Source organism: Myxococcales bacterium, from assembly GCA_016717005.1.
Taxonomy (GTDB): Bacteria; Myxococcota_A; Polyangia; order Haliangiales; family Haliangiaceae; genus UBA2376.
On record JADJUF010000007.1, the window covers coordinates 187672 to 245342 of the forward strand.

47 protein-coding genes and 1 tRNA gene (2 of these 48 only partly in view) are annotated in these 57671 nt (G+C 75.1%); 14 read left to right on the forward strand and 34 right to left on the reverse strand.

From position 1 onward, the window contains the following. The 3 genes from IPL61_07770 to IPL61_07780 form a co-directional block, all read right to left on the reverse strand. A protein-coding gene (locus IPL61_07770) for a hypothetical protein (protein MBK9031219.1) crosses the window boundary here: on the reverse strand, positions 1-375 show its start. It extends 2127 nt beyond the left edge of the window; only the first 375 of its 2502 coding nucleotides appear in the window; its start codon is at positions 373-375; its stop codon lies beyond the left edge, outside the window. 194 nt (positions 376-569) lie between these two features. Continuing rightward, positions 570-863 carry a hypothetical protein gene (locus IPL61_07775; protein ID MBK9031220.1) on the reverse strand — a complete coding sequence of 98 codons (294 nt, stop codon included), beginning with the start codon at positions 861-863 and terminating at the stop codon, positions 570-572. Beyond that, complete coding sequence (locus tag IPL61_07780) at positions 793-2460, reverse strand: glycoside hydrolase family 15 protein (GenBank protein MBK9031221.1); 1668 nt, start codon at positions 2458-2460, stop codon at positions 793-795. The genes IPL61_07775 and IPL61_07780 overlap by 71 nt, the downstream gene beginning before the upstream one ends. A 146-nt stretch (positions 2461-2606) precedes the next feature. Here IPL61_07780 and IPL61_07785 point away from each other — a divergent pair, with 146 nt between their 5' ends. Then, a complete protein-coding gene (locus IPL61_07785; protein MBK9031222.1) occupies positions 2607-3644 on the forward strand; it encodes a DUF2330 domain-containing protein in 1038 nt (345 codons plus the stop codon). 4 nt (positions 3645-3648) lie between these two features. On the opposite strand, the gene IPL61_07790 is transcribed toward IPL61_07785, so the two are convergent. Further along, positions 3649-4341: a hypothetical protein gene (locus IPL61_07790; GenBank protein MBK9031223.1), complete on the reverse strand. Its 693-nt coding sequence runs from the start codon at positions 4339-4341 to the stop codon at positions 3649-3651. 79 nt (positions 4342-4420) lie between these two features. Here IPL61_07790 and IPL61_07795 point away from each other — a divergent pair, with 79 nt between their 5' ends. Next, entirely contained in the window at positions 4421-4996 is a 576-nt protein-coding gene (locus IPL61_07795; protein ID MBK9031224.1) for a hypothetical protein, read from the forward strand. A 119-nt stretch (positions 4997-5115) separates the two neighbouring features. On the opposite strand, the gene IPL61_07800 is transcribed toward IPL61_07795, so the two are convergent. The 4 genes from IPL61_07800 to IPL61_07815 all read right to left on the reverse strand — a co-directional run bounded on the left by IPL61_07800 (position 5116) and on the right by IPL61_07815 (position 9534). After that, positions 5116-5898: a hypothetical protein gene (locus IPL61_07800; protein ID MBK9031225.1), complete on the reverse strand. Its 783-nt coding sequence runs from the start codon at positions 5896-5898 to the stop codon at positions 5116-5118. Between the two features lie 126 nt (positions 5899-6024). Then, positions 6025-6882: an acetylglutamate kinase gene (gene argB, locus IPL61_07805; GenBank protein ID MBK9031226.1), complete on the reverse strand. Its 858-nt coding sequence runs from the start codon at positions 6880-6882 to the stop codon at positions 6025-6027. 47 nt (positions 6883-6929) lie between these two features. After that, on the reverse strand, positions 6930-8582 hold the full coding sequence (hslU, locus tag IPL61_07810; GenBank protein ID MBK9031227.1) for an ATP-dependent protease ATPase subunit HslU: 1653 nt from the start codon (positions 8580-8582) through the stop codon (positions 6930-6932). Positions 8583-8856: 274 nt separating this feature from the next. Then, a complete protein-coding gene (locus IPL61_07815) occupies positions 8857-9534 on the reverse strand; it encodes a hypothetical protein (protein ID MBK9031228.1) in 678 nt (225 codons plus the stop codon). 160 nt (positions 9535-9694) lie between these two features. Between IPL61_07815 and IPL61_07820 the strand changes: the two genes are divergently transcribed. Then, the gene (locus IPL61_07820) at positions 9695-10678 is read left to right on the forward strand and encodes an NAD-dependent epimerase/dehydratase family protein (protein MBK9031229.1); all 984 of its coding nucleotides are present in this window, start codon (positions 9695-9697) and stop codon (positions 10676-10678) included. On the opposite strand, the gene IPL61_07825 is transcribed toward IPL61_07820, so the two are convergent. Beyond that, positions 10679-11653 carry a tyrosine recombinase XerC gene (locus IPL61_07825; GenBank protein ID MBK9031230.1) on the reverse strand — a complete coding sequence of 325 codons (975 nt, stop codon included), beginning with the start codon at positions 11651-11653 and terminating at the stop codon, positions 10679-10681. It lies immediately after the preceding gene. A 769-nt stretch (positions 11654-12422) separates the two neighbouring features. Between IPL61_07825 and IPL61_07830 the strand changes: the two genes are divergently transcribed. From IPL61_07830 to IPL61_07840, 3 genes are all read left to right on the forward strand, one after another. After that, positions 12423-12491 (forward strand) — tRNA-Ser (locus IPL61_07830). Between the two features lie 39 nt (positions 12492-12530). Then, positions 12531-13370 (forward strand): hypothetical protein, encoded by an 840-nt coding sequence (locus IPL61_07835; protein MBK9031231.1) that lies wholly within the window; start codon positions 12531-12533, stop codon positions 13368-13370. Continuing rightward, positions 13367-15049: a hypothetical protein gene (locus IPL61_07840; GenBank protein MBK9031232.1), complete on the forward strand. Its 1683-nt coding sequence runs from the start codon at positions 13367-13369 to the stop codon at positions 15047-15049. Before IPL61_07835 ends, IPL61_07840 begins: the two co-directional genes overlap by 4 nt. 220 nt (positions 15050-15269) lie before the next feature. Here the strand turns inward: IPL61_07840 and IPL61_07845 are convergent, their stop codons facing one another. Beyond that, a complete protein-coding gene (locus IPL61_07845; GenBank protein MBK9031233.1) occupies positions 15270-18914 on the reverse strand; it encodes a protein kinase in 3645 nt (1214 codons plus the stop codon). A gap of 127 nt (positions 18915-19041) precedes the next feature. Between IPL61_07845 and tpx the strand changes: the two genes are divergently transcribed. After that, positions 19042-19698 carry a thiol peroxidase gene (gene tpx, locus IPL61_07850; GenBank protein ID MBK9031234.1) on the forward strand — a complete coding sequence of 219 codons (657 nt, stop codon included), beginning with the start codon at positions 19042-19044 and terminating at the stop codon, positions 19696-19698. Between the two features lie 20 nt (positions 19699-19718). Here tpx and IPL61_07855 read toward each other — a convergent pair whose 3' ends face one another. The 4 genes from IPL61_07855 to trmFO are packed head-to-tail and all read right to left on the reverse strand — an operon-like array spanning position 19719 to position 23696. Next, the gene (locus IPL61_07855; GenBank protein ID MBK9031235.1) at positions 19719-20093 is read right to left on the reverse strand and encodes a DUF302 domain-containing protein; all 375 of its coding nucleotides are present in this window, start codon (positions 20091-20093) and stop codon (positions 19719-19721) included. Between the two features lie 35 nt (positions 20094-20128). Continuing rightward, entirely contained in the window at positions 20129-20815 is a 687-nt protein-coding gene (locus IPL61_07860) for an SDR family oxidoreductase (GenBank protein MBK9031236.1), read from the reverse strand. Continuing rightward, complete coding sequence (locus IPL61_07865; protein ID MBK9031237.1) at positions 20812-22320, reverse strand: hypothetical protein; 1509 nt, start codon at positions 22318-22320, stop codon at positions 20812-20814. Before IPL61_07865 ends, IPL61_07860 begins: the two co-directional genes overlap by 4 nt. Further along, a complete protein-coding gene (trmFO, locus tag IPL61_07870; GenBank protein ID MBK9031238.1) occupies positions 22317-23696 on the reverse strand; it encodes a methylenetetrahydrofolate--tRNA-(uracil(54)-C(5))-methyltransferase (FADH(2)-oxidizing) TrmFO in 1380 nt (459 codons plus the stop codon). Before trmFO ends, IPL61_07865 begins: the two co-directional genes overlap by 4 nt. Positions 23697-23912: 216 nt before the next feature. Here trmFO and topA point away from each other — a divergent pair, with 216 nt between their 5' ends. Further along, complete coding sequence (gene topA / locus IPL61_07875; protein ID MBK9031239.1) at positions 23913-26900, forward strand: type I DNA topoisomerase; 2988 nt, start codon at positions 23913-23915, stop codon at positions 26898-26900. A 127-nt stretch (positions 26901-27027) separates the two neighbouring features. On the opposite strand, the gene IPL61_07880 is transcribed toward topA, so the two are convergent. The 7 genes from IPL61_07880 to IPL61_07910 form a co-directional block, all read right to left on the reverse strand. Further along, the gene (locus tag IPL61_07880) at positions 27028-27858 is read right to left on the reverse strand and encodes a DNA-protecting protein DprA (protein ID MBK9031240.1); all 831 of its coding nucleotides are present in this window, start codon (positions 27856-27858) and stop codon (positions 27028-27030) included. A 47-nt stretch (positions 27859-27905) separates the two neighbouring features. Continuing rightward, positions 27906-29075: a LysM peptidoglycan-binding domain-containing protein gene (locus tag IPL61_07885; GenBank protein MBK9031241.1), complete on the reverse strand. Its 1170-nt coding sequence runs from the start codon at positions 29073-29075 to the stop codon at positions 27906-27908. After that, the gene (gene ybgF / locus IPL61_07890) at positions 29072-29932 is read right to left on the reverse strand and encodes a tol-pal system protein YbgF (GenBank protein ID MBK9031242.1); all 861 of its coding nucleotides are present in this window, start codon (positions 29930-29932) and stop codon (positions 29072-29074) included. Before ybgF ends, IPL61_07885 begins: the two co-directional genes overlap by 4 nt. An 84-nt stretch (positions 29933-30016) precedes the next feature. Beyond that, positions 30017-30958 carry a hydroxymethylbilane synthase gene (gene hemC, locus IPL61_07895; GenBank protein ID MBK9031243.1) on the reverse strand — a complete coding sequence of 314 codons (942 nt, stop codon included), beginning with the start codon at positions 30956-30958 and terminating at the stop codon, positions 30017-30019. A gap of 76 nt (positions 30959-31034) precedes the next feature. Further along, positions 31035-31223 (reverse strand): hypothetical protein, encoded by a 189-nt coding sequence (locus IPL61_07900; protein ID MBK9031244.1) that lies wholly within the window; start codon positions 31221-31223, stop codon positions 31035-31037. After that, complete coding sequence (locus IPL61_07905) at positions 31223-31519, reverse strand: bacteriocin (GenBank protein MBK9031245.1); 297 nt, start codon at positions 31517-31519, stop codon at positions 31223-31225. Before IPL61_07905 ends, IPL61_07900 begins: the two co-directional genes overlap by 1 nt. Positions 31520-31869: 350 nt before the next feature. Next, a complete protein-coding gene (locus IPL61_07910) occupies positions 31870-33609 on the reverse strand; it encodes a hypothetical protein (GenBank protein ID MBK9031246.1) in 1740 nt (579 codons plus the stop codon). Positions 33610-33695: 86 nt separating this feature from the next. Between IPL61_07910 and IPL61_07915 the strand changes: the two genes are divergently transcribed. After that, positions 33696-34958, forward strand: a complete 1263-nt coding sequence (locus IPL61_07915; protein MBK9031247.1) for an MFS transporter — start codon at positions 33696-33698, stop codon at positions 34956-34958. A 69-nt stretch (positions 34959-35027) separates the two neighbouring features. On the opposite strand, the gene IPL61_07920 is transcribed toward IPL61_07915, so the two are convergent. Genes IPL61_07920 through IPL61_07930 form a run of 3 tightly spaced genes read right to left on the reverse strand, consistent with a single transcriptional unit; the run spans position 35028 to position 37513 of the window. Further along, on the reverse strand, positions 35028-36389 hold the full coding sequence (locus IPL61_07920; protein ID MBK9031248.1) for a glutamyl-tRNA reductase: 1362 nt from the start codon (positions 36387-36389) through the stop codon (positions 35028-35030). After that, entirely contained in the window at positions 36386-37207 is an 822-nt protein-coding gene (gene ccsA, locus IPL61_07925; GenBank protein MBK9031249.1) for a cytochrome c biogenesis protein CcsA, read from the reverse strand. The genes IPL61_07920 and ccsA overlap by 4 nt, the downstream gene beginning before the upstream one ends. 9 nt (positions 37208-37216) lie before the next feature. Further along, positions 37217-37513: a hypothetical protein gene (locus IPL61_07930; GenBank protein MBK9031250.1), complete on the reverse strand. Its 297-nt coding sequence runs from the start codon at positions 37511-37513 to the stop codon at positions 37217-37219. Between the two features lie 143 nt (positions 37514-37656). Between IPL61_07930 and trxA the strand changes: the two genes are divergently transcribed. Beyond that, positions 37657-37986 (forward strand): thioredoxin, encoded by a 330-nt coding sequence (trxA, locus tag IPL61_07935; GenBank protein ID MBK9031251.1) that lies wholly within the window; start codon positions 37657-37659, stop codon positions 37984-37986. 27 nt (positions 37987-38013) lie between these two features. Here trxA and IPL61_07940 read toward each other — a convergent pair whose 3' ends face one another. Next, positions 38014-38232, reverse strand: coding sequence for a hypothetical protein (locus tag IPL61_07940; GenBank protein ID MBK9031252.1), 219 nt, complete (start codon positions 38230-38232; stop codon positions 38014-38016). Between the two features lie 80 nt (positions 38233-38312). Here IPL61_07940 and IPL61_07945 point away from each other — a divergent pair, with 80 nt between their 5' ends. Both IPL61_07945 and IPL61_07950 read left to right on the forward strand, forming a co-directional pair. Further along, complete coding sequence (locus tag IPL61_07945) at positions 38313-39386, forward strand: TIGR04552 family protein (GenBank protein MBK9031253.1); 1074 nt, start codon at positions 38313-38315, stop codon at positions 39384-39386. A gap of 47 nt (positions 39387-39433) precedes the next feature. Then, positions 39434-40117: a hypothetical protein gene (locus IPL61_07950; GenBank protein ID MBK9031254.1), complete on the forward strand. Its 684-nt coding sequence runs from the start codon at positions 39434-39436 to the stop codon at positions 40115-40117. A 249-nt stretch (positions 40118-40366) separates the two neighbouring features. Here IPL61_07950 and rodA read toward each other — a convergent pair whose 3' ends face one another. The 9 genes from rodA to IPL61_07995 all read right to left on the reverse strand — a co-directional run bounded on the left by rodA (position 40367) and on the right by IPL61_07995 (position 49418). Then, on the reverse strand, positions 40367-41518 hold the full coding sequence (gene rodA, locus IPL61_07955; protein ID MBK9031255.1) for a rod shape-determining protein RodA: 1152 nt from the start codon (positions 41516-41518) through the stop codon (positions 40367-40369). Continuing rightward, positions 41515-43545 carry a penicillin-binding protein 2 gene (gene mrdA / locus IPL61_07960; GenBank protein ID MBK9031256.1) on the reverse strand — a complete coding sequence of 677 codons (2031 nt, stop codon included), beginning with the start codon at positions 43543-43545 and terminating at the stop codon, positions 41515-41517. Before mrdA ends, rodA begins: the two co-directional genes overlap by 4 nt. A gap of 10 nt (positions 43546-43555) precedes the next feature. Then, a complete protein-coding gene (locus IPL61_07965) occupies positions 43556-44098 on the reverse strand; it encodes a hypothetical protein (GenBank protein ID MBK9031257.1) in 543 nt (180 codons plus the stop codon). Between the two features lie 116 nt (positions 44099-44214). After that, complete coding sequence (locus tag IPL61_07970) at positions 44215-45081, reverse strand: hypothetical protein (protein MBK9031258.1); 867 nt, start codon at positions 45079-45081, stop codon at positions 44215-44217. Continuing rightward, positions 45078-45644, reverse strand: a complete 567-nt coding sequence (locus IPL61_07975; GenBank protein ID MBK9031259.1) for a sigma-70 family RNA polymerase sigma factor — start codon at positions 45642-45644, stop codon at positions 45078-45080. Before IPL61_07975 ends, IPL61_07970 begins: the two co-directional genes overlap by 4 nt. Before the next feature lie 71 nt (positions 45645-45715). Next, positions 45716-46609, reverse strand: coding sequence for a hypothetical protein (locus tag IPL61_07980; GenBank protein ID MBK9031260.1), 894 nt, complete (start codon positions 46607-46609; stop codon positions 45716-45718). A gap of 63 nt (positions 46610-46672) precedes the next feature. Then, a complete protein-coding gene (locus IPL61_07985) occupies positions 46673-47302 on the reverse strand; it encodes a hemolysin III family protein (GenBank protein MBK9031261.1) in 630 nt (209 codons plus the stop codon). A gap of 109 nt (positions 47303-47411) precedes the next feature. Further along, positions 47412-48395, reverse strand: a complete 984-nt coding sequence (locus IPL61_07990) for a rod shape-determining protein MreC (GenBank protein MBK9031262.1) — start codon at positions 48393-48395, stop codon at positions 47412-47414. A gap of 12 nt (positions 48396-48407) precedes the next feature. After that, entirely contained in the window at positions 48408-49418 is a 1011-nt protein-coding gene (locus IPL61_07995; GenBank protein ID MBK9031263.1) for a rod shape-determining protein, read from the reverse strand. 435 nt (positions 49419-49853) lie between these two features. Here IPL61_07995 and IPL61_08000 point away from each other — a divergent pair, with 435 nt between their 5' ends. Both IPL61_08000 and IPL61_08005 read left to right on the forward strand, forming a co-directional pair. Next, on the forward strand, positions 49854-51665 hold the full coding sequence (locus tag IPL61_08000; protein MBK9031264.1) for a SurA N-terminal domain-containing protein: 1812 nt from the start codon (positions 49854-49856) through the stop codon (positions 51663-51665). A gap of 75 nt (positions 51666-51740) precedes the next feature. Beyond that, positions 51741-57671 carry the 5' portion of a hypothetical protein gene (locus tag IPL61_08005; GenBank protein MBK9031265.1) on the forward strand. 1395 nt of this gene lie beyond the right edge of the window, so 5931 of the gene's 7326 nt are visible here — the first part of the coding sequence; the start codon lies at positions 51741-51743; the stop codon falls past the right edge of the window.

Below are 57671 nucleotides of genomic sequence, written 5' to 3' on the forward strand. Positions count from 1 at the left end.
GGGCACCAGCTTGACCATCTGCCCGGGCCACAGCGCGAACGAGCACGGCCCGTTGATGTTGATCTTGCGGCCGACCTCGAGATCCGGCGACGGGTAGACGCCGCCCGGGACCGGATGATCGTTCTTGGCCGACGGGTTCTTCAACACGACGTAGAAGCCCTCGGGCGCGATCGCGATCTGCTGCACCGCCTGCTCGAGGTTGCACGGCTCGAACCGCTTGTTGTCGGGGTTGAACACCACCGCGCGCTCCTGCGCGGTCGGGTTGATCACCGTCGGACCCGTGTAGGTCTTGATGATGCCCTTGGTGACGTCCTGCATGTAGGCGTACTCGCTCGGTGCGAGCACGAGGTCGCGCTTCTGGTTGCGCTCGTCCATGTGGTTCCCCCGGTGTCGAACGTGTCGACGGCAAGCGTTACGCAGCGACTGTCGCCGGGACCGGCGATGGGCGCAACCGCCCACGTCGGTGCGATGCCGGGCGGCGGCGATCCGTCGCAGGACCTGCGGCGCGACCGACGCGCCGCCCGCCGCTTCGATTATGATCTGGCGCTGCCCGCGTTGACCGACGACGGTCAGCGGCGCCCGACCAGGTGGGGCGAGCGCGACGAGCCCTCGTCGCGGAGGCGCAGCGCCAGATCGATGCGCAGCGCCGCGTTGATCAGCCCGAGGTGGCTGAACGCCTGCGGGAAGTTGCCGAGCAAGGTCCCGGTGCTCGGATCGATCTCCTCGGACAGCAGCCCGACGTGGTTGCTGGCGTCGACGTGGGCCGCGAACACGTCGAGGGCCCCGTCGAGGTCACCCTGCAGGGCCAGCGCCTCGGCCAGCCAGAAGCCGCACAGGATGAAGGCGCCCTCGGCCCCGGCCACGCCGTCGGGGTCGCGGTAGCGGTGGAGGAACTGCCCGGTGCCGAGCTCGCGCCGGACCCAGCGCACGGTCTCGATCTGCCGCGGATCCTGGTCGGGCAGGAAGCCGTGGATCGGCATGAGCAGGAGCGCCGCGTCGGGCCGGGCCTCGCCGTAGACCGAGACGAAGTGGCGGCCGGTCGGATCGAGCGCCTCGGCGCAGATCTCGGCGTGGATCTCGGCCGCGGCCGCGGCCCAGCGCAGGTGCAGGTCGCGGCGCCCGAACGACAGCGCCAGGTGCGCGCCGCGATCCATCGCCAGCCAGTTCATCAGCTTCGAGTGGACGTTGTGGCGGACGCCGTGGCGCGGCTCCCAGATGCCGTGGTCGGGCTCGCGCCAGCGGGTCTCGGCGCGGGTGATCACGTGCGCGAGCTTGTGCCACGCCGGCAGGGTCAGCGTGCCGCCGAAGCGCTCGAACAGGTGCGCGGCGTCGACGACCGCGCCGGTGGTGTCGAGCTGGAGCTGATCGCGGGCGCCGTTGCCGATCCGCACCGGACGCGAGCCGAGGTAGCCGGCGAGGTGCGGCAGCTCGCGCTCGGTCGGGACCGCGCGCCCGTCGATCGTACATCAGCGCGAGCCCGGCCTCGGTGTCGACGGCGTCGCGGAGGAAGTGGTAGAAGTCCCGCGCCTCGGCCCGGTAGCCGAGCAGGTTGGCGGCGCGGATCGCCATGGCCGCGTCCCGGGCCCAGGTGAAGCGGTAGTCCCAGTTGCGCGGCCCGCCGATCCACTCGGGCAGCGACGTCGTCGGCGCCGCGACCACGGCGCCGGTCGGCGCGTACATCAAGAGCTTCAGCGCCAGCGCCGCGCGCAGCACGTGGTGGCGCCAGGGCCCGTCGTACTCGAGCTTGCTGGCCCAGGCCCGCCAGCTCCGGCGGGTGGCGCGCAGGTGCTCGAACGGCCGGTGGGCGTCGACGTGATCGAGGCCGTCGCGGCCCCACGACAGCACGCACCACAGGCTCTGCCCCGATCGCAGCGTCACGGTGGCGCGGACGCCGCCGTCGGGCAGGCGGCGCCACGTCAGGCGCTGCGACACCGCCAGCGCGAGGCGCTCGCCGGCGCGGCCCTCGGCCACGACGCCGTGCTCACCGACCTCGATCCGCGGCACGTCGGCGCCGTAGGCGAAGCGCGGATCGAAGACGACCTCGACCTCGACCGGCGCGCCCGGGCAGTCGACGCGTCGGTGCAGCTCGTGGTTGCTGGCCCGCGGGTCGTCGCTCCACGGCATCGAGTCGACGAGCCGGACCTCACCCGCGGCGCCCCGGAACACGGTCTCGAGCACGTTGGTGTCGGGGTCGTAGGCCTGGAGCGCCTCGAACGGGCACGCGGCCGGGCGCACCGCCATCGAACCACCGCCGCGGGCGTCGAGCAGGCGGGCGAAGACGCTCGGGCTGTCGAACCGGGGCAGGCACAGCCAGTCGACCGCGCCGTCGACGGCGACCAGCGCCGCGGTGAAGCCGTCGCCGATCAGGCCGCGCGCGGCGATCGGCAGGGCCGCGGCGGTGTCGGCGTCGGCGATCGTGAACGGGCGCCCCAGGTGCCGCGCGGCGCTGAGCAGATCCATCGGCCCATCGTACCCAACGCAGACGGCGGGCGGGTCCGCGCGCGGCGACGATGGCCGATCGGGATCCCGGGCGACGGGCGGGTCGCCGCCCGCGGCGTCGCCGGCGACGTGTGCGCCGCCGCGACCCACGTGGCATGCTCGACGCGATGCCGCGCACCTCGCTCGTCGCCGTCCTGGTGCTCGCCGCCCTGGTCCGCGACCACCCAGCCGCCGAGGCCTGCGCCACCGCGCCGCCCGCCGGGACGACCGTGCAGATCGTCGACGAGGAGGCGATCATCGCCTGGGATCCGGCCACCAAGGTCGAGACCTTCATCCGGCGCGCGGCGTTCCACGCGACCACGCCGAGCTTCGGGTTCCTGGTCCCGACCCCGACCACGCCGCAGCTCGGCGAGGTCGACGCCGCGGTGTTCGACCAGGTTGCCACCGCGCTCGGGCCCGAGCTCGTACTCGACACCAGCGGGTTCTCGCTCGGCGTCACGGCCTTGGCGCTGACGTGCGTCCGCTCCCAGGACAAGAGCGCCGGACCGTCGCTCGCGAGCGGGCCGCCGGTCCGGGTGCTCGCGACCGCGCGCGTCGCCGGGTTCGACGCGTCGACGCTCGAGGCCGACGATCCGCAGGCGCTGGCGGACTGGCTCGGCGGCCACGGCTTCGAGGCGACGCCCGCGCTCACGGCGTGGCTCCAGCGCTACGTGGCCGATCACTGGAAGCTGACCGCGTTCGTGGTCGCCACCGACCAGGCCGACGCGCCCGCGTTTGACCTGGCGACCCGCGCGGTCAAGATGACGTTCCAGACCGAGCGCCCGTTCTACCCCTACCGCGAGCCCGCGGCGCCGCCGGAACCGCTCACCGCGGTACGACGGACCTTGCGGGTCGTGGTCGCGGCCGACGCCCGGGTCGCCGCGACGCTCGGCGACGCGGCGTGGTCGGCGCGGACCCAGTTCGCCCGGCCGCTCGACCTGCCGCCGGCGCTCGGGCTGGGCCGCAGGTTCGTCACGGTGTTCGTCGACGACAGCTCGCCTCGACTCGGCACCGACGAGGTCTACTTCGCGCCCAGCGCGGACCTCGCCGAGGTCCGCGCGACCGTGCTCGCGCGGCCGACCCGGATCGAGATCCCGCTCGACGCCCTCGGCGCCGTGGCCCTCGTCGGCCTGGTCCTGGTGCGGCGACGTCGCCGCGCGCGCTGACGGCTCAGAGCTGTTCGAAGTCGACGACGCCGCGCAGCTCGGCCGGCAGCGCGTCGAGCTCGGCCTGCAGCGTCTCGCGCGCCAGCGCGGGCGGCGCCTTGACCACGAACAGGAACTCGCGCCGCACGAACTTGTTCTGCTCGCCGATGATGCCGCAGCCCATGCGCGTGATCGCCTCGCGGTAGGCGCGCACCGACTCGTGGACCACGGCCTCGGCCACGCCCGAGACCTTGACGATGCCGGCGCGCTCGCGCTCGAGGAACCACACCAGCGCCCAGCCGATCACCGTCGCCGGGACCGCGACGATGTAGATCTTGAGCCCGCAGCACAGCCCGATGACGGTCACCAGGATCACCCGCCCGGTGTCCTTGGCGTCGCCGACCATCGTCCGGAACCGCAGGAGCCCGCCGATGCCGAAGATCACGAACGCCATCGCCGGCTGGACCTCGACGATCAACGCGACGATCGCCGCGACCATCGAGTAGGTCAGGAACGTCTTGGGCTGCTCGAAGTGCTCGAGGCTCGACATCCGCCGCCGGGTCGCGGGGTGGTAGGCGATCACCGCGCCCAGCGTCAGCGCGAGCATCAGCACGACCAGCATGTCGAGCAGCACCCACCCCTCGCCGAAGGCCTTCCAGCCATTGAGCAGGGCGTCGATGCCGTGCTCAGGAGTGAGGTTCTGGCCGCTTGGTTTCACGCGGCGACGCTACCACGGGGGTCGGTTCCGCTACGCCCTGGCTCGCTCGCGCCGTGGTGGTGAGGCACCATCGACGGCGATGACCGTTTCGACCCGCGCAAGGTTCATCGGATCGCTGGCCGCCGGACTCGTGGTCGCCACCGCGGCCGCGACGCCGGTCCGGGCGGACATGCCCGAGCCCGAGGAGGCCGAGGCGCCCGAGGCGCCCGAGGCGCCCGAGGCGCCCGAGGTCGCGCCCGCACCGCCCCGCCCGGCGCCCCCGCCGCTGCCCGAGCGCGAGGGCGGCCGGGTCGGCATCGGACTCTACGCCGGCCTCGGCAGCCTCGTGAACGCCGGCACCCACACGATGCTGGGCGTGTCGCTGCGCTTCGGCGGCGCGTTCACCGACCGGGTCCACGTCCTCGGCGAGCTCTCGCTCATGGCGACGCTCGGCACGGGCACCTACTACCAGGGCGCCCTCGACCTCGGCGCCCAGGTCTACGCGCTGCCCAGGCTCTACCTGCGCGCGGCGGCGGCGGCATCAAGTACGACATCGCCAGCTACCAGGGCCAGTGGCCGCGCCAGAGCAACTACCCGTGGCTGCACCTGGCCGGCGGCGTCGGCTGGGACGTCCACCGCCGCGGCCAGCGCGCCGCGGCGGTCGAGCTGCTGCTGACGAAGTCGCTCACCGACGACCAGGACTTCCGCTGGTCCCCGACCGACGCCGACCCGCGCTACGACGTCACCGTCGCGCTGGGCCTGAACCTCGACTGGTACTGATCGCGCCGGCCGCGGTCACTGGTTGCCAGGACAGGCGGCCTCGTCGTCGACGGGATCGTCGTCGACCCGCCGCTCGGCCCAGGCCTCCGCGTCCGGCAAGAGCCGCGGCGTCAGCGGGCGCGCCAGCACGCCCGGGCGGAGCCCGGCGCGGTCGAGCTCGTACAGGTCGAGCACGTGCGCGACCAGATCGACGTCGGCGTAGGCGTCGGGATCAAAGGCGCGCTCGGCGTAGAACGCGCGGTACTCGTGCAGGAACGCCGACGTCGGCAGGTCGTCCCAGTAGCCGACCTCGGACCGATTGATGACGTGGTTGGTCTCGTGGACCAGGGTCGCGGCCAGCAGGCGCGTCGACAGCCCGCGGGCGACGTAGATACGGTCGCTCCACATGTACCCGTCGAGCTCGCCGGTGACGGCCCGGGCCGCGCGGCTGCGGCCGTCGTGGAGCCGCGCGTAGTCGGCCGAGGTCAACGCCACGCTGAGCTCGGCGCGCACCCGCTCGAAGTCCCAGCAGGTCAGATCGACCAGCTCGTCGACCCTGACGCGACCGGCGCGGATCGACGCGGCGGTGAGCCGGGCGATCGGCGCGTCGTCGGCCTCGAGCAGGGCCAGCGCCCGCTCGACGTAGCTCCGGAACGCGGCGCTCGAGTGGCTGGGGTCGACCTCGACGAACCCGGCGCTGCCGCCGCGGTCGTCCTTGCCGCCGGTGCCGCCGAGGTCGTCGAGGTCCTCCGGGCTGGTGACGCAGGCGGCCCACGCCAGCAGGACCAGACCGAGACCGAGCGAGGTGGCGCGACGCATCCCGCGGGCGACTGCAAGAACCTCACCCGCCCGCGGCGCTCGAAGATCGCGACCTTGGCCGCGGCCGGCAACTCCGGTAGCCGGCGCCCGGCTCGATCGGCCCCAGCGCGCTCCGCCCCGCGGCGCTCACGCCGTCGGCGCGGCGCCGGGGACCAGCTGGGTGCCGACGCCCTCGCGCGTGAAGATCTCGAGCAGGAGGGCGTGCTCGACCCGGCCGTCGATGATGTGGATCTTGGCGACGCCCGCGGCCAGCGCCGCCAGCGCGTTCTCGACCTTGGGGATCATGCCGCCGCGGATCACGCCCGACGCGATCAGCGCCCGGGCCTCGGCGTCGGTCAGCGTCGGCAGCAGCCGCCCGTCGCGATCGAGCACGCCGGCGATGTCGGTCAGGAGCACCAGCTTGACCGCGCCGATGGCCTGGGCCAGGCGCGCGGCGAAGACGTCGGCGTTGACGTTGAGCGCGGCGCCGTCGGGGCCGGTGGCCAAGGGCGCGACCACCGGGATGAAGTCCAAGACCAGCCGATCGAGCACGGTGCGATCGATCGACGTGACCTCGCCGACCAGGCCCAGCTCGGGTCGGGCGATCCGGGCCCGGGCCAGGCCGCCGTCGCAGCCGGTCAGGCCGACCGCGGCGCCGCCCTGGTGGTTGATCAGCCGCACCAGCTCCTGGTTGAGCGTGCCGCCGAGGACCATCTCGACCACCTCGAGCTGCGCGGCGTCGGTGACGCGCTGGCCGTCGACGAACGTCGCCTTGTGGCCCAGGCGGTCGGCCAGCGCGGTGATCTGCTTGCCGCCGCCGTGGACGACGATCACGTGGATCCCGACCCAGTCGAGCAGGATCAGATCCTCGGCGAAGCGCTGGCGCAGCGCGGCGTCGTCGAGGGCGGCCCCGCCGATCTTCACGACCACGGTCTTGCCGCGGAACTCCGAGATGAACGGCAGGGCCTCGACCAGCACCCGCGCCTTGGCGATGACGGCTTCCACGGCCGCGCATCCTACGCTACCCGCGGGCGCGTCAGGCCGCGCCGGGCCTACAGGATGAAGCGCGCCAGGTCGTCGTCGGCCGCCAGCGCGCCCAGGCGCTCGACCACGTAGGCCTTCGTGACCGGGATGGTCTGCGTGCCGATGTCGGGCGCGTTGTAGAGCAGATCGTCGAGCAGGCGCTCGAGCACGGTGTGCAGCCGGCGGGCGCCGATGTTGGCGGTGCGGGCGTTGACGTCGGCGGCGATCCGCGCGAGCTCGTGGACCGCCTCGTCGGTCCACTCGATCGTGACGCCGTCGGTCGCCAGGAGCGCCGCGTACTGCGTGGTCAGGGCGTTGCGCGGCTCGGTCAGGATCCGGACGAAGTCGTCCGCGGTCAGCGGCTCGAGCTCGACCCGGATCGGGAACCGGCCCTGCAGCTCGGGGATCAGATCGCTCGGCTTGGCCATGTGGAACGCGCCGGCGGCGATGAACAGCACGTGATCGGTCCGGACCGGGCCGTACTTGGTGGTGACGGTCGAGCCCTCGACCAGCGGCAGCAGATCGCGCTGCACGCCCTGGCGCGACACGTCGGCGCCGCCGCGCTCGTGGCTGGTCGCGATCTTGTCGATCTCGTCGAGGAAGACGATGCCGTGCTGCTCGGCCCGGGTGACCGCGTCGCGCGTGATCCGATCGTGGTCGATCAGCTTGTCGACCTCCTCCTCGGTCAGCGCCAGCCACGCGTCGGGCACCTTGAGCTTGCGCCGGCGCTGGCGCTTGTTCATGCCGCCGAGCATGTCGCGCAGGCCGCCCAGGCTCGACTCGTCGATGCCCGAGCCCGGCGCCGAGAACATCTGCAAGAGCGGGTGGCCGCCGCCGTCCTCGGTGAGATCGACCTCGACCTCGCGGTCGTCGAGGCGCCCGTCGCGCAGCATCGCGCGGAACTTCTCGCGGGTCGGATCGATCACCGGCGCCGGCGGCTCGCCCGGCCGATCGCCGAAGCGGTTCCCCCCCGACGCGCGCGGCAAGAGCAGATCGAGCACCCGCTCCTCGGCCGCGTCCTTGGCCCGCGGCCGCATCTTCGCGGCCTCCTCGTCGCGCACCAGCTTGACCGCGACCTCGATCAGATCGCGCACGATCGAGTCGACGTCGCGGCCGACGTAGCCGACCTCGGTGAACTTCGACGCCTCGACCTTGCAGAACGGCGCCCGCGCCAGCTTGGCCAGGCGCCGCGCGATCTCGGTCTTGCCGACGCCGGTGGGGCCGATCAGGATGATGTTCTTGGGCGCGATCTCGTCCTTGAGATCGCCCTCGACCTGCTGGCGGCGCCAGCGGTTGCGCAGCGCCACCGCGACCGCGCGCTTGGCCTCGCGCTGGCCGACGATGTAGCGGTCGAGCTCGGCGACGATGGCGGCCGGGGTCAGCGCCGCGGCCGGCAGGGCCTTGGTCACGACAGCTCCTCGACGGTGAGGTTGGTGTTGGTGTAGATGCAGATCTCGGCGGCGATGCCCATCGCGGCCTCGGCGACCGCGCGGGCCCCGAGCTCGGTGTGGGCCGCCAGCGCCCGGGCCGCGGCCAGCGCGAACGGCCCGCCCGAGCCGATCGCGGCGATGCCGTCGTCGGGCTCGATGATGTCGCCCTGCCCCGACAGCACGAACGTCACCTCGCGATCGGCGACCAGCAGCATCGCCTCGAGCCGGCGCAGCGCCTTGTCCGAGCGCCAGTCCTTGGCCAGATCGACCGCGGCGCGGCGCAGGTTGCCGCGGTGCTCGCGCAGCTTGCCGTCGAGCCGCTCGAACAGGGCCAGGCCGTCGGCGGCCGAGCCCGCGAACCCGGCGATGGCGCCGCCGCCGCCGGCCTCGCCCAGCCGCCGGACCTTCCGGGCGCCGCTCTTCATGACGGTGTTGCCGAACGAGACCTGGCCGTCGCCCGCGACGACGACGGCGCCGCCCCGGCGGACGGTGAGGATGGTGGTGGAACGCAGCAGTCGTTCGGTGCTCACGTTGCCGCAGGCTTACCACGGCGGCGGCGCTCGAGCGCCCAGGTCGCCAGCGGCACCAGCGCCAGGGCCGGCATGACGTAGTAGGCCGGCGAGTCCGGCGTCGGCCGCCGCGGCCGATAGACCTCGCCCAGCGCCAGGCACAGGCCCAGGTAGATCGCGATCACCGCGACGCCACACAGCGCCCACAGCCGGCGCTCGATCGGCGGCGGCGACGACGGTGGCGGCGCGGGCGGCGGCGGCCGCTCGGTCAGCATCGCCGCCCAGCGCCGCAGATCCCAACCCAGCAACCCCGCCAGGCCCAGCACCAGGAGCGTCGTGACGATCACCGTCGGCGCCCGGGCGGTGCTCCAGGTGAACGCCGCGATCGCCGTGGCGATCGGCAAGGCCAGCGCCGCGCCCAGCGCCGCGAACCGCTGGGTCATGAGCAGGAGCGCCGCGGTCAGCTGGAGCGCGCCGACGAACCGGTACATGCCGCCAGTGGCCAGGAACGCGTCGAGGAAGTCGTGGAAGCGGCCGGCGTTCGCCGGGTCGGTGAACGGCTGGCCCAGCACCTTCTTGAGCCCGGCCGGCACGAACGCGAAGCCGATCAGGATCCGCAGGTTGACGACCGCGAGGTTCGGGCCCCGGCGCGCGCGCGCGCGATCGATCCACCGGACCAGGCCATCGAGCGACATCACCGCCACGCTAGCGCGGTTCGCGCCCAGCGGGGGGGGGGGGGGGGGGGGGGGGGGGGGGGGGGGGGGGGGGGGGGGGGGGGGGGGGGGGGGGGGGGGGGGGGGGGGGGGGGGGGGGGGGGGGCTCGACGCCGGCGCCGCGTGACGGTACACGTCGATCATGCTCACGCTCGTCACGGGTGCCACGGGACTGGTCGGCAACGCGCTGGCGCGGCGCCTCGCCGACGGCGGCCAGCGCGTCCGCGCGCTGGTCCGCGATCTCGACCGGGCCCGCCCGATCCTGCCCGGCGTCGAGCTGGTGCGCGGCGACATCACCGAGCCGGCGTCGCTGGTGCCGGCGCTGGCCGGCGTCGCCCGGGTGTTCCACGCCGCGGGCATGCCCGAGCAGTGGCAGCGCGACGAGGGCGTCTTCGATCGGGTCAACCACCTGGGCACGGCGAACGTGCTGGCCGCGGCCCGGACCGCCGGCGTGGCCCGTGTGATCTACACGTCGACGATGGACGTGTTCGCGGCCCCGCGCGGCGGCACGCTGGTCGAGACCAACCTCGACCCGCACCCGAAGCACACCGCCTACGAGCGCAGCAAGCAGGCCGCCGACCGCGCGGCCGAGGCGATCCGCGCCGACGGGCTCGACGTCGTGCACGTCAACCCGGCCGCGGTCTACGGCCCGGGCCCGGTCCACGTCGCGCTCAACGGCGTGTTCATCCGGCTGCTGACCGGCAAGATGCCGATGGTGCCGCCGGGCGGCATGTCGGTCGTCTACGTCGACGGCGTCGTCGACGCGCACCTGGCCGCCGCCGACCGCGGCGTCAGCGGCGAGCGCTACCTGGTCAGCGACGGCTACGCGTCGAACCGCGAGCTGTGCGTCGAGATCGCGCGCCAGGCCGGCCTGCGCAAGGTGCCGCGCGACGCGCCGGCCTGGCTCCTGCGCGGGCTCGCGGGCGTGAGCGCGCCGCTGGCGCGGCTGTTCCGGTTCAGCCCGCTGATCGCGCCGGGCCAGCTCACGTTCATCCTGTGGCAGGCCCGGGTCGACAGCGCCAAGGCCCAGCGCGAGCTCGGGTTCGCGCCGACGCCGCTGGCGACCGGCGTCGAGCGCACGCTCGGGTTCCTGCGCGCCGAGGGCCTGGTGCCGGCCGCGGCCTGATCACTCGGTCGGCGGCTCGCCGTCGGCGTGGGCGCGCGGGTGCGCGGCGTCGTAGACCTTCATCAGGTGATCGAGCGAGACCTTGGTGTAGACCTGGGTCGACGACAGGCTGGCGTGACCGAGCAGCTCCTGGATCGAGCGCAGGTCGACGCCGCCGTCGAGCAGGTGGGTCGCGAACGAGTGGCGGAAGGCGTGGGGCGTGGCCGGCGCGGTGACGCCGCTGGCGATGGCCCAGGCCCGGGTCAGGCGCTGGACCGAGCGCGGGGTCAGGCGCTGGCCGCGCGCGTTGACGAACACCGCCGGGCCCGGCGCCCACGCCCGGGCCGCGCGCCACGCGGCGAGCGCGCGCACCGCGGCGTCGCCCAGCGGCACGATCCGACGCTTGCCGCCCTTGCCGCGCAGGACCGTGACGGTCCAGGTGCCGTAGCGATCGTGCTCGAGGTCGTCGTGGTCGAGCGCGCACGCCTCGGACACGCGCAGGCCGGCGCCGTAGAGGACCTCGAACAGCGCCGCGTCGCGCAGCGCCAGGGCCTCGGCCCGGGCGGCCTCGTCGACGCCGCGCGGGCGCACCGTCGGGCGCGGGCCCGCCGCCGGCGCCTCGACCAGGCGGAACGCGTCGTCGACGTCGAGCGCGCGCGGCAAGCTCGGTCGCTTCTTGGGCCCGCGGATCGCCGCGGCCGGGTTGCCGGCGACGACGCCGCGCTTGTGCAGGAAGCGGAAGAACGTGCGCAGCGCCGACAGCTTCTTGCCGATCGTCGCCGGCCGGTTGGCGTCGAACAGGCTCGCCAGGTGGCGCCGCACCTCGATCGTGTCGACCTCGGCCGGCGTCAGCGGCGGCCGCGGCGCGCGCCGGGCGGCGACGCCGACGCGGAAGGCCTCGACCTCGGCCAGGTACACCGCGCTGGTCCGCGGCGAGTAGCCGCGCTCGCTCGCGAGGTACGAGGTGAACGAGGCGATCGCGGTCGGCCAGTCCATGAGCGTCGGCAGATCGTAGGCGCCGGCGGGGGCGCGGGCCAGTTTCCTCGACGGTGACGAGTGACGGCGCCCGCTCCGGCTCCGGTTCCGACTCCGGCTCCGGGTCCGGTTCCGGTTCCGGCTCCGGCTCCGGGTCCGGGTCCGGGTCCGGGTCCGGGTCCGGTTCCGGGTCCGGGTCCGGCTCCGGGTCCGGTTCCGGTTTCGGTTCGGGCGCGGGTGCGGGCGCGGGCGCGGGGCGAGGCTCCGGCTCCGGGCTCAAAAAATCTCAGCGCCGCTGACGACTTCGGAGATCGCCAGTACTTGGTGTTTGACAATCTCCGACGCTGCGTCTATCTACACACGCAGCGTCAAGATCGGTCGTTCCGTCAGTGGACCGGTGGCATGGCGAGCGGCGGCGGGATTTCGGGATCGGGTCAGAGGATCGAACGAAGGACGGATTCGTGCGCCAGTACATGCCATCGCTACCCACCAGGTGACCCGCGCGGGCGCTCGCCCGCCGCGCGGTCGTCGAGCCTGGCCCGTGGACGGCGCCGCCACGCGTGGTCGCCGCGCCGGGCCGCGTCCAGCCGTGGACGCCGCGCGCGCGTCGGCGGCGTCGCCGCCACGCTCGGGCCGCGGTCTCGCCAGATCGTCAGTTGCCGACTGACGACCTGCGGCGCGCGTCACCGCCAGTCCGTGCGGCTGCACTGACCTGCTGATCGGCGGGCGTGCGCCCGCGCGGCCTCCCTCGACCGCGACCGTCGGCGACGACGCGTCGTCGCCACCCCATGCCTCCGTGCGCGGATCGCGATCCGGGCCTCCTACGCCTGGCGCGGTGGTTCGACTCCACCCGGCGGCGCCGAGTCATCCCATGAAGACCTTGCGAAAGAGTGACACCATGAACGAGCCCCAGCAGAAGCGAGACCTGGTCCTGCCGCCCGGCGGTTACGCCTACATGCAGGACGTGACCAAGGGCGTCGTGAAGACGTACACCGGCCCGACGGTGATCAACCCGACCGCGCAGGAGCGGCCGGTGGTCTACGACGCGGCCTCGGGCACGTTCCGCGGCGCGGCCACGCTCGAGGAGGCGATGCGGATCGCCCCGGTCGCGGCCGAGGGCCACTACATCATCCTGCGCAACCCCGCGCGCGGCAACAAGCACCCCGACGAGGGCAGCGCCCAGCCCAGCGCCGAGCAGGAGATCGGTCGCACGATCATCGTGCCGGGCCCGGCCACGTTCGCGCTGTGGCCCGGCCAGTCGGCCGAGGTGATCGAGGGCCACCACCTGCGCTCGAACCAGTACCTGCTGGTGCGCATCTACAACGAGGACGAGGCGCGCAAGAACTGGAGCCAGGCGGTGGTCAAGCCGGCGGTCGCCGACGGCGACGGCGCGGGCCCGCAGCCGGTGTCGAAGGCGCCGCCGCCCGATCTCACCGTCGGCAAGCAGCTCATCATCCGCGGCACCGAGGTGTCGTTCTACATCCCGCCGACCGGCGTCGAGGTCGTCGCCGAGCTCGGCGACGGCAAGTACGTGCGCGAGGCGCTGACGCTCGAGCGGCTCGAGTACGCGATCCTGGTCGACGAGAACGGCAAGAAGCGGTTCGAGGTCGGCCCCCAGGTCGTGTTCCCGTTGCCGAGCGAGCGGTTCGTCGAGGCCAAGGACGACACCGGCCGGGCGTCAGCAAGAAGTTCCGCGCCGTCGAGCTCAACGAGATCCAGGGCCTGCACATCAAGGTGATCGCGGCCTACGCCGAGGCCGGCAAGGCCCACCAGGCCGGCGACGAGCTGTTCCTCACCGGCAAGGACACCGCGATCTACTTCCCGCGCGAGGAGCACTCGGCGATCAAGTACGACGGCAAGGCCAAGCACTTCGCCACCGCGATCGCGGTCGGCGAGGCCCGCTACGTGATGGACCGCCTGACCGGCGCGATCCGGACCGTGCGCGGCCCCGCCATGCTCTTGCCCGACCCGCGCACCGAGGTGATCGTGCGGCGCGCGCTCGGCGAGCGCGAGTGCGCGCTGTGGTACCCGGGCAACCCGGAGGCGCTCGACTACAACCGTGGCCTGCGGGCGCTGCTCCACAACGTGCCCACGACCCGCCAGGGCGTGCTGTCCGAGGGCGACGTCGAGCGCGGCGGCCGGGCCCGGGGTCCGTCCAAGGGCGGCGGCGCGACCGCGCCGAACACCGCGATGGAGGCCAGCCGGGTCAGCGGTGACCAGGCCCTGGTCGCCGACGAGTTCTCGCGCGCGAGCACGTACACCCAGCCGCGGACGATCACGCTCGACAACCGCTTCCAGGGCGCGCCGCAGATCGCGCCGTGGACCGGCTACGCCGTGCTCGTGACCTCGAAGACCGGCAAGCGTCGGGTCGAGGTCGGCCCGGCCACCGTGCTGCTCGACTACGACGAGAGCCTCGAGGTGCTCGCGCTGTCGACCGGCGTGCCCAAGACCAGCGCGCGCGTGGTCGAGACGCCGTACCTGCGCATCGCCAACAACCACGTCGCGGATCTGGTCGAGGTCGAGACGCTCGATCACGTCCGGGTCGAGCTGCACCTGGCCTACCGGGTCGACTTCGAGGGCGACCCGCTGCGCTGGTTCGCCGTGGCTGACTACGTGAAGCTGGTGTGCGACCACGCGCGGTCGCTGCTCAAGGGCCACGCCCGGCGCCACAAGGTCGAGGACCTGTACGCGACCGCGGCCGATCAGATCCGCGACGTCGTGCTCGGCGCCGCGGTCGACGGCGCGCGCCCGGGCCTGGCGTTCGCGGCCAACGGCATGCGCGTGGTCGATCTCGAGGTCCACCAGGTCGTGCTGGGCGACGCGCAGATCCGCGAGCTGCTCGAGCAGGCCCAGCACCAGGTCGTGCGCGCGAACATCGACCTGTCGAACCTGCGGCGCGAGCTCGAGGCCACGCGCCAGCGCGAGCAGATCGCCCGCGAGGAGGCCGAGGTCAAGGCCGCGACCGCCAAGCGCCACGACGAGCTCACCCGCGAGCTGGCCGCCAGCGAGCTGGCGACCGTGCTGGCGCGCCTGGGCAACGCGCTGCGCGAGGCCGCGGACAAGCAGCGCCTGGTCGCCGCCGAGCAGGCGGTCGAGGAGGTCAAGTTCGACCACCGGCTCGCGCGCGTGAAGCGCGAGCGCGATCAGGAGCTCGCGTGCGCGGTCGCCGAGCAGGGCGCCAAGATCGACCTGCTCCGGGTCGAGGCCGAGACCGCGGTGCAGCGGTTCGCGGCCGTGTCCGGCAACCTCAGCGAGGCGCTCCTGGTCCTGTCGCGCAACGAGACCCTGGTCAAGGTGGCGCAGGCCTGGGACGTGCAGAAGCTGGTCGAGGGCGAGGCCCTCGGCGACACGCTGGTGCGGCTGTTCCACAACACGCCGCTGCGCCCGCTGGTCGACAAGCTGGTGACCAGGGAGTGAGTGGGAGCCGGAACCGGAGCCGGAGCCGGAACCGGAGCCGGAGCCGGAGCCGGAGCCGGAGCCGGTGTCGGACCCGGAGCCGGAACCGGAGCCGGAGCCGGAGCCGGAGCCGGTGTCGGACCCGGAGCCGGACCCGGAGCCGGTGTCGGACCGGAACCGGATCCGGAGCCGGACCGGAACCGGAACCGGAGCCGGACCGGAACCGGTGCCGGTGCCGCTGTCAGGATCGCAGCTCGGGCGCCGCGATCGCCAGGAACCGCGCCGGATCGACGATGCCGTTGTCGCTGGCGTAGCGCGCGACCTCCGCGCGCAGCGCCGCGCCCTCGTCGCCGCCGACGAGCTCGGCCAGGCGCGCCCGCGCGGCGGCGAGCTGGATCGCCATCGCGTGCGCGCCGGCGACCTCGATCGCCTGGCGCAAGCACCGCACGACGTCGTCATCGGAGCCGTCGCCCAGCCCGGCGCGCAGCAGCAGCGCGAACACCGTGGCGTAGCCGACGTCCTCGCCCTCGAGCTGGCCGATGATCCGGCGGACCTCGGCGCGGCCCGGCGCCGACGTCGGGCCGTGAGCCCCGCCGCCCAGCACGAGGCGCCCGCGCAGGTAGGCGGCGTCGACGCGGACCAGCTTGACGCGCAGGAGCATCGACCGCCGCAGCGCCGCGAAGTCGCCGGCGAGGCGCGCGAGCGCCGGCGCCGCGTCGCCCTCGTACAGCGCCAGCTCGACCCGCGCGCGCAGCTCGTACCAGTGCTGCAGGTGGTAGCCGTCCTGGGGCGGGGTCCACGACACCTCGTCGATGTTGCGCCGCGCCTCGGCGACGTCGCCGCGGGCCAGCAGCGACTGCACCTGGAGCAGCTGCAACGTGGTCTCGAGGTAGCGATCGCCGCGCTGGCGCCCGGTGCGCACCAGCTCGGTGATCAGCGCGCCGTGCTGTTGCACCGCGCCCAGCATCCGCAGCGCGTGCACGCGGAACACCCGGGTGTTGTTCTTCTCGTAGGTGAGCCCCCGGGGACCGGCGGCGAAGACCTCCTCGGCCTGGGCCAGCGCTGCGGCCGCCGCCGGGAAGCGACCCTCGAAGAAGCTCGCGGCGCCGTCGGCGAGCAAGACCCAGGTCCGGGCGTAGGCGCGATCGGGGCAGACCGCGGCCAGCTCGGTCAGCTCGGCGTACAGCCGGCGGGCCTGGCGCCCGGCGGCGCCGGCCTGGCTGGCGAGGAACACCACCTCGGTGGCCAGGGCGCCGACGAGCCGGCGGACCTCGCCGGTCTTGAGGGCCAGCAACAGGTAGCGGCCGTTGAAGTCGGCGCCGCGGATGTTGTCGATCATCGCCAGGCCGTGGGCGACCGCGCGCAGCACGTCGAGCCGGCGCAGCGTCTCGATCGGGACCTGGCTCTCGAGGAGCCGCGCGTGGCGGGTGCCGCGCAGCCGGAGCCGCGCGCGGTGCCAGAGCACCCGCACCAGCGCGCGCCGCGGGCTGCCCGCGGCCGGCTCGCCGATGTCGTCGAGCGACGAGCGCAGCGCCGCCATGCCCTGCTGCAGGTGGCCGGTGATGATCCACTGCTCCGCGGCCTGGCGCTGACAGTCGAGGCGGACGGCCGGCTCGGCCCCGCGCGCGGCCTCGACGAACGTCGCCGCGGCCTCGGGCCCACGACCGGCGTGCATCAGCGCGGTCGCCAGCTCGATCCGCAGGCCGCGCAACGCCGCGTCGTCGTGGACGCCCAGCTCGATCGCCTCGGCGAAGAACTCGGCGGCCTGATCGAACGCCAGCGCACCGACGGCGTGGCCGGCGGCGGCCTGCGCGTACGCCGCCGCCAGCGCGTCGCGGCCCGCGGCCCGCGCGTGCCGGACCAGCGCGCGCGGGTTGTGCTCGGCCGCGCCGGTCTGCTCCAGCGCCAGGGCCAGGCGCTCGTGCAGGTGGCGGCGGCGCGCGGTGCCGAGCTGCGCGTCGACGTGCTCGCGGACCCGGTCGTGGTAGGTGACGACCCGATCCGAGCGACGGATCCCGTCGGTGCGCACCAGGTGCGCGACCCGCAGCGCGGTCGTCGCCTTGACCTGGATGGCCGTCGGGAGCTCGGCGGCCAGCGCCGCGACGTCCTGGGCCAGCGGTCCGCCGAACACCGCCAGCACCTCCAGCAGGTCGCGGGCCGGCCGGTCGAGCCGGGCGATGCGCCGGGTGAGCATCTCCTCGAGCGTCGCCGTCGAGGTCGAGCGGACGTCGGCGGTGTCGACGTGGCGGGCCAGCTCGTGGAGCAACATCGGGTGACCGCCGGCGTCGGCCGCGACCGCGGCCAGCGTCGCCGCGGAGCACCCGGGCAAGAGCTGCGCGGCCAGCGCGCGCGCGTCGTCGAGCGACAGCTCGTGCAGGTGGAGCCGCCGGGTGGTCGCGAGCTGCGCGATCCGCGCCAGCAGCGCCACGCGGGTCGGGTCGTCGACCGGACGCACCGTCGCGACGATGAGCACCGGCAGCCGGTCCTCGTGCGTGAGCAGGTCGGCCAGCAGGACCAGGCTGTCGGCGTCGGTCCACTGCAGATCGTCGATGTACCAGACCAGCGGGCCGCGCTCGGCCAGGCGCAGGAACAGCTCGCGCAGCGCGGCGAACATGCGCTGGCGCTGGTCGTGCGGGTCGGGCACGTCGGGGACGTGCGGCGACGCGGCGATGGCCTCGACCCGCTTGAGCACCGGGAACAGGCGCCCCAGCAGCGCCGCGCGGCGCGGCAGCAGCGCGGCCACGGCGGTCGCCGGCAGGTGCGCGAGGTGACGCGCGAGGTCGTCGGCGATCCCGTCGAGCGCCTTGAACGGCACGACCTCGCGCTCGTAGCAGCGGCCGGTCAGGACCACCGCCGCGGGATCGTCGGCGACGAGCCCGGCGAGGAAGTGGTCGACGAGCTGGCTCTTGCCGACGCCCGAGACGCCCTCGACCAGGCACACCAGCGGCTGGCCGCGCACGTCGGCGTAGGCGGCGCGCAGCTCGGCCAGCTCGGCGCCGCGCCCGACGAACGGCGGCGCCACGGTCGAGGTCGGCCCCGGCGGGGTCGAGTCGGCCGCGCGCGCGCGGGTCGGGGCCACGCCGAGCCGATCGAGGACGGCCCGGGCGCCGGGGCGCTGCGCGGGATCGATCTCGAGCAAGGCGGCGCACAGCGCGTCGAGGTCGGCCGGCGTGTCCGGCGCGAGCGCCCGGGCCGCGGGCGCCGTCACCTGGTGCTTGTGCATGATGACCTCGTACGGCGAGCGCCCCGCGTGCGGCAGCGCGCCGGTGAGCGCCTCGAACAGCACCACGCCGAGGCCGTACCAGTCGGCGGCGGGCGTCACGTCGCCCGACAGCGCCTGCTCTGGCGCCATGTACTCGACGGTCCCGACGATCCCGCCGCCGGTCGACTGCCCGGCCGCGTCGACCTCGGCCACCAGCCCGAAGTCGACCAGCACCACCCGCCCAGCGGCGGTGACCAGGATGTTCGACGGCTTGACGTCGCGATGGACCTTGCCCACGTCGTGGAGCGCGGCCAGCCCGACGGCGAGCTGCTGCAGCGCGGCGCGGAGGCGCGGCAGATCGCAGCCGCCCGGCACGTCGGGCCGGCGGACGTGGGTGAGCAGGTCGACGCCGGCGACCAGCTCCATCGAGAAGAACGGCTCGCTCGGACCGTCGAAGAACTCGCCGAACGTGACGAGGTTCGGGTGGGTGACGTCGTGCAGCGACCGGAACTCTTGCTTGAAGCGCGCCAGCCAGATGCCGTCGGCGTCCCGCAGCACCTTCAGCGCGACCGGCTCCTGGAGCTCGCGATCGTACGCCTCGTAGACCACGCCCATGCCGCCGGCGCCGAGCTGGCGTCGGACCTCGAAGCGCGGGCCCGCGTCGAACAGGGACTCGTCTGACACGGCTGGTTCACGGTAGGCCAGCAGCGACGGCCGGTGCAACCGCGGCGCACACGCCGCCGGCGTCGACGCCGACGCCGGATCCGGCAGATCGGGCATCGTCGGCGATGGCCTGCTAGCCTGGCCGACGATGCGCGCCCCGCTCCTCAGCCCTGCCCTGCTGCTCGCCGCCTGCTCGTCGTCGTCGGTCGACGAGGCCGACGTGGTCGCCTACCTCAAGGCCAAGCCGGTCGACCAACGCGCGCGGATCGTGGCTGCGGCCGACGGTCGGACCCGCGTGACCGGGGTGATCGCCCGCGGCGACACGCCGCTGACCTTGCTCGGCCCGACGCTCGAGGTCGGCGCCGCGATCCCCGACGTGACGATCGTCGACAGCGCGCTGGCGCCGCTGCGCCTGGCCGACCTCCGGGGCCAGGTGGTCGTGCTGTCGGTGGTGCCGTCGATCGACACCCGCGTGTGCGAGTCGCAGACCCACCACGTCAGCGACGCGATCCCCCAGCTCCCCGCCGGCACCGTGGTCATCACGGTCAGCCGCGACCTGCCGTTCGCCCAGCAGCGGTTCGCCGAGGAGGCCCACACCGAGACCCGGATGGCCTCGGACTACCACGGCGGCGGCTTCGGCCGCGGCTTCGGCCTCGCGGTCGAGGAGTCGGGCCTGCTCGCGCGCTCGACCTGGGTGATCGGCAAGGACGGCACCGTCGCCTACCGCGAGCTGGTCGCCGACCAGACCACCGAGCCCGCCTACGAGCCGCTGATCGCCGCGGCCGTGGCCGCCGCGGCGCCGTGACCGCGGTCGCCGCGGGCCCCCTACCCCAGCGCCGCGATCACGCGGCCGAGGCGCTCGCGCACCTCGCCCATGATCGCGACCAGCTCGGGCGAGCCGGCGGCGGCGGTCTGGGCCGGGTCGATCGCGACCACGGTCGCGGTGCCGTCGTCGTCCTCGTAGACCGCGACCGAGCACGGCATCATCGTGCCGGCGGCGAGGTTGGTCGACAGCGCCCTGTGCGCGAGCGTCGGGTTGCAGGCGCCGAGGATCCGGTAGCGGCGGAAGTCGACGCCGAGCTTGGCCTTGAGCGTGCTGGTCACGTCGACCTCGGTCAGCACGCCGAAGCCCTCGGCCTTGAGCGCCTCGGGCACGCGCGTGAGCGCCTGGTCGAACGTGAGCGAGGTGCGGGTGGGCATTCCGAGGGTCGTGGTCATCGCGTCCTCCTGTGCAGCTACAGCGCGCCGGCCGGCGGGGTGACGGTGATCTCGTCGATCGCCAGCGCCGGCCGCGCGACGATCGCGACGAGCAGCCCGGCCAGATCGTCGGGCTTCATCATGCGGCTGCGATCGAACCCGGGCCGATCGTCCCAGATCGGCGTGTCGGTCGCGCCCGGCATGACCGTGGTGACGCGGATGTCGTACGGGCGCGCCTCCTCGGCCAGCACCCGCATCAAGCCGCGCTGCCCGGCCTTGGCCGCGGTGTAGCCGCCGCAGTCGGGGAACGTGCGATCGGCGACGTGCGACGCGATCGCGACGATGTGGCCGCGGCGCTCGGGCTGCATCCGGCGCAGCGCCTCGCGCGCGCACACGAACGTGCCGACGATGTGGGTGTCGAGCATCGCGCGCAGATCGGCGACGGTCGCGGTGTGGATCGGGCCGAACGTGCCGGTGCCGGCGGCGCACACGACCAGGTCGGGCGTGGGCAGCTCGGCGTAGCGGGCCTTGACCGCGGCCTCGTCGGTGACGTCGAGCTGGGCCACGGCGACCTCGCCCGCCTCGGGCCGCGTCACCGCGCCCGCGCGCCCGCGCCGGCCGTAGGCGACGACGCTGGCGCCCTCCTTGGCGAACGCCCGCGCGATCGCCGCGCCGATGCCGCTGGTGCCGCCGAACACCAGCGCGAGCTTGCCGAGCAGCCTCATGGGCGCACGCTACCACGGGCCCGCCGCGGCGCTGGGGCCGCGACCCAGCGCAGCCGGGCCGGGCGCCCGCGCCGGGCCGGCACCACCGTCGTCGCGAGGCCGGCGTCGGCGAGCAGCGCCCGGGCGGTCGCCTGCGGATCGGCGCCGAGGCCGAGCTCGATCAGCGCGCGCACCCGCCCGAGCGTCCCGGGGTCGGCGCCGGCCGCCTCGCACAGCGCCAGGAAGTCGGCGGTGGCGTACGCGCCGCTCGGGCGCGCGCGCGCGTCGGCGAACAAGCGCCGGTAGATCGGCCACAGGCCGCCGGTGCCGGTCAGCGCGCGATCGAGCGCCGCCTGCACCAGCTCGCCGCAGTCGTAGTAGGCCGGCTCGGCGGCGTCGCCGTAGAGCGGGCCGACCAGCGCCCGCGCGCAGCGGTTGCCGACCGCCACGACCCGACGGCCCCACTGGCGCGCGTCGAGCAACCCGGCGTCGCGCAGCGCGAGGCCGGCGACGAACGACGACGCGCCCTCGGACAGCCACTCGTCCTTGCGATCGGCGCGGCGCGCGAGCTGGCCGTTCCACAGGTGGAAGAGCTCGTGCACCACCAGCTCGCGCCACAGCCGCGCGCCCGCGGTCGTGCGCGTGCGCCACCCGCGCCCGCCGGCCTCGAGCTGCACCAGGTCGGGCAGCGCGCGCCCGCGCACCGCGTAGCCGGCGCCGCCCGCCGGCCGCAGCGACACCAGCACCAGCGGCCGCGCGGTCGGCGCCACGCCGGTGCGCGCGCCGAGGTCGGCCAGCGCCGCCGGGACCAGCCGCGCGGTCTCGGCCGCGAGCCAGCGCGGCAGCCCGCGATCGACGACCAGCGCCACGGTCGCCTCATCGACGGTGGCCGCGGCGGCGCCGCCGACGTAGGCGTAGGTGCCGCGGCGATCGCCGACCGGCTCGGTCCAGGCCAGCTCGTCGGCGGCGACCGCGTCACCGACCCGGAGCTGGCGATCCGCGGCCACGAGCCGCCACGCCCGCGGCCCGGCCCGGGGCCCGCACCGATCGTCGACGCACACCTCGGCGTCGGCGCCGACCGCGCCGGTGAACACGAGGCGGCTGCCGTCGGTCCAGCGCAGGTTCTGGGGCGGCGCGCGGCCCGGGCTCTGATCGTCGGTGCCGAACTCGGCGGTGAAGCGCGTGCGCGCCACGCCGTCGACGGCGACCAGCACGTCGGCGTCGCCGTCCTGGCGCCAGGCCAGCGCGTCGGGCGCTCGCCACAGCGCGCCGCGCGGCGCGGCCGCGGCCAGGCGATCGAACCGCAGCGCCGCCGCCGGCGCGCCGAGCTGCCACTCGACTGACCACGCGTCGCGCGCGGGCAGGTACGCGATCGTGATCGCGGTCGGTGCGATCGGCGGGCGCGCGACCGGCGCGGCCGGCGCAGCGACCAGGGTGGCGCCTGGTGGCGGCGCCGTCGGGTTGGTGACCGGCGCGGCCGGGGTGGCGCACGCGGCCACCACCAGCGCGCCGAGCGCGCGCGTCACGCCGCCGCCGTGACCACGCGCCGCGCCGCGGCCCACGCGTCGAAGTCGGCGATCGCCCGCACCAGCTGCGCGCGCCGGCGCTGATCCTTGGCCTTGAGGTTGCCGGGGGCCGGCGGCAGCAGCCCGAAATTGACGTTGGTCGGCCCGTAGCGCTCCTTGGGCCCGCGCGGCGTGCGCACGTGCTGGTACAGCGCGCCCATCATCGAGGTCGGCGGCGGCGGCGCCAGCGATCGCCCGGCCTGCTCGTCGGCGAACAGGTGCGCGCACACCAGCCCCATCGCGCACGACTCGATGTAGCCCTCGACCCCGGTCAGCAACCCGGCGAGCCGGACCCGCGGCTCGGCCTTGAGCTCGAACGCGTCGCCGAGCAGCCGCGGCGCGTCGACGTAGGTGTTGCGGTGGATCGAGCCGAACCGCAGCCACTCGGCGTGCGCGAGCGCCGGCACCATCGCGAAGATGCGCGCCTGCTCGGGGTAGGCCAGCCGGGTCTGGAACCCGACCAGGTTGTAGGCGGTGAGGTAGCGGTTCTCGGGCCGCAGCTGCACGACCGCGTACGGCCAGCGCCCGGTGCGCGGATCGGTCAGGCCGACCGGCCGCATCGGCCCGTAGCGCAGCGTGTCCTCGCCGCGGTCGGCCATCACCTCGATCGGCAGGCAGCTCTCGAAGTAGCGCGGCTCCTCGAACTCGTGCGGCACGACCTGGCGCCCGGCCTTCACCGCCGCCACGAACGCGAGGTAGGTCGGCTTGTCGATCGGGCAGTTGATGTAGTCGCCGACCGAGGCCTCGCCGCTGTCACCGCCCTCGGGCTCCGACTCGCGGTTCCAGCGCGACGCGCGGAACGCGTGGTCGAGATCGATCGAGTCGGCCGCGACGATCGGCGCGATCGCGTCGTAGAAGTACATGCGGTCGCCGCCGAGCTCCCGGCGGATGAGCGCGCCGATCGGCCCGGCGGTGAGCGGGCCGGTCGCGACCACGACCGGCCCGGTGGGCCAGGCGTCGACCGCGCGCCGCTCGATCCGGATGCGGGGGTGCATCGCCAGGGCGACCGTGATCGCGCGGCCGAACCCGAACCGGTCGACCGCCAGCGCGGCGCCGGCCGGGACCCGGTGCCGCCCCGCGCACGCCATCAACAGCGAGCCGGCCGCCCGCAGCTCGCGCTTGAGCAGGCCGGCTGGGGTGTCGGCGTCGTCGCTGCGCAGCGAGTTCGAGCACACCAGCTCACCCAGGAGCGGGGTCTGGTGGGCGGGCGACATCGCGGTCGGCTTGCTCTCGCACAGGGCGACCTTGAAGCCGAGCTCGGCCAGCTGCCACGCGGCCTCGCACCCGGCCATGCCGCCGCCGACCACGGTGACGTCAGGATCGCGCCAGGAGGGCATCGGCTCACCCTGCCGCTGGCCCGCGCGGCCGTCAAGACGCCCCCGCGGCCACGATAATATATAGGTGCGCGCGAAGATCGCCTGGGCCCCAACATCGCCAGTGATTCTGCGCGGTCGCGCCCTCTGACGGGGCGCGCGATCGGCGCTGGCGCGGGCGGTCCGAGCGCGGACGGGGGTTGAACCGACCGCCAACGTCGCGTAAAGAACGCCGACGCCGTGGCAATCCCGCTCATCATCGTAGAGTCGCCCGCCAAGGCGAAGACCATCAGCCGCTTCCTCGGAGGTAGCGCGATCGTCGAGTCGTCGATCGGCCACATCCGCGATCTCCCGTCGGGCGCCGACGAGATCCCCGAGGCCTACCGCAAGAAGGCCTGGGCCCGGACCGGGGTCGACGTCGAGAACGGCTTCGTGCCGCTCTACGTCGTGCCGGCCGAGAAGAAGGCCCAGGTCAAGAAGCTCAAGGACTTGCTGGCCGGCGCGTCCGAGCTGTACCTGGCGACGGATGAGGATCGCGAGGGGGAGGCCATCGCCTGGCACCTCAACGAGGTGCTCAAGCCCAAGGTGCCGGTCCGGCGCATGGTCTTCCACGAGATCACCGAGAAGGCGATCAAGCACGCGATCGCGACGCCGCGGATGATCGACGCCAAGCTGGTCGACGCCCAGGAGGCCCGCCGCATCCTCGATCGCCTGTACGGCTACGAGGTGTCGCCGGTGCTGTGGCGCAAGATCGCGCCGCGGCTGTCGGCCGGTCGGGTCCAGTCGGTCGCGACCCGGCTGATCGTCGAGCGCGAGCGCCTGCGCCTGGCGTTCCGGAGCGGCAGCTACTACGGCCTGACCGCGACCCTGTCGCCGGTCGCGGCCGAGGCGGTCATCACGACCGAGCTGGTCGAGGCCTTCGGCAAGAAGGTCGCCACGTCGAAGGACTTCGACGCCGGCACCGGCGCGCTCACCGACAACGCCCAGAAGGCGGGCGTGCTGCAGATCGGCAAGGACCTGGCGGAGGCGCTCGCGACCGCGATCGCGGCCGCGCCGCTGGCGGTCGCCGACGTCACCAAGAAGCCGTTCACCCAGAAGCCGTACGCGCCGTTCATCACGTCGTCGCTGCAGCAGGAGGCGGCGCGCAAGCTGCGCTTCACCGCGCAGCGCACGATGCGCACGGCCCAGCGCCTGTACGAGAGCGGCTTCATCACGTACATGCGCACCGACTCGACGACGCTGTCGACCGAGGCGCTGGCGGCGGCCCGCAGCCAGGTCGAGAGCCTGTTCGGCGCCGAGTACGTGCCGGCCCAGCCGCGCACCTACACCAAGCAGGTCAAGGGCGCGCAGGAGGCCCACGAGGCCATCCGCCCCGCCGGCGAGGTGTTCCGCACCCCCGAGTCGCTCAAGGGCGCGCTCGAAGAAGATCAGTGGAAGCTCTACGACCTCATCTGGAAGCGCACGGTCGCGTCGCAGATGAAGGACGCGACCGGCGAGCGCACCGCGGTCCGCATCGCCGCCACGCTCGGCGCGATCGCCGGCGCGCCGGCCGGGCCCGGCACCGCGGTGCTGACGACCTCGGGCAAGGTGCTGACCTTCCCCGGCTTCCTCCGCGCCTACGTCGAGGGCTCCGACGATCCCGACGCCGAGCTCGAGGATCAGGAGAAGGTGTTGCCGCCGCTGGACCAGGGCGACGCCATGCGCGCGACCGCGACCGAGGCCAAGGAGCACACGACCCAGCCGCCGTTCCGGTTCACCGAGGCCAGCCTGGTCAAGGAGCTCGAGGATCGCGGCATCGGCCGGCCGTCGACGTACGCGTCGATCATCCAGACCATCCAGGACCGCGGCTACGTGTTCAAGAAGGGCGGCGCGCTGGTGCCGACCCTGACCGCGTTCGCGGTGACCAACCTGCTCGAGACCCACTTCGGCGAGCTGGTCGACTACGCCTTCACCGCCAAGATGGAGGACGACCTCGACTACATCTCGGCCGGCGAGAAGCAGAGCAAGCCGTGGCTGTCGCAGTTCTACTTCGGCGACGCCGGCCCCCGGCCGATCGTCAAGCACGAGGCCAAGCCCGAGGGCGAGCGCAACGGTCACGCCGCGCCGGCGGCGCTGGCCCAGGTCGGGCTGCACGCCAAGATCGGCGACGGCGTCGCCGACATCGATCCGCGCGGCATCTGCGCCATCCCGATCGGCTTCGACGCCAAGGGCGAGGCGGTCGTGGCCCGGGTCGGGCGCTACGGCCCGTACGTGCAGATCGGCGACACCGACCGCCGCGCCAACCTGCCGATCGAGCTGCCGCTCGACGAGCTCACGGTCGAGCGCGCGCTCGATCTGCTGACCCAGGCGGCGGGCTCGAACCGCTCGGTCGGCACCGATCCCAAGACCGGGCTGGCGATCTACGTCAAGGTCGGGCGCTTCGGCCCGTACATCCAGCTCGGCGAGCAGGTGCTCGACGCCAAGGGCAAGCGCAAGAAGGACGCGCCGCCGCCGCGCATGGCCAGCCTGTGGCCGGGCATGCGCCCCGAGACCCTGACGCTCGACCAGGCGCTGCAGCTGCTGACGTACCCGAAGGTGCTCGGCAAGCACCCCACGCACGGCGCCGACGTGGTCGCGTCCGACGGCCAGTACGGTCCGTACGTCTACACGATGACGCCCGAGGGCAAGCGCGACTCGCGCAGCCTCACCGGCCACGACGCGCTGCGCGACATCACCCTCGAGGGCGCGCTCGCGCTCCTGGCCGAGCCGCGGGTGTTCGGCCGCCGCGGCGCCGCGGCCCAGGGCACGGCGCTGGGTGCCAGCCCGATCACCAGCAAGCAGGTGATGGTCAAGAAGGGCCAGTTCGGCGTCTACGTCACCGACGGCGTGGTCAACGCGACCGTGCCGACCCACAAGGATCCGACCGCGCTGACGCTCGAGGAGGCGCTCGAGCTGATCGCCCAGCGCGAAGAGAAGCTGCGCGAGCAGGGCCGCGATCCGCGGGCCGAGGTCACCGCCACCGGCACCAAGGCCAACCGCCGGCGCCCGGCCGCGAAGGCCAAGGCGACCGCGACCGACGACGCCGCGGCGCCCAAGGCCAAGGCCCCGGCCAAGAGCAAGGCCGCCAAGCCCAAGGCCGACGCCAAGCCCAAGGCCGACGCCAAGCCCAAGGCCGACGCCAAGCCCAAGGCCGCCCCCAAGCCCAAGGCGCCCGCGAAGGCCAAGCCGCCGGCGCCCAAGCGCGCGTGACCCGCGGCGACCCGGTCGGCGCGGAGGCGCCGTCGACCGCGCGCCTGGCCGCCGTCCAGGCGCCGCGGGCCTCGCGACGACGCCGTCGCCGCCTCGTCGCCGCCGACCGCGCGCACCCAGCCCGCAGCTATCTCGTCGCCGCGTAGGCGCCGCCGACCGCGCGCACCCAGCCGGCCCGCTCGAGCTCGTCGAGCGCGGCCGCCACCGCGGCCGGGCGCCAGCCCAGGATCGCGGCCAGCTCGAGCGGCCCCCGCGGGCCGGGCGCCAGCGCCGTCACCAGCGCCGCCTCGTCGTCGTCGAGCGCGCGCCGCGCCCGCGCGCGGACGGTGCCCGCCAGCGCCCGCTCGAGATCGGCCACCGACTCGATGACGCCGGCGCCCGCGGCCAGGAGCGCGTCGGTGCCCGCGGTGCCGGGCACCGCGACCAGGCGCCGCCCGAGCCGCGTGGCCGCGCGCGCGGTGTGGAGCGATCCGGAGCCACGCTCGGCCGCGACCACGACGACGACGTCGGCCAGGGCCGCGATCACCGCGTTGCGCGCGACGAAGTGACCGCGCCGGGGCGGCTGGCCACGCGGGAACATCGACAGGAGCGCGCCGCCGCCGCGGATCACGTCGGCGAACAGCCCGTGGTTGCGATCGGGGTAGACCACGTCGATGCCGGTGCCGAGCACGACGACCGTGACGCCGCCCGCCGCCAGCGCGCCGCGGTGCGCGGCGGTGTCGACGCCGATCGCGCCGCCCGACACCACGGTCGCGCCGTGGCCGGCCGCGTGGGCCGCGAGCGCGGCGGCGGTGCGCGCGGCCTCGGCCCGGACCGCGCGCGAGCCGACCAGCGCCACCGCCGGGCCCGGCCCCGGAAGCCGGCCGACGCCGTCGAGCGTCGGCGGCCGCGTCAGCGCGCGCAGCCGCGCCGGATAGCCGTCCGCCTCGGGCGTCACCGTCCACACCGCCGCCACCATCGCGCGACCGTAGCAACTCGACCGCCGCCGTCAACCGGCGGCCGCGCTCACTGCTTGCGCATCATCACGCGGTCGCCGACGCCCATCTCCTCGACCGCCAGCGTGACCAGGCCGATCGAGAGCTTCTCATCGACCTGGATCAGCACGACCTCGCCCAGCGCCCGGGCCGGGAACCGCTGGTTGTTCTGTCCGACCATGTCCTCGGGCCGGATCACCGGGTCGAACGCGTCGCCGCGGCGGACGACGTACATGCGGTTGCCGACCTTGACCCCCTGGTCGGAGCCGACGTCGAGGAACACGACCTCGCCCTGGCCGATGAGCTGGACGCGCGCGAGCATCGCGACGATCGTGCCGGTCGCGTCGACGGTGTTCTTGACCGGCGGCACGTTCTTGAACTGGGTCATCAGCGGCCCGACCCGGGCGCCGCGCTCGATCTCGCCGGTGACGCGGACGATGCGCGCGCGGGCGCGCTTGTCCTGCTTGACCGCGACGATCTGGACCTCGCCCTGGATGCGCACGTAGCTGCCGACGCCCGCGACCGGCTCGTCGGCCTGGTAGATCGAGTAGCGCTTGCCGACCTGCGGGACGTCGTCGCCGGGGTACGAGATGTAGACCTCGTCGCCGAGGCTGAGCAGCTCGCGCTCGTCGACCGCGCCCACGACGCGCCACGACGACTCGAGGTGCTTCTTGTCGATGAACGCGACCTGGCGCACCGACAGCTCGACGGCGCGCGTCGGCGTCGGCGGCGGCGCGTCGCCGTCGCCGGCCTTGACCTCGTCGGGGTCGAGCTGGGCCGCGTCGAGGCTGGTGACCGCCGCGATGAAGCCGCGCGGTAGCAGGCGCACCAGATCGCCGGGGTAGATCCAGTGCGGGTTGGTGATCTGCGGGTTGTAGGCCCACACCTTCGGCCACTGCCACGGATCGTTGAAGTAGTACCAGCAGATCGCCCAGAGCGTGTCGCCGCGCGTGACGACGTGCAGCTCGGGCGTCGGACCGCCGTAGACCTCGAAGGTCTCCTCGGTCGGATCGAGGCCGGCCTGATCGTAGTGGTAGTAGCCGGTGGGCGCCGCGGGCGCGCCGCTCGAGACCGTCGGGGTGCCGTCGGCGCCCATCGTGATGACCACCGGGGGCGGGGTCGGCGGCGCGGGCTGAGCCACGGCGACGAGCGGCGACGCGGTCGTGGCGAGCGCGACCAGCGCGCGGCGAGTTCGGGTCATGGCATCTGCTCCAGGCGAGAGACGGCGATCGCCGCCGGCGAGGTCTTGGGGAACTGACGGATCACCTGCTCGAGCGCGGCCCGGGCCTTGGCCGGCTCGCCGAGCGCCGCGTAGGCCAGGCCGATCTTCACGAGCGCGTCGGGGACCTTGTTGCCGAGCGGGTACGCCGACACCGTCGCGCGGAACTCCGTGATCGCGCGCGCGTAGTCCTTCTGATCGTAGAACGCCTCGCCCAGCCAGTACTGGGCGTTGTCGGCGTAGTCGTGGCTCGGGTAGCGCGCGATCAGCGCGCGGAACGCGTCGATCGCGGCGGCGTGGTCGCGGGCCTTGAGCGCGGCCTGGCCACGGCGGTACAGCTCGAGCGCCTGATCGCTGGCGCCGGCCGCGGCCGGGTCCCGCAGCGCGGTCGAGGTCGGCAGCTCGCGCAGCGGCCGCGGGCGCGACGCCACCGACGGCGGCTGGCGGTCGCGCCGCGACAGCTCGCTCGGGTCGAGCTCGATCGCCGGTCGCGCGGCGTCGCCGACGTAGACGATCTCGCTGCCGTCGTCGCTCTGGCCCACCAGCGCGCCGTCCTCGGGCACGTCGTCGGTCAGGGCGTCGGGCGACAGCACCTCGATCGGCAGGGTCGGCGGCCCACCGACCGCGACCGGCCCGTGGATCGCGGCGGTCTCGAGCCGATCGGCCGCGAGCAGGAGCTGGTTCTCGAGATCGCGGGTCTTGCGACGCTCGGCCCGCAGCTCGGAGCGCAGCGCGCTCACGTCGCCGGCGAGGCGATGGTTGTCGGTGCGGAGCTGGGCCATCGATCCACCACAGCCGGTGGCGACGACCAGCGCGAGGGACAGGACGGGCGAGCGCACGCCTACATGGTAGGAGCCGCGTCGTCGAGGCGCAAAATTTCTTTGGCCGCGGCGCGGCGGCTATCGCGGCGGTTATGGAAGCGGTTACGGATGGGCCGGCGCGATCGCCGACGCCGCGATGATCGCGTCGGCGCCCTGGGCCAGGAGCGCGTCGGCCGCGGCCACGCCCAGGGCCGCCGCGTCGGCGGCGGCGCCGGCGGCGGTCGACCGCAGCACCCGGGTGCCGTCGGGCGTGCCGCACAGCGCCGCGAGGTGGAGCTGGTCGCCGGTCAGGGTCGCGTGCGCGGCCAGCGGGGTCTGGCAGCTGCCGCCCATCCGGGCCAGGAACGCGCGCTCGGCGGTGATGCGCTGCTCCTCGCGCGCGTCGTGCAGCGCCGCGCGCACGAGGTCGCGCGTGGCGTCGTCGTCGGCCCGGGTCTCGATCGCGAGCACGCCCTGCGCCACCGCCGGCAGGCACCGCTCGATCGGCAGGTGCTCGGTGATGCGCGCGGCCAGGCCCAGCCGGGTCAGGCCGGCCGCGGCCAGGACGATCGCGTCGTAGTCGCCGTCGTCGAGCTTGCGCACCCGGGTCGGCACGTTGCCGCGCAGGAGCTTGATGCGCAGATCGGGCCGGGCCGCGAGCAGCTGGCACTGGCGCCGCAGGCTCGACGTGCCGACCACCGCGCCCTCGGGCAGCTGATCGAGCGTGCCGTGGCGCGACACCAGCGCGTCGCGCGGATCCTCGCGCGTCGACACCGCGGCGAGGATCAACCCCGGCGCCAGCTCGGCCGGCAGGTCCTTCATGCTGTGGACCGCGACCTGGGCGCGGCCGTCGAGCAGCGCCTGCTCGATCTCCTTCACGAACAGCGCCTTGCCGCCGATCGCGGCCAGGGCCACGTCGAGGATGCGGTCGCCCTGGGTCGAGAGCGTGAGCAGCTCGACCGCGAGCCCGGGCTGGGTGGCGATCAAGCGGGCGCGGGTGTGCTCGGCCTGCCACAGCGCCAGGGCGCTGCCGCGGGTCGCGATGGCGAGTCGTTCGAGAGTCACGGCGCCAGTATGCCGCGCCGCCACGGGGCCGTCCCCGCGCGGCGCGGCCGATCGTGCGCGGGGCGCGCGCGGCGGGTCAGACCGAGGTCAGGCCCGGGCGGTTGAGCGCGAGCCAGACGACGCCGGCGACCAGGCCCGCGACCGCGCCCAGCACGGCGCTGGTGCCGATCGTGGGCCCGACGGTGAGCACGCCGTAGACCAGCCCGGCCACCGCCCCGCCGGCGCCGCCGACCGCGGCGCCCTGGCGGAAGCGTACGCCCAGCATCACTTCCACCATCCCCACTGCTGGCCGAGGTTGTTGGCGGCGCCGGCGACCGCGCCGCCCGCGCCGCCGGCGATGCCGCCGATGGCCCAGCCCGGGAGGCCGCCGACGCCGGCGACGGGCGCGGTCGACAGCGCGCCGGCGACGGCCCCGGTAGCGGCGCCCCCGGCGGCGCCGGTGACCGCCCCGCCGACGGTGGCGCGGCCGAGCTGGCCCCAGTCGAGGCCGCCGGTGACGGCGTCGAGGCTGTCGAGATCGATCGAGGTGAAGGCAGGGACCGAGGCGAGGTTGGCGGTCATGGGGGGCTCCTTGGTGGGTGCGTGCGGATGAGGTGGAGGATCGTGGACGGCGAGCGCTCTTGCAGCGCGCGTACCAGCGCGCGCCCGCCGGGTTTCGCGGCGCTGCGTCGGCGCGCCGGCGCGACCGCGCCGACCGCGGTCATCACCGATCCAGGTCGGCCCCCACGACCGAGGTGCGCGGGTCGTCGCCGAACCCAGGCGGGTGCAGGCGAGCGCCGACGTCCGCGGGCTCGAGACCAGGTCGGCACCTCGAGGGGCGCCCCCGACACCCGCGACCACCCACGACGCGCGCCGCCCGGCGCGTGGACCTGTGCTCGACCGAGAACCTACGAGCGCCGTGGTGCGCGGCGTCAGCGCGCGCGGCGTCGACGGCGCCGCACGAGCGCCAGCCCGACCAGCGGCGCCCAGGCCGCGGCGGTGACCGGCGCCGTCGAGCAGCAGCCGCCGGCGTCGTCGCCCGCGGGCGGCGGCAGCGGGCACGCGGTGCCGGGCGTCGGCGCGAACGTCACGTCGAGCGCGAACGGCCCCTCGCTCGAGACCTGGTTGGCGACGAAGCTGTCGACGACGACGTAGTACGTGCCGGCGGCGACCTCGGCGGTGAGCGTCCCGTCGTCGCGCGCGATGCACGCCGCCTCGTCGAGCGCGGTCAGCAGGTGCACGTCGACGTCGGTGCCGGCGTCGTCGGTGACGGTCGCCGTGAGCTGGCCGGGCTGGCACAGCTCGACCTGGTAGACCCACTCGCGGCCGTCCTCGATCGCGGTCGGCGCGCAGGCGTAGCGGTTGAAGTACCGGCCGGGGCCGTCGACGGTCGTGGCCTCGACGTGGAACGGCAGGCCGGCGATGACCGCGGGCGCGGCCCGGCTGCCCGGCACCGGCGCCGGCTCGGCGCCGAAGGTCGCGTCGAGCAGATCCCACAGCTCGGCGTGCGGGGCGTCGTAGTTGAGCGCCCAGATGCCGACGCCGCCGAGATCCTCGTCGACGATCATCCGGTACTTCGCGGCCAGGCTCTCGGCGTCGTCGTACCAGACCTGGTGCCACGCGCCGGCCTGCGGCCAGGCGTAGTACGGCGAGCTGGTGCCCGCGTCCCAGCGGCGGGTGCGGCCGGCGGCGAGGTGCCCGACGCTGGCGCTGTAGGTGACCGCCCCGATGTGATCGGTGGCGGCCGCGACCGGCTGGTCGGTCGCGGTCACCCACTCGCGGCCGTAGTACGGCACGCCGTGGATGATCTGCCCGCGCTTGGCGGCGCCGACCTCGCTGGCGAACCCGGCCAGGGTCCGCTCCATCGACCAGCTCGTCGCCGCGCGCCAGGTGCGGTCGACGTCGAGGATGCCGATCGGCCCGGCCACGCTCGAGCCCGACCAGAAGTAGCCGTAGCCCATCACGAAGTAGTAGCTGGCGTGATCGAGCAGCGCCGGCAGATCGAACTCGGGCACGCCGTCGGCGCCGGCCCAGTTGACCGAGGGCCCGGCGATCGAGATCTCGGCCGCGAGGTGGCCGCGGGCGTCGAGCCCGGCCCGCAGCTCGCGGATGAACGTCGTGAAGTAGTCGCGGGTGCCGTCGATCAGGCCCTCGAAGTCGACGGAGACGCCGTCGGCGCCGCCGGCCTCCAGGCGATCGATCATCGTCGCGATGGCCGCGGCCCGACGCGCGGGATCGCGGGTCAGCGCGAGGATGCCGCTGCCCGAGAACAGCGTGAACGTCAGGTCGACCTTGACCCCGGCGGCGTGGGCGGCCTCGACGGTGGCGAGATCGGGCCAGCCGTGGGCCGCGGTCACCGCGCCGGTCGCGTCGAGCTCGATCGAGAACCACGCCAGGTGGGTCAGCGCCGACCAGCGGATCGTGTCGAGATCGGCGACCCAGTACGGGTAGTAGCCGTAGACCACCCGGGTCGGGCCGGCCGCGCGCTCGGTCCGGGCCCGCGCCAGCTCGGCCAGGCGCGCGGGCGACAGCCGGGGCCGCGCCGCCGGCGGGGCGCCGGCGTGGGCCGCGGCGTCGTCGGCGTGGGGCGTCGCGCCAGGGGTCGGCACGTCGGCCGCGACCGGCGCGACCGTGGCCAGGGCGAGGACGACAGCGACGACGAGGCCACGCATGGCCTGAGGTATGCCCGAGCCCGGGCGCCAAGGAAAGCCCGAACCGCGCCGCCCGCCGGTTGTCCGCCCGCCAACAGATTGGCGCGATGGATGACAACCGAGCGGCGCTCGGGCACGGTGGCCGCGTGTCGCTCCTGCGCCAGCACGCCGGGTTCCGCCGCCTCTGGGCGGCCGGCGCCGTGTCGCTGTGCGGCGACTGGCTGTCGTTCGTCGCGGTCAGCACGCTGGCGCTGACCGGCGGCGGCGGCGCGATGGCCCTGGCGATCGTGTTCGCGGCCCACGCGCTGCCCGGCGCGCTGCTGGCGCCGGTGGCCGGGACGCTGGTCGATCGCTTCGATCGTCGCGGCGTGCTGATCGCCGCCGACGTGCTCGCGGCCCTGGCGACCGCGGGCATGGCGGCCGCGGCCGCGGTCGGGTGGCTCGCGGCGATCCAGGGGCTCCTGCTGGTGCGCAGCGCGATCACCTCGGCGGTGCCGCCGGCCGAGTCGGCCGCGGTCCGGCGCCTGGTCGGCCCTGATCAGCTCACCGCCGCCAACGCGATCCTGGCCGCGACCTGGAGCACCGCCTACGTCGCCGGCATGGCGCTCGGCGGCGCCGCCGCGATGCTGGGCCCGACCCTGGCGCTGGTCCTCGACGCGCTGTCGTTCGCGGTGGCCGCGTCGATCCACGCGACCCTGCCCCGCCTGCCGGTCGCGCGCGCGCCCAGCCGGCTGTGGCCGGCGATCCTCGCGGCGCCGCGCGACACGGTGCTCGCGCTGCGCGTCGCCGCCGCCAACCGGCCGCTGCTGGCGGCGGTGCTGGGCAAGAGCCCGCTCGCCTTCGCCGCCGGCGCGGCGTGGATCAGCCTCAACCTGATCGCCGTCGACGCCCACCCGTTCGGCGCCGCCGCGCTGTCGTTCGGGCTGCTGCAGGCGATCCGCGGCGCCGGCACCGGCATCGGCCCGGCCGTGGCCGCGCGCCTGGTCGCGCGCGGCGCCTCGGCGTTCGTGCTGCAGCACGCGGCGGTCGCGCTGATGCTGGTCGCGGTCGCCGGGCTGACGGTGGCGCGGTCGCCGCTGGCGCTGGCCGTGGTCGCGCTGACCTGGGGCCTGGGCACCGGCACCAACTGGGTCATGGCCCACACCGCGATGCAGCGCCACGCCAGCGATCTCGAGATCGGTCGGCTGGCGGCGTTCGACGAGCTGGTCGTGACGCTCGCGATGGTCGCCAGCGCCTTCATCGGCGCGGTCGTCGTCGAGGAGGCCGGCGTCGCGGCGGCCGCGGCGGTCGCGGTGGCGCTGGGCGTCGTCGGCGCGGCCGCGGTCGCGGTCACCGTCGGCGCGGTCACCGCCCGGCGCCAGGCGGCGTGACGATCACCTCGGCGTCTGTACCTATTTCGGTCGGGCACCGAGCCGCGCGCTGGGAACCCCGGCCGGCGCTCAGCGCACGATCGCGGGCCGGGTGATCACCACGCCGCCCTCGGCCGCCGGGTGCTCGTCGGCCACCGCCGCGCCGGTCGGGGCGACGGACTCGATCGGGAACAGGCGCCGCACCGCCCGGGCCAGGGCGTCGCCGTCGTCGTCCTTGAGCGCGACCTGGGGATGGTGGAGCAGCTTGGCGATGACCAGATCGATCGCGCGGCGGACCGCGGCGTCGCGCTCGGCCGGGCCCAGGTCCTTCTTGGCCAGGAGCGCGCACACCTTGTCGGCCTCGGTCGCGCCGATCTGGCCGAAGTGATCGCGCAGCGCGCGGATCGTCGGCACGACCTTCTGCGCGCGCAGCCACGCGTGGAACTGCGCGACCTCGCCGTCGACGATCCGGCCGGCGGCGGCCGCGGCCTTGCCGCGCTCGGCCAGGTTGGCGGCGACCACGCGCTCGAGGTCGTCGATGTCGAACAGGTAGACGCCGTCGAGATCGCCGACCGCCGGCTCGGCGTCGCGCGGCACCGCGATGTCGACGATCACCATCGGCCGCCAGCGCCGGTCCTTGGTGACCTTCTTCATCAAGGCCTTGGTCAGCACCGGCTGGCGCGCGCCGGTCGAGCTGACCACCACGTCGGCGGTCGCGAGCAGCTCGGACAGCTGCTCCCAGGGCCGGGCCACCGCGCCCAGCGCGGCGGCGAGCGCGGTCGCGCGCTCGGGCGAGCGGTTGGTGACCACCAGCTCCGACACCCCGGCCGCGCGCAGGTGCCGGGCCGCGAGCGTCGACATCTTGCCGGCGCCGACCACGAGCACGCGCTTGCCGGCCAGATCGCCGAACACGCGCGCGGCCAGCTCGACCGCGACGGTCGACACGTTGGCGGCGCCGCGCGCGATCGCGGTCTCGGTGCGCACGCGCTTGGCCGCGCTCCACGCCCGCTCGAGGCAGCGCCCGACCAGCGGGCCGACCGCGCCGGCCGCGGCCGCGCGGGCGTGGGCCTCCTTGAGCTGGCCCAGGATCTGGGCCTCGCCGACGACCAGCGAGTCGAGCGCGGCCGCGACCCGGAACACGTGCTCGATCGCGGTCGGCCCGACGTGCCCGTAGAGCGCGCCGTCGACCTCGGGCGGCACCGGCGCCCGCCGCGCCACCAGCGCGCGCCGGACCTCGACCAGCGCCCGCGCGCCCTCGCCCGGCGCCGCCGCGCCGTAGACCTCGACCCGGTTGCAGGTCGACAGCACCATGGCCTCGGCCACGCCGGCGGCGCCGCGCACGTCGGCCAGCACGTGCACGAGCTCGTCCTCGGCGAACGCCAGGTGCTCGCGCACCGCGACCGGCGCGGTCCGCCACGACAGCCCGACGACGAACAGCTCGGCCGGGGTCACGACCCCACCGCGCGGCGCACGAAGTAGATCGCCAGCACGCCCAGCGCCGCGACGAACCCGGCCACCGTGACCCAGGCGGCGCGGCGCCCGCGCCAGCCGAGCCCGAGGCGCCCGCCGAGCAGGCCCGCGTAGCACAGCCACGTGATCGACGCGGCGGCGTACTCGGGCCGGCCCATGCCGCCGCCGCGCTGCGAGGTCCAGATCATGCCCAGCACCATCGCGGCGGTGAACAGCGGGAAGCCCGCGGCGACCAGGCGCTGGGCCATCGCGTCGAGGCCGGCCAGCGACTCGACCGGCGCCTTCCACGACGCCGCGTCGAAGCGCTTGCGCTTGAGGTTGCGCTCCTCGAGCAGGTAGATGAACGCGATCGCGGCCGCGAGCGCGAACAGCGCGACCCCGACGGTGGCGAGCGAGATGTGGATGCGCCCGAGCAGCGTGAGATCTGCCTGGGGCGTGCCGGCCGGCGACAGCCGCGCCGCGATCAGCACCGCGCCCACCATCGGCACCAGCACCGCGCCGGCCAGGTCGATCTGGCGCTTGATCGAGGTCGCCAGGTAGCCGCCGGCGATGATCCACGCCAGGAAGCCCAGCGCCTCGCGCACCGACGCCGCCGGGTGCACGCTCAGCACGCCGCGCCAGCCGATGTCGACGCCGTGCGCGACGAACGCCGCGATCGCGACCCGCCGGGCCTGGCGCGACCAGTGCGGGCGCGCGCGCAGGAACCCGGCCAGCAGGCCGACCGCCGCCACGGTGTAGAGGGCCGCCGCCAGCCAGAACGCGGGCGACGGCGTCACCGACAAGAGCCGGGTGTCGGGCACGGCGTTACCTCAGGGCTCGGGCTCGCCGAGGAACCCGTTGACGACCTCGTACGCGGTGTCGCCGTAGATGACCGACGTCATCATGTGGTCGGCGCCCATCGTGGCCAGGGCGGTCTCGTCGCGGACGGTGCCGAGCAGCTCGTTGGGGTCGTCGCCGCCGCCGGCGATCGACTCGAAGTACACCGCGGGGCGGACGTGGAACGCCCGCGCCAGCTCGGGCAGCATCAGCCGATCGCCGGTCAGCGCGAGCTTGCCCTCGGCCGACCAGGCTTCCAGGCGGGTGTTGGAGATGAACAGCCGGGCCACAGCTCGGGAGCATAGGCCGAACCGGCGGAACGCGCAAAGCCGCGAGGGCGCCCGCGCGATCCAGCCTGACCGGGCGGCTTGCGGCGATGCCCGGTCGGCGTTACATCACCCCGACCACCGCAGCACGTAGGAGGAGTCGACTCATGGCCAGCACCAACGTCAAGACCATCACCGATCAGAACTTCAGCGACGAGGTGCTCAAGTCAGAGCTGCCGACCTTGATCGACTTCTGGGCCGTCTGGTGCGGCCCCTGCAAGCAGATCGCGCCGACGATCGACGCGCTGGCCGACGAGTACAAGGGCAAGCTGCAGGTGGGCAAGGTCGACGTCGACCGCGAGCAGGTCACCGCGCAGCAGCTCCGCGTGACCTCGATCCCGGCGCTGTTCCTGTTCAAGGGCGGCAAGGTGGTGTGGTCGTTCGCGGGCGCCGCGCCGCGCACCAAGATCGAGGCCGAGATCAAGAAGCACCTGTAGCCGCGCGCCGCGGCCCGCGCGGCCGCCTCAGCGCAGGAGCAGCGCCATCGCCACGAGCGCCAGCCCGCCGACGACCACCGAGTAGATGATGATGCCGGTGGTGTTGGGCTTGCCGCTGCCGCCGTTGTAGCCCTTGCCGCAGGTCGGGCACAGCACGTGGTTGAGGATCCTGGCGCCGATGAAGCCGCCCCACCAGGTGAACCCGGCGGGGCGAGGCGACGCGGCGCTGCGGCAGTGGGGGCACATCCCGCGAGCCTACCTTGGGCCGCGGTCGATCGGCGCCCAGCGCAGCAGATGTTGCCCGGCGGGCGGGGTATGATCGGACCGTGGTCCACACCGTGCTTCCGCGCGTGGCCCGGCCGCCGTGCCTCGACGAGCTCGACCTCGCCGATCTCGAGACGGTCCGGCTGCTGCTGCGCGGCGACTCGGTGGTCGACTGGCACCGGCTCAACTTCTCCGACCACGCCGCGGTCGATCGGTTCCTGCGCCTGTGCGAGCTCGACCCGACCAACGAGGCCGAGCTCGATCGGCTCGAGGACGTCCGCGGCGACGCCGTCGACTACCTGACCCGGGTCTACCAGCTGCCGCTGCCCGACGAGATCGCCGACGACGTGCCCGCGCGCGATCTGTTCCTGATCGCGTCGCGGTCCGGCCCGCACCAGCGGGCCGCCTGCGTCGTGCTCAAGGTGATGCACATCATCTACCACCTGGCCGGGCGCCAGGCCCTGCTGCGCCTGGCGATCTCCGACGACGCGATCTTCCGCGAGATCGAGCTGAAGGTGCTGCGCGTGGTCGAGGAGCTGCGCGCCGCCGGGTGCGCGGTCGCCGAGTTCGAGTGGAGCCGCAAGCCGCGCGACTCGCAGATCACCAAGCTCATGGCCAAGCGCTCGACGCTGGCCGCGAGCATCTACGACAAGCTGCGGTTCCGGCTGATCGTCCCGACCGAGGCCGATCTGGTGCCGACCCTGGCCACGCTCACGCGCCAGCTGATCCCGTTCAACTACATCGTGCCGGGCGAGTCGGTGAACCAGCTCGTCGATCTGGGCGGCCTGCTCGAGCGCGAGCCGCACCTGCGCGACCTGGCGCCGCGCATGCAGCCCCAGGAGGGGCCGGTCGGGCGCCTGCCCAGCACCAACGAGTTCTCGGGGCCCGAGTACCGCATCATCAACTTCGTCGCCGACCTGCCGCTGCGCCTGGGCCGGTTGGTGCCGGTGACCGAGCTGGCGCCCGACGAGAGCCACGTGGTGTTCGTGCTCACCGAGTTCCAGATCGCCGACAAGGCGACGGCGCTGGCCAACGACACCGGCGCGTGCAGCCACGAGGCCTACAAGGCCCGCCAGCACGAGCGGGTCCGCGAGCGCCTGATGCGCGACGAGAACAACCCGCTGCCGCCGGACTGACGCGCGGCGGCGCCCAAGGCGAGGCCCCGATGCGATGTCCAAGCTCCATGCGCTGGTCCGTGATCGCGATCGCCGCGTCCGCCTGCGCCGGCGCGCCGGCGGCGGGCCCACCGGCCGGTCAGGAGCGCGGCGCCTGCCGCCCCGCCGACGCGTGCGACGTCGGGCTCGAGTGCTGGTCGGCGCGCTGCGTGCGGCCGCCGCCGGCCGCGTGCCCGGCGGTGGCGCGGCGCCTGGCGTCGTACCAGGTCGGCAACTACGCCACGCCCGAGGAGATCGCGCCGGTGATCGTCGCCTTGACCGGCGCGTGTGAGCGCGCGCAGCTGACCGCGCGCGAGGGCCGGTGCCTGACCGACGCCGTCGGCGAGGACGAGCTCCTGGCGTGCCCGCGGGTGCTCGTGCCCGAGCTGGAGGCCAAGCTCGCGGCGCGGCGCGCGCCCCCGCCCGAGCCGCCGCGCGATCCCGCCGTCGATCCGGTCCTGCCGGTCGATCCCTGGGGACCGCCGGTGACCGCCAGCGGCGCGTGCGATCGCTACGCCGCGCTGCTCGACACGTACGCCGCCTGCCCGAACCTGCCGGCGGTCACCCGCTTGTTGACGCGGCGGTCCAACGCCGCCATGCGCCTGAGCTGGCGCGCGACCGCGGCCAGCCAGCGGGCGGCGGTCGAGGCCAGCTGCGCCGACGGCGCCGCGGCGCTGACCACGTTGCTAGCCCAGCTCGGCTGCGCGCCCTGACCCGGCAGCGCGCCGACGGCCGCCGCCGCTGGGAGCGGTGACCTCGCCGGGGCGCGTCACGACCGGCGCGCCCGACCCGCGCACCGCTTGTCGTTCTCGGTGAGCAGCGGTCCGCGCGCCGGGCGGTGCGCGGCTCGGGGGAGGATCGTCGGGGCTTGCCCGAGCTACCGACGTGGTCCGGGCGTGACCTCGGACGTCCGAGCCCCCCTGCCCTGCCTGGGGCGGCCTGGCGACAGGTCCCCTGGAAGATCAGTAGCCGTGGCGGCGCAGCGACACGCTCGCGCACAGGCCCATGCCGATGAAGAACGTGAGCAGCGAGCTGCCGCCGTAGCTGATGAACGGCAAGGTCACGCCGACCACCGGCGCCATGCCGAGCACCATCGCGACGTTGACGACGACGTGCCAGAAGGTCATCGCGGCGACGCCCAGGCAGATCGTCGCGCCGGCCGCGTCGCGCGCGCGCAGCGCGATGTTGAGCAGCCACACGATCAGGAACGCGAACATCGCCAGCATGACGACGGCGCCGACGAAGCCCCACTCCTCGGCCCAGACCGAGAACGGGAAGTCGGTCCAGTGCTCCGGCAGGAAGTCGAACTGGTTCTGGGTGCCCGACATGAAGCCCTTGCCGAGCAGCTTCCCCGAGCCGACCGCGAAGATCGACTGGAGCGTGTGCCAGCCCGAGCCGGTCGAGTCGGCGGTCGGGTCGAGGAACGCCAGCACGCGATCCTTCTGGTACTGGTGCATCGACTCCCACAGGACCGGCACCGCCAGGAACATCCCGAACAGCGTGTAGACCATCGGCCACAGGTCGCGCAGGACCAGGAACCCGACCGACAGCATGATCAGCGTCGTCAGGGTCGCGGTGCCGAGGTCGGGCTGGATCGCGATCAGGAGCACCGGCGCGCACAAGAGCGCCAGCTTGGGCAAGAGGCTCATCCAGTGGGGCTTGGTGCCGGTGCCGTCGGCGACCAGCCGCGCCAGCACCAGGATCACCGCCAGCTTGGCCAGCTCGGACGGCTGGCCGCCGAGCGTGCCGATCGTGATCCAGCGCTCGCTGCCCTTGGCGTTCGAGCCGGCGACGTCGACGACGATCAGCGCCACCACCGCCAGGCCGAAGGCGATCCACGCGACCCGCAAGAGCGCGCGGTAGTCGATCGCGGTCGCGACCGCGAAGCCGATCGCGCCGACGAACATCCACCGCAGCTGCTGATCGAACTTGCCGGCGTGGCGGGTGCCGTTGACCGCGCTGTACAGGTTGAGCAGGCCGAGCGCCGCGATGATCATGACGATCGCGACCAGCGGCCAGTCGACCGCGGCCCGGAACCGGCGCCAGCGCGACATCCCGATCTGCGCGCGCGGCAGCTCGATGCCGACCCCGCGCGATCCGCGCCAGCGGCTCATTCCTCGTGCTCCGGCTCGCGCACCGGCTCGGCGAGCGGGCGATCGTCGGGCTCGGCCAGGAGGCCGCCGCCGTGGGTGCCGAGCTGCCAGGTCGCCGAGAGCTGGTGCAGGCGCCCGAGGACGGCGCCGTCGGCGAGCGGGCCGCTGACGGCGGCCTGGTGGCGACCGCGCACGTGCGTGGCCCAGCCCTCGAGGATCGTCTTGGCGACCGGGCCGGCGACCTTGCCGCCGGGCCCGCCGTGCTCGATCAGCACGACGATCGCGACCTCGGGCGTCTCGGCCGGCGCCACCCCAGCGAACCAGGCGTGATCGCCGCCGGGCGACCAGCCGCGGATCTGGCGCTGGTCCTTCTTGGCCTTCTTGGCCTGGACCTGGGCGGTGCCGGTCTTGCCGGCGATCGCGATGATGTCGCTGGTGGCGTGCTTGTACGCGGTGCCGCCGGGCTCGTTGACGACCTTCCAGGTGCCCCGCTTCCAGATGTCGAGGATCTCCGGCGGGGTCGGGACCTTGTTCTTCACCTGCGGCTGGTACTGGATCACCGTGGCGCCGTCGGCCCGGACCACGCGGTCGACCACCTGCGGCACGAACAGCGTCCCGCCGTTGGCGAGCGCGGCGTAGGCCATCGCCAGCTGCATCACCGTGACCTCGACGTCGCCCTGCCCGGTCGCGCCGTTGATCGTGTAGCCGACCATGAAGCGCCCGCGCTGCTCGTACCAGGCCCGGGTCGGCACCCGGCCGGGCGCGTCGCCGTTGAGGCCCAGGCCGGTGCGCGAGCCGAACCCGTACTGGTTCGCGACCTCGGCGATCCGATCGAGCCCGACCCGCTCGGCCAGCGACCAGAAGTAGACGTTGCACGAGTGCTGGATGGCGCCGACCAGCTCGAGCCGGCCGTGCGACGCGGTGCACCCGAACGGGTTGCGATCGCCGGTCACCTGGTAGCTGCCCTTGCAGACGATCGGCTCGTCCTCGCGGCCCTGGCCGTCCTCGAGCGCGGCGATCGTCGTGATGAACTTGAACGTCGAGCCCGGCGGGTACGGCACCCGCAGCGCCTTGTCGATGAACGGCTTCCGGGGATCGTCGTCGAGGAACTTGGCCTCGGCCCGGGTCAGGTGCCCGGTCATGACGTTGGGGTCGAACGACGGCTTGCTCACGACCGCCAGGATCTTGCCGGTGTCGACCTCGACCACCGCCACCGCCGCCGCCGGGAACGGCGCGACCGCGCGCTCGGCGATGCGCTGGAGCTCGGCGTCGAGCGTGAGCACGAGGCTGTAGCCGGCCACCGGCTCGGTCACGCGATCGCCGGCGATCAGGCCGTCGGCGGTGGCCTCGTCGAGCCGCCGCCCGCGCGCGTCGACCGCGTAGCGCTCCTTGCCCTTCTTGCCGCGCAGGTAGTTCTCCCACACGGTCTCGAGCCCGTAGCGGCCGATCAGCTCGTCGGAGCTGTAGCCCTGCGAGCCGAGCTGCTGGGCCTCCTCGGCGGTCATCTGGGTCATGTAGCCGACCAGGTGGGCCGCGAGCGCGCCCTGGGGATAGTGGCGGTACGGCTCGCTGCGGACCTCGAGCTCGGGCAGGCGGAACCGCTCCTGATCGACCCGGGCCGCGCGATCGCGGGCGATGTCCTCGAGCAGCAGCACCGGCTCGCGCACCTTGCGCTTGCGCGCGGTCGTGATCCGCGCGTCGATCTTCTCGAGCTCCTCGTCGGACAGGCCGATCAGCCGGCGGAGCGTGCCGCGCAGCGCCGGCGTGAACGCCTTGGTCGTGGCGTAGAGGTTGAACGCGGCGCGGTTGTCGGCGAGCGGCACGCCCTCGCGGTCGAGGATGCGGCCCCGGATCGACGGCAGGTAGCGCTCGTGGACGACGTTCGAGACCGTGCGCTCGCGGTAGCGATCGCCGCGCATGACCTGGAGCTGCCACAGCCGCCCGACCAGGCCGCCGAACGCGATCAGCATCGCCAGCATGACCCAGCGCAGCCGCCGGCCCAGGGTCGGCAGCGCCAGGCCGCCCGAGCCGCTGTCCTGCATCAGCACGGCGACCTCGTCACGGCGCCAGGCCCTCGAGCGCGTGGTCGCGCTCGCGGTGGGTGCGCGCGAACGCGGCGTCGACGCGGCGGTACAGCCGGATCACCAGCGGCCCGCACAGCGCGGTGACCAGGCACACCCGCGCGAGCGTCCACAGCTCGAGGCGCGCGCCCGCCACCGGGCCGCCCAGGACGATCCGCACCAGCAGGCTGGCGATCAGCGCGAGCGCGGCGGCGGCGAACGCGAACCCGGCGGTGAGCCCCCAGCCGCGCACCAGGATCCGGCGCTGGATGCCGATCGCCGACACGCACACGAGCCCGGCGGTCAGCGCCAGCAGCCCGCCCGGGGCGCCCGACAGCAGATCGGCCAGGTAGCCGGTGACGACGGCGGCGCCGACCGCGCCGGCCACGCCCCGGCGCGCGGTCAGGCCCAGGTAGCCGGCGGTCAGCGCGGCGACGTCGGGCGGCGCGTCGCCGACGACCGGGATCGGCAGGACCGACCAGGTGACGCCGAGGACGAGCAGGAGCCCGTAGGCGATGAGGACGATGGTCGCGGAGCGCATGCCGACCGGGGCGCCGTCCTACCACGGGCCCCCGGCGCGAGCACGGGAATTCCCGACCGGCAAGCCCGCGAAACGGCTCACGAGTGTCGCCCCGGGCGTGCCCAGGCGCGCGGCCGTCAGCGGCAGGGCCGCTCGACCCGCGCGCGCGCGCTCGAGGCGGGCCACCGCCGCACGAACGCGGCCCGCTGCGCGGCCGCGTCGGCGTGCCGGCCGGCGGCGCACGACGCGTCGATGGCGAGCGCCGCGGCCTCCTCCGCGAGCTGGCCGTGGGCGAACTCGCGCTGGTACCTCGCCAGCGCCGCCAGCGCGTCGACCGCCGCCCCGCCCCGCAGCGCGGCGCGCGCGATCCGCAGCAGCTCGAGCTCGCGGGCGAGCGGGTCGAGCTCGGTCGTCGGCTCGGCGGCCGGCTCGGTGGCGGGCGCGACGACCGGGGCGACGACCGTGGGCGCTGGCGCGGCCGGCCGGGGGGACGGCGCGGGCGCCCGCGGCGGGTCGAGCTCGATGTCGGCGTCATCGACCTCACCCGTCGTCGGCGTCGGCGAGGACGCCGGCGCATGCGCAGCGACCGCCGGGGGGCGATCCGGCGGAGGCGCCGGCTCAGGCGCGGGCGCCGCCGCTGCGTGGGTCGCCGGGGCCGGCGGGCTGGCGGTGAGCCGGGGTACCACGACCACCGCGGCGGTGGTCGCGGCCACGAGGCCGAGGCCGATCACCGCCAGCTTGCCGGCGGCGAGCCCCGTCGCGGTCGCGGTCGCGGTCATCGCGCCGGCGGCGCCCGCGGTGATCGGCACCGTCGCGGCCACGCTCGCGGGCGCAGCCGTCGCGGTCGCCGCCTGGGCCGCCGCAGCCGCCGTCGCCACGGTCGCGCCCGCGGTGGTCGCGATCATCAGCCGCGCGCGCCCGCGCGCCAGGCGCTCGTCGGTCGGATCGAGCGCGCCCCGCGCCTCGGCGAGCAGGGCCCGGGCGTGCGGCGAGAGCTCGCTCATGGCGTCACCTCCCGCACGCCGACCGCGGCCAGCCGCGCCAGCGCTTGCTCGAACCGGGCCCGCGCCAGGCGCAGGCGCGAGTACACCGTGTTGAGCGGCACGCCGATCAGCTCGGCCACCGTCGGGGCGCTGAGCTGCTCCAGCTCCATCAGCGCGAACACCTCGCGCTTGTCAGGGTCCATCGCGTCGAGGATCTCCATCACGATGCGCGCGGCCTGCCGCCGCGCCAGGGACTGATCGGGCGCCGGCCCGCGGTCGGCCAGCTCGGGCAGGATCGCCATCGGCCCGGTGCCCAGGGGGCGCTTGCGGCGGTGGTCGGCGGCGACCCGCCGGGCGATGCCGTAGAGCCAGGTGGTCACCGCCGAGCGGCCCTCGAAGTCGGCCAGGCGTCGGTGCACCACCAGGAACACGTCCTGGACCGCGTCGTCGAGGCTGGCGTCGGGCACGCCCAGCGCCCGCAGCGACCGGAACACCATCGCCGCGTGCTGGTCGTACAGGCCGGCGACCGTCAGCCCGCTCACAGGCTCCGCGGGCGCGGGGTCGAGCCGGGTGGCGGGCATCATCTCGGCGTGGGTGGCGGGCGTCATCGGCGTCCGTCATGGAAACGTACACCGCCGGACGCCCCGGCGACCGATCATTCCAGGATGCCCTCGACGCCGAGGCCCAGCCGCAGGGCCACGGGCGACGAGCGCGTCAGGTCGTTCGCGCCGAAGTGCGGCCGATCGATCCCGATCACGGCCTCGACCGACGCCGACACCGCCAGGTGCCCCCCGAACGGCCGGGTCCAGCGCACCAGCGCCGACAGCGCGCTGAAGCGTTGCTCGACCAGCCCGGCCCCGTCGAACGTGCCCGCCAGCGCGCCGCCGCACACCCAGACCTCCCAGACCCCGCCGCAGCCGCGCACGTCCAGCTCGTGCAGGTCGGTGTCGCTGCCGGCGTCGCCGCCGGTCCACCCGGCCCGCCACAGCGCGCCGCCGACCTCGACCCGGGCCCGGGCGTAGGACACCCCGAGCGAGCCGCCGAGGCCGAGCCGGAACTCCGGCAGCGTGCCGGCGTCGGACCAGCCGTCGAGGCGCAGGTGGCCCCGCAGGATCGCCGGCCGCGGCGTCGGCACCACCGGGAGGCCTCGCCCCAGCGTCGGGGCAGACGGCCGTGGCGGGGGCGGTCCTGGCGCGGGCGGCGCGCCCTCGTCCTCGACCGCCGCGGCCAGCACGAACGCCACCGCCTCGACCACGGCCGCGCAGTCGGCGCCGCGCACGTCGCGGCTGGCGCGCCCGCGGGCGGTGACGATGTCGAGGTGCGCGCGCACGTCGCGCTCGAGCGGCGCGCGGACGACCTCGACGGTCGCGGCCACGTGATCGGCGGGGACCAGCGGCCGCCCCAGCTGCGCGGCGATGCGCGCAGCCAGCGCCTCGGCCGAGCCGCAGCCGACCTCGGCCCGCCACACCAGCGCGGCCCCGTCGTCGGCGCGGGCCCCCGACGCGGTCAGCGCCAGGGCGGCGAGCACGACCAGCGCGCGCGGGACCATCGGTGACGACGATACCGCGGCGGCGCCACCGCCGTCAGGTCCGCGCGCCGGCCGCGATCGGCGTCACGGTCGCGCCAGCACGACGACCGCGCCGAAGTGCGCGATGGCCGCGGCGATCGTCAGCGCGTGGAACACCTCGTGGTAGCCGAACGTGCGCGGCCACGGATCGGGCCAGCCGGCGGCGTAGATGGCGGCGCCGACGGTGTAGAGCGCGCCGCCGGCGAGGATCACCGCCAGCACCGGCACGCCGGTCGCGTGGACCACGGCCGGCAGCGCGACGATCATCACCCAGCCCAGGACCACGTACAGAGACGCCACGACCCAGCGCGGCGCCGACGGCCAGGCCAGCGCGCGGGCCACGCCGAGCGCGGCGCCGCCCCAGACCGCCGCGAGCAGCGCGTGCCCCGGCCACGGCGGCAGCGCCAGCGCGCACAGCGGCGTGTAGCTGCCGGCGATGAACACGAAGATCGCCGCGTGATCGGCGCGCTGCCACCAGCGCCGGGCGCGCGCGCTCCAGCTGCCGCGATGGTACGCGGCGCTGGTGCCGAGCATCAGCGCCAGGCTGGCGGCGTAGACGACGAGCGACCACTGCCAGCCCGAGCTCACGACCAGCGCGATGCCGGCCGCACCGGCGACGAAGAACGCGATCTGGTGGAGCACCCCGCGCAGGCGCGGCGCATCGATCTCGGGCATGCCCTGATCATGGGTCCGCCCGCCCTGCCGCGCCGCCACGGTCGCGCCACGTCGCCCCCGTCGCGGTCACGATCGGGTCACGGGCGGCGGGGGCGTACGCGTCATGGCGTCATGGCGTCGCGGCGTCGCGGCGTCGCGGCGTCGCGGCGTGGCGGCGTGGCGTCACAGCGGCCGCACGCCGAACGCCGGCTCGCTGCGCTTGTCCTTGCCCGCGGTCGGGTCCGGCGGCGGCGGCGGCGCCAGCAGCACCAGCACCGTGCGCAGCCGCGAGAACGACACCGCCGGCGTCACCTCGACCTCCTGGAACACCGAGTAGTCCTTGGTCGAGACCTTGGCGACGCGCCCGACCAGGATGCCGGCCGGGAAGTCGCTGCCGTCGAGCGAGTGCGAGCCCGAGGTGTAGATCTCGTCGCCGACCTTGAGCATTGACCACGTCATCGGGCGAGCTGCCGCGATCGAGCCAGTCGATCTTGCACGCGTAGCGATCGCTGGCGCCGACGCCGTGGAGCTGGCCCAGGCCGCCGGTGCGCTTGACGACGATCGGCACGCCCATCCGGGTGTCGGTCAAGAGGAGCACGTCGGCGTGGCGGCCGTAGACCGTGAGGATCTTGCCGGCCAGGCCCTCGGACGTGATCACCGGCATGCCGGGCTCGACCTCGCCCTCGCCCCGGTCGATCCGCAGCCGCACCACCCGGAACGCCGGCGACAGCGCGGTCGCGACCACGCGCGCGCCGATCGTGTCGGCCGGGATCTGCTTGCGCAGGAGCGCCAGCTCCTCGAGCGCCTCCAGATCGAACGCCTTGCGGGTCATCGTCGACAGCTCGCGCCGCAGCCGCTCGTTCTCGGCCCGGAGCTCGCGGTTCTCGTCCTCGACGCCGACCAGCGCCACGTAGCCGTGCCAGACCGAGCCGATCCGCCGCACCATCCACGCGACCCCCGACTGCAGCGGCGCCGACACCCGCAGCACCGCCTGATCGACCGCGCCGAGCTCGCTCGGGCGCCGCAGGCTGGCGCGCAGCACCAGCGCCGGGATCAGCAGGAACAGCGCAGCGAGGCCCCAGTCGATCAGGCGCCGGCGCAGGGTCTGGGCCACGGATCCCCAGGCCTACTTGAGCGCGATCTCGCGCAGGAGCGACAGCTCGTCGAGCACGCGGCCGGTGCCGAGCACGACCGCGAGCTGCGGGTTCTCGCACACCATCACCGGCAGGCCGGTCTCCTCGCGCAGGAGCACGTCGAGGTTCTTCAACTGGGCCGAGCCGCCCGACAGGACGATGCCCTTGTCGACGATGTCGGCCGACAGCTCGGGCGGCGTGCGCTCGAGCACCGAGCGGACGGCGTCGACGATCGAGTTGACCGGCTCCTGCAGCGCCTCGCGGATCTCGTCGGAGTTGACGACGAGCGTCTTGGGCACGCCGGCGACGAGGTCGCGGCCCTTGACCTCGACCGTCAGCGGCTCCTCGAGGGGGTAGGCCGTGCCGATCTCCTTCTTGATGACCTCGGCGGTGCGCTCGCCGATGAGCAGGTTGTACTTGCGCTTGATGTACTGGACGATCGCCTCGTCCATCTTGTCGCCGGCGACGCGGATCGACTTCCACAGGACGATGCCGGCGAGCGCGATCACCGCGACCTCGGTGGTGCCGCCGCCGATGTCGACGATCATGTTGCCCGAGGGCTCGGTGATCGGCAGGCCGGCGCCGATCGCCGCCGCCATCGGCTCCTCGATCAGGTAGACCTCGCGGGCGCTGGCGGCCAGGGCGCTGTCGCGGACGGCGCGCTTCTCGACCTCGGTGATGCCGGACGGTACGCACACGATCACCCGCGGCCGCACCAGCGTGCGCCGCTGGTGCGCCTTCTGGATGAAGTAGCGCAGCATCGCCTCGGTGACCTCGAAGTCGGCGATGACGCCGTCCTTCATCGGCCGGATGGCGACGATGTTGCCGGGCGTGCGCCCGAGCATCTCCTTGGCCTCCTTGCCGACCGCCAGCACCTTCTTGGGGCCGAGCGAGTTGGCCTGCACCGCCACCACCGAGGGCTCGTTGGCGACGATGCCGCGACCGCGGACGAAGGTGAGCGTGGTGGCGGTCCCGAGATCGATCGCGAGATCGTTCGAGAACATGCCGTAGACCCAGTCGAAGAGCATCGGGACCTAGTGCGCGCGCGTCGGCGGTTGAGCGCCGGGGGCTCCGGCGGGCAGCACATGCAACGCGTAAGCAGTCGGTGACATTCCGTTATTTCGTTCGCGATTGCGTCGAGTTGGCGGCGGTTCCCGGGGCGGCGAAGCGGCGGAGCAGTACCACGGGCCCGCGGCGATGCGCAAGCATCGACGGACCTGGTGACGCGCTACGCCAGCACCGGCGCGCAGATAGGTAGCGGTGCGCACGAACACTACGTCGGGCGACCCGCAGGCGATCCACGGGCGACCACCGGCGCCCCACCGGCGCCCCACCGGCGGCGGCGCACGACCGGCGGGCGACCGGCGCCTTCGCGACCGGGCGCGTGGCGTTCCCAGGCGAATGTGGCTAGACTGCGCCGCCTTCCAGGGGACCGTCACATGTTCGATAATCTACGCAAGTCGGGCTCGTCGTTGATCGTGTGGGTGCTGTTCGGCATCCTGATCGCCGGGTTCGTGATCAGCTTCGGACCGCAGTCCGTGGGCTCCAGCCAGGGCTGTCAGTCGGGTGGCCGGGTGACCGTGCTGAACCTCGGCTCGACCACGGTGGACGACACCGGGTGGCGCTTCGCCTACGGCCTGGCCCGGGGCAGCGAGGTCGAGCGCGGCCGCGAGATCGCGGCGCTGTCGCAGCTGGTGCGGCGCGAGCTGCTGGCGGCCGAGGCCGAGCGCCGGGGCCTGCGGGTCTCCGACAAGCTCATCGACCACGTGATCACCGAGGGCGAGCTGCACTACGGCGGCCGCGTGATCCCGGCCAAGGGCGCCTTCTACGACGAGGAGGGCAAGGGCGTCTTCAACTACAACCAGTTCAAGCGGTTCGTGTTCCAGCGCATGAACATGTCGGTCGCGGGCTACAAGCGCCAGCAGGCCCGCGAGATCCTCGCCTCGACGATGGACCGCATCCTGCGCGGCTCGGTCGCCGTGTCGATCGAGGAGGCCCGCGCCCGCTACGTCGCCGAGAACACCACGGTCGCGTTCGACGCGGTCCGGTTCGATCCGGCCACGTACCGCGACGCGCTGCACGTGACCGACGCCGATCTCGATCGCTACCTGGCGGCCCACGAGGCCGAGGTCAAGGCCACGTACGTCGAGGCGTCGTGGAAGGACAAGCACCAGGTGCGCGTGCGCCGGGTCTACCTGAGCAAGGTCGGCGCGCCGCCGCCGCCGCCCGCGGGCGCGCCGACGACGCCCGCGGCCGATCCGGCCCAGGCCAAGCTCGAGGCCGCGCGCGCCGAGATCGTCGCCGGCAAGAAGACCTTCGCCGCGGTGGCGAGCGCGCTCGACGCCGATCCGACCATGCGCGGCAAGAGCGGCGACTGGGGCTGGTACGACGAGGGCGCGATGACCCTGCCCGACCCGGCGCTCAACGACGCGGTCAAGGGCCTCACCGAGCCGGGCGCGGTCTCGAAGGTGATCGCCACCGGCGACGGCTTCTACCTGCTGACGGTGAGCGAGCGGCGCAGCGGCGACCTCGCGTACGAGCAGGTCAAGCGCGACCTCGCCGACAAGGTGGCGCGGCCGGCGTGGGGCCTCGAGGCGGCCAAGCGCGCCGCGCTGCTCGCGCTCGAGATGGCGCGCACCACCAACCAGGGCCTCAAGGATCTGTTCCCGGGCGAGCAGACCGGCGCCGGCGAGTGGTCGAGCTCGTACGACATCCCGACCGCCTGGATGCAGGCCGGCTCGGGCTCCGGCGACGCGCCGGCCGCCCCGACCGCCGCCCCGGTCCCGACCGCCGCGCCGGTGGCCGCGACGACCGACGTGCTGCCGACGCTCGGCGAGCTCCGGCCCCGGGTCGACAGCTTCCCGGCCCTGGCGCGGTTCGGCAACCGCACGATGCTCGGCGAGTCGGGCGAGCTGACCAAGGCGCTCTACGAGGATCTGACCGCGGGCGCGCTCGGCCCGAAGGTCTACGAGGTCAAGACCGGCGCCGCCGGCGCCCCGCCGATCTTCGTGATCGTCCAGGTCACGTCGAAGACCCTGGCCGACATCGCCGCGTTCGAGAAGGACGCGCCCAGGTACGTCGCCGAGCTGGCCGCGGTGCGCGGCGACGCGTACGTCACCGGCTGGCTGCGGGGCCGCTGCCGCGAGATGGTGGCCAAGAACGAGGTGCGGCCGCGGCGCGATCTGCTGACCGCGTCCGACGAGGCCGGCAACGTGCACGTCGTGCCCTGGGATCCCTGCGCCAGCCTGTAGCTGGAAGCCGCGCCGTGCGGTAGCGGCGCCGCCGCGGTGACCGCGATCGGGTAGATGCGGTAGCCTGACGGCGACGTGACTGTGTCGCTCAGCCCGATGCCCGACGTGCCCCGCGGGCAGATCGAGCTCGTGCCGGCGCCGGGCCAGCACCTGGCGATCGGCCCGCTGGCGATCGACCGCCTCGCGCTGGCGGCGCCGAGCGAGGGCGCCGGCGATCTGGAGCTGGCGCGCTGGCAGCGCCGGCGCACCCAGCTGGCCGCGGTGTCGGCGCGGGTCGACGCCGCCGCGCTCGAGGCCGCGCTGGCGACCCGGCGCGAGGCGCTGGCCGGCGCCGGCATCACCGACGTCGCGATCCACTTCACCGACGACACGATCGCGGCCACCGCCCGGGTCGCCGACGGCCTGGCCTCGGCCGAGGTCAGCTTCCACGCCGCGCTGGTGCCGCGCGGGCGGGTCGTGCGCGTCGTCGTCGGGGGCCTCCGGGTCCACGGCCACCTGCCGACGCCGGCGCCGCTGATCGTGCAGCGCCTGCTCGAGGCCGCGTGCGGCGGCGGCGAGGGCGTGCGCGTGGTCGGGCTGCTCGAGCTCGAGGTCGACGTCGCCACCGTGACGACGTGGCAGCTCCTGCCCCCGGCCGGGTGGCGGCTGCCGTCGCTCGAGCTGGTCAGGCTGACGGGCCTGACGATCCGGCCCGACGCGATCCGGCTCGAGCTCGCGACCAGCGGCGACGAGCCGCCGCCCTCGCCCCAGGGCCTGGCGTGGGCGGTCGCGCACGCGGCCATGACCGCCGCCGACGAGCTCTCGCGCAAGGGCCTGCTCGACGACGCGATGCGCGGGTACCGCGCGCTCCTGGCCGCCGCCGGCCCCGATCAGCCGGCGCTGCTCGAGCGGATCCTGGCGATCACGTCGGCCCGGCCGACCTGGTTCGTCGACGGGCGCGAGCTCGCGCGGCAGGCGCTGGCGCGCTGGCCGGAGTTCGTGCCGGCGCTGGCGGCGCTGGCCAGCATCGCCCTGGCCGAGGGCGACACCCGCGAGGCCGCGAGCCGGCTGGCGGCGGTCGCGCAGCTCGCGCCGCGCCAGGGCGATCGCGCCGGCGGCATCCTGGCGGCGCTGGCGGCCGCGCGGCTGTACCGCGTGATCGACCCGACCGCGGCGACGCCGCTGTACCAGCGCGCGCTGGCGCTGCGGCCCGAGCTGCGCGAGGCCGAGGACGCGCTGATCGGGCGCCTCGCCGACGAGCGCCGCTGGCGCGAGCTGGTCGCGGTGCTCGACGGCCGCGGCGCGCGCGCCGACGGACGGGCCCGGGCCGAGGCCTGGGCCGAGGCCGCGCGGATCGCCTGCGACGAGCTCGGCGACCTCGACGGCGCGCGCGCGCTGGTGGCGCGCGCGCTCGAGGCCGCGCCGATCGCGGCCGTGCAGCTCGCGGTCGGCCGGGTCGCCGCGGCCAGCGGCGACGCGCGCGCGGCCCAGGCGGCGTTCCAGGCCGCGGCCGCCGCCGCGGTCGCCGCCGGCGAGCGCCCGATCCAGCAGGCCGCGCTGATCGCCCGGGCCCGGCTGCTCGACGCCGGCGGCGACGCCGACGCCGCCGCCGCCGCCTGGGACGAGGCGATCGCCAAGGGCGAGCGCGGGCCCGAGCTGCTGGCCGCCGCCGCCGCCGCCGCCGCGCGCGCCGACCGCCACGCCGACGCGGTCGCCTACGGCCGGGCGCTGCTGGCGGCGCGCCCCGACGACGCCGCCGCCGAGCTGGCGCTGGGGCACAGCCTGCTCGCGGTCGGCGCCCTCGCCGACGGTGAGGCGGCGCTGGGCCGGGCGTGCCAGGGACCGGCGCCGATCGCCGCCGAGGCCCGCGCGCTCCTGGCCGAGCATCGCCGCGACCACGATCCGGTCGGCGCGGCGGCGCTCTACGACGAGGCGGTCGCCGCGCTGCTCCAGGTCGACCTGCGGGCCCGCGCCGCCGAGCTGGTGCTGGCGCGCGCGGCGCTGGTGCCCGCGGCCGCGCGTCAGGCCGAGCTCGAGCGCGCGGTCGAGCTGGCCGGCACCGACGCCCCGACCGTCACCCGCGCCGCGGCCCGGGCGCTCCTGGCCGAGGCGCCGACCCTGGCCGAGTCGAGCCGCTGGATCGCCGCGCTGCTGGCGACGGCGCAGTCCGCGGGCGAGCGGGCCGGCCTCCTCGGTGAGCGCGCCCGCCGCGCGCTGGCCGAGCCGGGCGCCGATCTCGCCGCGGCCGCCACCGACGCCGCGGCCGCCGCGCAGCTCGCGGCCGGGGGGCCCGCGGCCGCCGAGTACCTCGGCGTCGCGGTCGCCATCGAGCGCGCCCGCGGCGACGCCCGCGGGCTGGCCCACGCGCTCGACGCGCTGGTCGCGGCCCGCGGCGCCAGCGCGACCACCGCGCTGCTGGTCGACGCGGCCGAGGCCCACCTCGCCGCCGACGCCGGCGGCCGCGCGCTGACCCTGGCGCAGGCCGCGGCGGCCCGGGCCGCGGTGGCCGGCGACCGCGCGCTCGCCGACGGCGACGATCTGGCCGAGCGGGCCGTGCGCGCGCTGGGCGAGGCGGCGTGGCGCCAGCGCAGCTTCCCGGACGTGGCCCGGGCCTACGCCGCGCTGCTGGTCGCGCCGACGGCCGCGCTCGACGACGACGCCCGCGCCTGCGCCGAGTTCCGCCTCGCGACCGCGCTCGAGCGCGGCGGCGACGCGGCGACCGCGATCTCGCTGCTCGAGCGCGCCGCGCCGCGCCTGCCCGGCGACGCCCGCGGTCAGGCCTACCGGCTGCTCGCGGATCTGCACGAGCGCCGCGGCGAGCTGACCGCGGCCGCGGCCGCGCTCGAGGCCTACGCCGAGGCCACCGATGCCCAGGCCAGCACGTCGGCCCGCGCCGACGCGCTCTACCGCGCCGGCGAGCTGTTCCGGCGTCGGCCCGGCCACAGCGCCGACGCGGTCCGCTGCCTCGAGGCGGCCCTGCGCCTGGCCGACGACCACCTGCCCGCGCTCGACGCGCTCGAGCTGATCGAGCGCGACCTCGGCGACCTCGAGCGCGTCGCGACGATCCTCGGCCGCAAGATCGCCGCGAGCGCGCGCCAGCCCAGCCGCCAGAAGGCGCTGCTGGTACGGCTGGCCGCGATCCACGTGCAGCTCGAGCGCCCCGACGTCGCGCGGATCACGCTCGGGCGCGCGCTCGAGCTCGACGCCGCGTACCGCCCGGCGCTGCACGCGCTGGCGGAGATCGCCCGCAGCCGCGGCCAGCGCCTCGAGCTGGCCGACGCCCTGGCGACCTTGGCGACGACCGCCGGCGACGACGCCGACGCGACCCGCGATCGCACCGCCGCCGCGATCGAGCTGGGCGAGCTGGTCGCGATCGATCCGGCCGGGTTCCCGCCGGCCTGGCGCGAGCGCACGATCGCGATCGTCGAGTCGCTCGGCGCCGGCGCCAGCCACCCGGCGCTGGCCGCGGTGGCCGAGCGCCTGCGCACGCCGACCGCGACGCTCGTGACCAGCGCCGCGCCCCGCCTCGACGAGGTCGAGCGCGCCCGGGCCGCCGGCCGCCCGGATCTGGCGCGGGCGCTGCTCGCCGAGCCCGCCGCCGCCGGCGACGCCCGGGCGCTGCGCGAGCTCGCCGACGTCTGCGCCGAGCTGGCCGACTGGCCCGCGTGCGCGGCCGCGCTGGCGGCGCTGGCCGACGCCAACACCGATCCGCCGCTGCACGGCCACCGCCGGGCCGAGGTCCTGCTCGAGCTGGCCGACATCCACTACGATCGCCTCGGCGATCTCGAGGCCGCGCGCGCGACGATGCGGGCCGCCGCCGACGCCCACGGGCCGTCGGCCCGCCGCGACGCGACGCTGCGCCTGCTGGCGGCCGAGGCGTCCGCGGTCGAGGACCACGGCGACGCCGCCGCCGCGCTCGAGGCGATCGCGCTCGACCGACGCACGCCCGCCGACGTGCTCGCGCTCGCCACCGCCTGGCAGCGGCGCGGCCACGATCACCGGGCGATCGCCGTGCTCGAGGCGGTCGAGGCCTCGACCCGCCTGACCGACGAGGGCGCGATGCTCTTGTTCGCGCTGCACCAGGAGCGCCGCCGCAAGGCCGAGCTGGCGGCCGCCCTCGAGCGCGGCGCCGCGGCGGTGCCTCCGGGCGAGGCCCGGGCCCGGCTCACCGACGCCCTGGGCCTGTACCGCGACGCGCTCGGCGACGACGCCGCCAGCGCCCGGGTCGAGGCCGCGCTCGCGAAGCTGCCGGCGACGCCCGGCGCGCCGACGCCGCCGCGCCCGGGGCCGGGCGAGCCGCGCCGCCGCACCGCGCGGCCGACCGAGATGGAGCGCCTGGCCGAGGCCGCCGCCGCCTCGGGCGATCACATGGCCGCCGCGGATCTGTACGCCGACGCCATCGCCGCGCGGGTGCGCGCCGGCGGCGATCCCGCCAGCCTGTCCGACGCCATCGAGCGGGTCCGCGCCGCGGCCCGCGCCGCCGGCCACGCCGACGCGCTGGTCCGGGCGCTGTTCGCGGTGGCCGCGCGCGCGCCCAAGCCGCTGGCGATCGACCTGTACCGCGAGGCCGCGACCACCGCGCGCCTCGATCTGCACGACGAGACGATCGCGTGCGACGCGCTCATCCGCGCGCACCGGCTCGCGCCCGGCGACGGCGAGCTGGTCGCGGCCCTGGCCGACGCGCTCGAGGCCGAGGGCGACCTCACCCGCCTCGCCGACGTCTACGAGCGCGCCGCCGCCCACGCGCTCGGCGGCGACCGCGGCCGCTGGCTGCTGGCGCTGGCGCTCCTGGCCCGCGACAAGCTCGGCGACGCCCATCGCGCGCGGACCCACCTCGACGCCGCCCACGAGGCCGCGCCCGAGCTGCCGACGGTGTGGCTGCCGCTGGCCGACGCCCGGATCGCCGACGACGACCTCGCCGGCGCGCGGGAGCTGTACGAGCGCGCGGCCTCGTCGCTCGCGCTCGACGCCACCACCCGGGCCTGGGCCAGCGAGCGCCTGGCCGCGCTCGATCGCGACGCCGACGTCCAGAGCGGCGAGATCGCCGCGCCGCGCACCCGGACCGCGCCGCGCGGCTCGAGCCCAGCGCCGCGGGCGCCGGCCGCCGCCAGCGACGCCGCGCCGGCCGCCCCGGTCGCGCCCGAGTCGACCCGCCGGATCACGCTGCGCGGCCTGGCCTCGATCCGCCTCGCCGACGGCGCGCCCGTGTCCGACTACGAGCGCGAGCTGCGGCTAGGCGCCGAGCTGGCCGCCGGCGATCAGCTCGACGCCGCGATCGCGCGCTACGAGGCCGCGAGCGTGCTGGCCCCGACCGGCGACACCCGCGCGCTGCTCGCGCTCGAGCAGCTCCACGACGTGCGCGGCGACGGCGAGGCGGTGTCCGACGTGATCGGCCGCCAGATCATCGCCACGACCGAGGCCCGGCCGCGCGCGCGGCTGTGGTGGCGCCGGGCCCAGCTCTACCGCGACACGCTCCACCGCGAGGCCGACACCTACCGGTGCCTCAAGGAGGCCCACGCGTCGGACCCCGACGATCTCGACATCGCCTACGAGCTGCGGGCGGTGGCGATGGCGCGCGGCGAGTGGGCGCTGACGGCCGAGCTGCTCGATCGCGAGATCGCCAACGCGCCGACCTCGCGCGATCGCGGCGCGCTGCACCTCGAGCTGGCGCTGGTGTTCGACGAGAAGCTGCTCGATCCCGACGCCGCGCGCCGCCACTACGAGGCCGCGCTCGGCGACGACCCGACGATCCCGGCGGTGCCGCGGCCGCTGGCGCGCATCTACGAGCTGGCCGGCCGCTACCGCGACGCCGCGACCATGCTCGAGCAGGCCGCGGTGCTGGCGCCGACCGGCGAGCGCGCGGCGCTCTACGCCCGGGCCGCCGCCGACGCCGCCCGCGCCGGCGATCGCGCGCGCGCGGTCGACCTGGCCAACGCCGCCGCCGACGCCGCGCTCGCGGTCGGCAACCACGAGGCCGCCGCCCGGGCCCGGGCCGAGGCCAGCCGGCTCGGCGCCGAGCCGCCCCCC

Bases quoted from the DNA above. Each gene is read 5' to 3' on its own strand.
- IPL61_07860 (MBK9031236.1), bottom strand. From the start codon at position 20,815: ATGAGGCTGCTCGGCAAGCTCGCGCTGGTGTTCGGCGGCACCAGCGGC.
- trmFO (MBK9031238.1), bottom strand. From the start codon at position 23,696: ATGCCCTCCTGGCGCGATCCTGACGTCACCGTGGTCGGCGGCGGCATG.
- trxA (MBK9031251.1), top strand. From the start codon at position 37,657: ATGGCCAGCACCAACGTCAAGACCATCACCGATCAGAACTTCAGCGAC.
- rodA (MBK9031255.1), bottom strand. From the start codon at position 41,518: ATGAGCCGCTGGCGCGGATCGCGCGGGGTCGGCATCGAGCTGCCGCGC.
- IPL61_07885 (MBK9031241.1), bottom strand. From the start codon at position 29,075: ATGACCCGAACTCGCCGCGCGCTGGTCGCGCTCGCCACGACCGCGTCG.
- IPL61_07820 (MBK9031229.1), top strand. From the start codon at position 9,695: ATGCTCACGCTCGTCACGGGTGCCACGGGACTGGTCGGCAACGCGCTG.
- IPL61_07880 (MBK9031240.1), bottom strand. From the start codon at position 27,858: ATGGTGGCGGCGGTGTGGACGGTGACGCCCGAGGCGGACGGCTATCCG.
- IPL61_07985 (MBK9031261.1), bottom strand. From the start codon at position 47,302: ATGCCCGAGATCGATGCGCCGCGCCTGCGCGGGGTGCTCCACCAGATC.
- IPL61_07970 (MBK9031258.1), bottom strand. From the start codon at position 45,081: ATGAGCGAGCTCTCGCCGCACGCCCGGGCCCTGCTCGCCGAGGCGCGG.
- IPL61_07835 (MBK9031231.1), top strand. From the start codon at position 12,531: ATGAACGAGCCCCAGCAGAAGCGAGACCTGGTCCTGCCGCCCGGCGGT.
- IPL61_07910 (MBK9031246.1), bottom strand. From the start codon at position 33,609: ATGCGTGGCCTCGTCGTCGCTGTCGTCCTCGCCCTGGCCACGGTCGCG.
- IPL61_07815 (MBK9031228.1), bottom strand. From the start codon at position 9,534: ATGTCGCTCGATGGCCTGGTCCGGTGGATCGATCGCGCGCGCGCGCGC.
- IPL61_07825 (MBK9031230.1), bottom strand. From the start codon at position 11,653: ATGGACTGGCCGACCGCGATCGCCTCGTTCACCTCGTACCTCGCGAGC.
- IPL61_07975 (MBK9031259.1), bottom strand. From the start codon at position 45,644: ATGATGCCCGCCACCCGGCTCGACCCCGCGCCCGCGGAGCCTGTGAGC.
- IPL61_07940 (MBK9031252.1), bottom strand. From the start codon at position 38,232: ATGTGCCCCCACTGCCGCAGCGCCGCGTCGCCTCGCCCCGCCGGGTTC.
- IPL61_07995 (MBK9031263.1), bottom strand. From the start codon at position 49,418: ATGTTCTCGAACGATCTCGCGATCGATCTCGGGACCGCCACCACGCTC.
- IPL61_07900 (MBK9031244.1), bottom strand. From the start codon at position 31,223: ATGCTGGGCGTACGCTTCCGCCAGGGCGCCGCGGTCGGCGGCGCCGGC.
- IPL61_07905 (MBK9031245.1), bottom strand. From the start codon at position 31,519: ATGACCGCCAACCTCGCCTCGGTCCCTGCCTTCACCTCGATCGATCTC.
- IPL61_07950 (MBK9031254.1), top strand. From the start codon at position 39,434: ATGCGCTGGTCCGTGATCGCGATCGCCGCGTCCGCCTGCGCCGGCGCG.
- IPL61_07915 (MBK9031247.1), top strand. From the start codon at position 33,696: ATGGATGACAACCGAGCGGCGCTCGGGCACGGTGGCCGCGTGTCGCTC.
- IPL61_08000 (MBK9031264.1), top strand. From the start codon at position 49,854: ATGTTCGATAATCTACGCAAGTCGGGCTCGTCGTTGATCGTGTGGGTG.
- IPL61_07785 (MBK9031222.1), top strand. From the start codon at position 2,607: ATGCCGCGCACCTCGCTCGTCGCCGTCCTGGTGCTCGCCGCCCTGGTC.
- IPL61_07855 (MBK9031235.1), bottom strand. From the start codon at position 20,093: ATGCCCACCCGCACCTCGCTCACGTTCGACCAGGCGCTCACGCGCGTG.
- tpx (MBK9031234.1), top strand. From the start codon at position 19,042: ATGCGCGCCCCGCTCCTCAGCCCTGCCCTGCTGCTCGCCGCCTGCTCG.
- IPL61_07795 (MBK9031224.1), top strand. From the start codon at position 4,421: ATGACCGTTTCGACCCGCGCAAGGTTCATCGGATCGCTGGCCGCCGGA.
- IPL61_07980 (MBK9031260.1), bottom strand. From the start codon at position 46,609: ATGGTCCCGCGCGCGCTGGTCGTGCTCGCCGCCCTGGCGCTGACCGCG.
- IPL61_07965 (MBK9031257.1), bottom strand. From the start codon at position 44,098: ATGCGCTCCGCGACCATCGTCCTCATCGCCTACGGGCTCCTGCTCGTC.
- IPL61_07780 (MBK9031221.1), bottom strand. From the start codon at position 2,460: ATGGATCTGCTCAGCGCCGCGCGGCACCTGGGGCGCCCGTTCACGATC.
- IPL61_07800 (MBK9031225.1), bottom strand. From the start codon at position 5,898: ATGCGTCGCGCCACCTCGCTCGGTCTCGGTCTGGTCCTGCTGGCGTGG.